Genomic DNA, 56828 nt, shown 5'->3' with positions numbered 1-56828 from the left:
CCTTTGCCATCGGGAGACAGCGCGGAGGGAAGTTCTATCGAAATTCCACATGATTCGGATGGTTTTCCAGAAATCAACAGTTGATGGTCGGCATTTGACGCCGCAAAACTGGATATCCAAGTAGAGAAAAAAATCGTTGCGATCAGTATGCTCCGGGCTCGCATTTTTATTTCCTTGAAAGATGATATATAGCGGCTCGTTCAGTTACGAGGCGACATTAAGTTCGGTCTGAAATGGCATTACTCTTCCCTCTGCCTCATCAGCGAAGGGTCGGTCGGCATATTCGGTGCATCGCCAAGAATGAAATTCACGTAATGAAAAAACTCTCTACGCTGGGGAAGTCCGGTGCTGCCCCCATTAACTGGTGTCGTGATTGCGGCGACATTTGCATCAGCTACCCCTACGTCCGCACGACGATCGATATTCATCCCGCTTCGCAGGGCCCCGGTGTTGGGTGACTGCATTACCTTACTGATCCAGAAGTACCCGGCTGAATCGGCGACAGCGGTTGCATCGGAAGAAAGCAGTTCAGGATTGGGATCGGTCGTGAAGTCGCGTCCGCGAAAGCGGCTGTACGCAGCGTAACTGCCACGTCCGGTAAGATGAATTAGCCCCCGGCCGCGAAACCTTGCCCCATCGCCCGTTTGCGTATTTCCCATCGACACCGCCTTCTGTTGAACTTCATCCGGTCGTTGCGCTATATAGTCGGGTCGATTTCGACCGTGCAGAAACCCCATCGCTTGTAGCCAATCATGTTTGTGATCGAAGTCGTCCCCAGCCTCCTGCGGAGTTAACGCTTCGTACATCGTGCGGAAATACCGGCTGTCGCCAAGCTCAACCGTTGCTCTTAGCGCTCCGGTTTCTTTGAATATTTGCGCTAGGAAATGGGCCTGTCTTTGAGGAGTCGAAAAGCCATACTTCCTCCACATGCGATTTATCGCCGTATGCATATCCGGAGGCATGAAACCGTGGTCATTGTTGCCTGAATGCCATCGGTTTTGCGCCGTCTGCCATGGAATTTCTCCGCCTGCATTGGGACTGGACCGTTTGGGCAATGTCTGTGTCAGCTCTCGAAGGCTCCGCCATCCGCACTTCTTGAACATCTGAATAAACCGCCCCGGATGAAAGTGGTAGTGAACCTTGCCCAGCGTCAGCCCCTGTGCCTGAGCGTCCTCCCAGAAGGCCAGCGCTGCGTGGTGCTGTTTGAGCTTCGTATAGGCGTCTGGACTCAGACAGCCGGTCATTAGCGCGGAAGCCGGCAGATCATTCGGATCAGTACCCTTGAGCCAGCCCCAGCGCGTATCGAAGTCGTCACGCGACCACTCTGTCGGCATCTTTACAACGCAATAACTGAGCCGTTCCCGCATCGGACCGTCAAGGCTGCGCGCGTAAGCTCGCGCAATGCGTTCGCGCTTTCTCTGCGCCTGCTGTTCGGCTGGCGTCGGCGCGGCTGCCCCGCTTGTGGCCGCTGGCGGACTCACAGCCGGCGGTGCGCCCGGGTCAAGCAGGGCAATCAGCACATCGGAATCGCACCGGCTGTTGCCGTCTGTATCGTCGTCGACAAACGTCCACCCCAGCCAGTCGGGGAAATCCGCATCGCTGTAGACTCTGACGCCGGGACCATTCAGATTCGCATACACAGCCGTGTGATCGACCGGTGAGTGAATCTGCCGGATGTGCGGCAGGCGTCCCTGATAGAGATCTGTCGCTGCCGGTGCATCTGGGCCGATCACCCGGCCAAAGCGCAGCATTTCATAGCCTGCGCTGGGGCATCCAGGATAGCGCCGGGTGGCACGCTCATACAGGCCGTAGGCATCTTCCGGCGTCGCCGAGCCAAGCACCGCGCCCCGGATGCTGCGTGTGGTCAGGGTGATCAAGCCAGTGGACTCTGTGATACTTACGATCGCCGGCTCCGTTGTCGTCGCCTGCACCGGCACCTGCCACGCGGGATGGGCTGCCGAGCCAACCGATGGATCGCTGGCATAGAGTTGCGTACCAACCGGCAACACGACGTGAATGTCGCCCCACAGACTATTGGTTCGCCCTTGTTCCGCTGCCAGCGGCCCGTGGTTACGCCCCATCAGTGCCACGACGCTGGTGGCGTCGGCGACGATCTCGAAGTGGATACGGTTCGGCTGGCCGTAGATCGCGCCAGATAAACCGATCGCGTCCTTGCGGTACACCCTGCTGCCGCGCGTCACCTGGGTCGTGTGCATGTGCTGGTAGATCGAGTAGAACTCGACGTTCACCCCTTCGCCAATCTCCGTGGCGTGCTTCAGGATCACTACACCGTTACTCGTCCAGCCCTTGTAGTACAGCAACGGATGCGCCGCGATGACCGCTGGATCGTCATGATGCTGCGGAATGTCATCACTGCCACGCGCGAACACGACCTCGCCGTCGGCAATCGCGCACACTGGCTCCGAGCTGTCCGCATTGCCCTGCGCTTCGAGATGGATGCCTCCATGCCAGCCAAATTCGCGGCTGACGGGAAACGCGCCCTTGCCACTGCGTTCGCCCAGGGTCGTGACGGGTTGCGTTGAGTCGTCCTCATGCGCGGCTGCGCTGAGGAAGGGTTGGCTGATCAGCATCAGGTTTCCTATTTTTTTGTTCGTCTGTTTTGGGAATGGGTTTAGTCCGACAACGGCACATGGCCCGGGTCGAGCAACTGGCCCGGCAGTGGAATGCCATGCATTCCGGGCACTCCCCCCGAGCCATCCTCCTGAGTTAAGGCGCCTTTGAGCTTTATCGCGATGCCCTCGATCGTGACGCCGCTACTATCAATGGTGAAGCTGCCACCGGGTGCCTTGATGACCAGTCTGTCGCTTGCCTGAAGCTCATATATCTGTGTGCGGCGCGCGATGGCCTGCCCCGCCCGAAGCTGATGACGACCCTGCACGACATGCTCCGCGTTCCCGCCGGTTTCGATCTGGTAGTCGGCCGCAATCCGGTCCCGCCGGCTGTTGCCCACGTTCTCCACACGGTCCTTGCCGATCGTGACCGTCTGGTTCCGTCCGACCGACACGGTATCGTCCAGCCCGACACGGCGCTGGCTGTCATGTGCAATATCGACCTGCTCGTCGTTGCCAACGTGGCGCGCGCGATCATGGCCCACCGTAACGGTCTGGTCGTGCTCGACCGCATGCACCTCGTCGTTTTCTACCTCGGTACGGAGGTTTTTCTCGGCATGAATCCATACTTCTTCGCGGCCCTTCTTGTCCTCGAAGCGAATCGCGTTAGCGGTGCCATAGCCGCCCTCCTTCGTAGAGCGCGATAGCGTCCCGCTCTGCGTCGCGTTATCCGGTAGCTTCCACGGCGGCATGCTCATCGCGTTGTACACGCGCCCGGTCACGATGGGCCTGTCCGGGTCACCGTTTTCGAAGTCGACAATAACTTCAGTTCCAACCCGCGGAATGTTGATGCCGCCGAAGTTACTGCCCGCCCACGGATAAGACACGCGCACCCAGCACGACGAATTCTGGTCATTCACGGGTGACCTATCCCAATGAAACTTCAGCTTCACACGTCCGTACTGGTCGGTCCAGATTTCACTTCCCGTGTACCCAGTCACGATCGCCGTCTGCGGACCCGTTGTGCGCGGTTTGCTCACAGTGCGCGGTGGCCGGAACATCGTGGTCGCCGGCTGCACTTCGAAAGTCGTATTGACCCGATACTGGCCTTCGCCGGTTACTTCGCCGATCTCCTCGGCATCTAGCCTGACGCGGATCACCAGGTACTCGCGGTTCGCCGCTTCCTGCGGATAGCTCGCCAGCGTGAATGTCGTGCCGCACACCACATCGCGCAGGTTGCCTCGGCCTACGGCGCGTTCTCCCCGAGCGCGGATTTCCTGCATGCGTACACGCGCGAACTGCTCGCCCTGCTGCGGATCGGTATAGTCGCCCGGCCATTCGTAGACTGTCAGATCGTTATGCCGCGTGCCCTGCGGCAACGCATTCTGTACCGCCAGGTTTGCGCTCGGCTTCGTGAAGTCGAAATCATCCGTCGTCCAGATTCCCGACTGGATGCTTTCGGTCGTGTCGAAGTGGCTGACATATTCGGCGTCGATCTTCCTGTCAGGCGGGAGGTACTGCAACGTGTGATACGCCTCGCTGACCACGCGCCTGTGCGCGCCGAGATTATCGACAAGCACCATCCGGTGCACGCCGTTCGAGTGCTCGAAGAACCAGTAAATTCCGTGTTCTTCCATGAGCCTCTGAATGAACGAAAAGTCCGACTCACCGTACTGCACCTGATAGACGAGCCTCGGATACGTGCCGCCCAGGCGCTTGACGTACGAGTACATGTAGTTGCCTTTGAGTACCTCGTCGATAATCTCGACCACCGAGCGGTTTTGAAAGATTCGGTAGTCCGTGCGCTGTCCGGCGAGCACGATCCACGGCTTGAGAATCAGCCGGTAGTGGTACTGCCGGTTTAGCGGCGCAACCAGACTTGCCGCCGTGACGATGCCGCTGATTTCCCGTTCACCCTTGCCGATATTCGCGGCGCCTGCGGCACCCGCGACGCCCGAATGGAAGGTGCCCATCCCGTCGAGCTGGACGGTCACGGTCAGCTCCTTGCCGACCATCGCCTTCAGGTCCAGATTGGCCGCGGCGCTGTCGGGCAGCAGCGGACTGAGCGGCGTGACCAGTCCCAATTCATATTCGTAGATCTTCGAAAGCGCTTCCTCTCCCCTGAACGAGCGTATCAGGAGGGCAGGTTCGCCGTTGTCCAGCTTCGGCAGCGCGGCGCCGCTAACGGTGAAGGTACGTGGAGTCATGAAGTTCAACATAGGCTCGATCCTCCGTGTGAACTGGATCGGTCGCCACTCATGAGACGAATCCTGTTGTGCCGGGCGCGCAACGCCCTGCGTTCTGTCATGCGTGTCTGCATCAATCGTTTTCCGTGAACGCCGTGCGCCGTATCGATCGCCCCGGCTGCCTGCCATGCCTTTTCCCTGCGGTTCTACTCATGCAACGCCCCGCGTGCCCATACGCACCGGCCAGGTCGCCACAGGGCCTCGCTGCGTCGAGCGCAGTTCGGTCTCGATGAACGAATGGGCCGATGCACCTCGCGCGAGAAACCTCTCGAGAATCAGGCCGAACAGGTAGGGGCTCACGCCATGGAAACCCGCTTCGTCGACCGTGAGCACGCACTCGGCGCCGCAACCAAACATGATTTGTCCATCGGCCGGGAGCATGCGCGTGACCGTGCGCACGCTGACATCGACCAGACTGTCGATCATCTGCCGGTAGACCTCGTCACCTGGCGCGAGGAACAGCCCTAGCAGATTGCGCAGGCCCGCGGCCGACGGGTCTTCCAGAGCGAGGTAACTAAAGTTCAACTGGCGGATCAGCCGCCAGGCGGTTTCCCGCTCCGCATACGGTGCGCGTGGCACACTAGGTGAACGAATCAGGCCCACGCACAGAACCGGGGCAGATTCTTCGAGCGTCAGATCGTCGCGCCCGTCTGGCACGATCAGGTTCGGAAGTTCACGATTGGTCAGCAACGCGCTGAGCGTGAGGTACTTCATACGCTCGCCGTAAGGTTGCCCGTCGTGATCGACCAGTGAGACCGAGGTTTGCGTGCCGATGTAGGGCGTGCGTGTGCCATAGCGGCGGCGTGACAGTTCCGGCGCAGAGCGGCGTTCGCGACGCGAGGTGAAATAGCGCCCGTGGTTGCCTTCATCGTTCGTCAGTGGCTCGTGCAGCGGCCGGAATTGGAGCGGTGCCGATGTCTCGCTGACCTGACCATGTAGGGCCTGCACGGAGAACACTTCGTAGTCGAGCGGCTGGAGTGCGTTCGGCACCAACTGGAATTCGGTGCCGGATTTCGGCAACTCGACGGGATCGGATGTGCGAGGAAAAAGGTTGATGACCGGCGTGCAGAAAAGCGCGAACTGCGAGGCATCGACCTGGTCCGCCAGCGGGTCGGTGTGTCGGTCCAGCAGCACGACGACCTCCACCTCGCGGCCACGCACCTGACGCAGGCCAGGTGCGAGACCGGTCAGCGTGAAGAAGTAAAAACGCGACGGACATACGGAAAACTCGTGCAGCAGATTGTGTCCATGAAATTTCGACCCTGCGAGCGGCAGGAGGCTCTGTCCCGGATCAAGCCCTTCATGCACCACCGCATCGCGGCTTACCGCGTGAAACGGACTGCCGGGCGTGCCGAGGTTTTCCGGCTCGCCGGTAATCGACGCGACGGCCGCAACGTGCAGCAGTTCGAACAGGCGCGACGCCAGCCGTTCTTCCCCGGCCAGGTACACGGGTAACCGGTCCAGTCCCTGCAAGTCGGCGATGCAGGCTTCGCTGGTGGTACGCAGTCTCAGACGCAGAGCGCCGCGCACGTTGGTATGTCCACGCGCATACCGGTCGGGCGCGGGAATATCAGGAGGAATGCCGGTCAGCCGCGCGCTTACGATTTCGAGCGGATACAGCGTTACCTCCTGGCTGCTACGAAACTCGCACGCCGTGGTTTCACCGTCGGGCACGCGACTGATGAAGGTGGCGCCGCGCGCAATGCGGACGCCCTCGGCGAGATCGCCTTCCGCATCGTCTGGATACAGCCGCGCCACCGCCATCGATGGCGTCGGCGCGAGGTAATTCGGATAGAGGCATTGCAGCAGGGGGCGCGTGAAGTCGGGGAACGCGGCGTTCAGTTTCATGCGCATGCGGGCGGACATGAAAGCGAATGCCTGGACGAGCCGCTCGACATACCTATCGCCGATTTCACCCGCCTGCATGCCCAGACGCCTGGCGATTTTTACATGCGCCTGCGCGAATTCGGCGGCAAGTTCGCGCAGGTACAGCAACTCCTCGTTGTAGTACGCCAGCAGATCACCCGCGCCGGTTTCCGGGCGCTGACGGTACGGTACGGATCGCCTCGCCAACTGCTCCACGTACTGTTCCGGTTCGAAGCGCATGCCGGTAATCGGCGCATCCATGGGCGCCTGTCCAAGCCAGCTGGACCAGCCGAGTTGTTCTGTTCCACCCAGCACCGCAGGCGGTGCGCCCTGTGGCTTGATGCGCAGTTCCAGTTCCCACCGGTAGCCGCGCCCGACAAATTCCCTCACGCATTCGACCAGCTTCGGCAGGTCCACGCCCTGCGCCGTGAAACGCAGATACACCTGCAAGTCGAGCGGCCCCAGGACAATGCGGAACCGGTGCTGGCGGTCCGGCACCTGCTCGCCGAGCATCGCGCCCATCGCAAGCGTCGAAGACTCCACGGGCTTGCCGAGATAACTGTGGCTGGCCGGCGCCATTTCCAGCCAGTGAAAGACGTATTCCTCGATTGCGACGGGTACGCCGAAGTACTGCTCAAGCGTCGCGCGCAGGCCGTCGGGATTACGCGCTTCGCGCACCAGATGCGCAGAGGCGGCGAGGCGGGCATGGCCAGGAAACGGCCGGCCGGCGATTTCATCGGGATCGTGGCCGGCGAGGCTCGCGACAAAAAAGGAGAATGTTTCGTCATCCTTCCGGTCGAGCCCCGCCGCCGCCTGGGCGGAGGCCCACGCCCGGTACAGCAGAGTCAGGTAGCGGTGGTGAAAGATGTCGAGGAAGTTGACGAGCGTCGCATCCCGCCGGTTCTGCTCACGCTCGCGTGCAATCTCGGTGATGTGAATCGGCAGTGGCCCGTTCGGCCCGAGCATGCCCAGACTGAGAAGCCGTATCTTCAGACGCCCGTTGACCTCACGCACGTCGGCAATCTCGCGCGGCGCGAATGCGAGGCTTGGTGCCTGGCCGAGACGGAACGGCTCCGCCTGCGGACGCCGCGCGGTGCCGACCGGGTCAATGCGGGGATCGGCGCCGATACGGCGCAGCAGGGAAATAAACCCGTAGCGCCAGGGTTCGGCCATCAGACGTTCAACGCTTTCCGGTGAAAGCGCCACGCCGGGCATGGGCAGATCGAAGCGGGCGCGCTCCATCAGGTCGCGTCCCCTGCACACCGGTGCATGATTCCGGAGGCGCGCGCACGCAGGCAGGCGGGCCTCTGATCGTGAGGAGAGAGCAGGTGTGGGTTCATGCCCTGATTATTCAGGGCGTCCGATTCCGATGTCTATGGGACGCTCTCAGACGAATACTCTTTCCATCCCGATCTGACTCATAAAAGTTGCCAGGAAACGTCCGAATGATTTCAGGATGGCGGCGCAGTTCGAGAAAGCGGCGGGGTGCTGGCGAAGTTGGCCGGCCTCTCCTATGACCTGTTCGCTGACACGCCGATATGAGCCGTCAGGCTTTCCGACCGCGCGCGTGACGGTCGGATTCCAGTTGACGGCACAGTTCTGAATGTCAATGTGAGTGCTTGACCGGCGACCCTCTGTGCGCGACCCGCGCACTCCGCAAACTTCTGCCGTTACGTCGCGGTCATTCAGGTGTTCATTGCCTGTCGCTACCAGCGAGAACGCTACCATCGCCGGCGTTCGCCTCGCTGCTATACCGTTCGGCGGCATCGGCGAGCGCGGTCGCCAGTTTCGTGAAATCCGCCTGCCGCTTCTCCCCGGTCGCAAGGTACGTTTGCGCCGTTCTCGCGAGTGCGGCCAGATAGCCGAATTGTTTCGAGTGCGTTTTGCTCAATGCGGCGGCTTCCTGTGCGATCTTTTCAACCGTGATCTGCGTACGGGCGCGGCGCGGTTTACTGGATGATGCGTGACCCGATCTGGTCATGGTGCGATTTCCGGGGTGTTCCTGAATCGCCCACGAGTCAATCCAGGGCCCAGCACACCTTCGAAACGAGCGCCGTTATGTGGTATCGCCGAGGCGAAGCCGACGGCCCCACCGGACACAGAAAAGCCCGAGGGTTTTGGTCCGACCGTTCCGGCGAGCGCGGAGCGCGAGGCGGGAAGAATGAGCGCTTTGTCACAGACTTGGAATGTGCGAGAACACAGATTCCAGATGCACCACTACCGCAACTGTGCGGGGGCCCCGCTTAAGAATTAGCGGTGTGAGCCGCTTTCTCTTGCCTACTTCTCTTTGCGGCGGCAAAGAGAAGTAGGTGCCGCCCCGCACAGGGGCAACGCTAATAGACCACGAACAAACCAAGGAAAGGCCAAAACCCCCAGGATCACAGAAAAAACCAGGCGCCACGCGCAAAAAAAACCACTACAACACAGTCCTCACATGCCAAAGCTCCGGAAACAAAACCACATCCAGCATCTTCCGAAGATAAGTAGCCCCACTAGTCCCCCCAGTCCCTTGCTTAAACCCAATAATCCGTTCAACAGTAGTCACATGCCTAAACCGCCACTGCCGAAAGGCATCTTCAAGATCAACAAGTTCCTCGGCCATCTCATACAACTCCCAATGTTGAGAAGGATTCCGATAAACCTCCAACCATGCCGCTTCAACAGAAGCATCATGCACAGTAGGCTGAGTCCAATCCCGCTCCAGCCGGGAAGCTGAAATAGCAAACCCGCGCCGAGCGAGCAACCGAACAACCTCGTCATAAAAAGAAGGCGCTTCCAACGAACTCTTAACCTCCGCCAAAACATCAGCCCGATGCGCATGCGGCTTCAGCATCTGCTCATTCTTATTCCCGAGCAAAAACTCAATCTGCCGATACTGATAAGACTGAAACCCGGAAGAACTCCCCAAATAAGGCCGCATCGCCGTGTACTCAGACGGCGTCATAGTCGCGAGAACACTCCAGGCCTGCACGAGCTGCTCCATGATCCGCGACACGCGCGCGAGCATCTTGAAGGCCGGCGGCAACTCATCCCGACGCACGGCCTGCAGCGCCGCCCGTAACTCATACAAAGCAAGCTTCATCCACAACTCGCTCGTCTGATGCTGAATGATGAACAGCATCTCATTGTGATCCGGCGATAGCGGATGCTGCGCATCCAGCACCGTCCCCAACGACAGATAATCGCCGTAGCTCATCGAGTCCGAAAAGTCGAGCTGCGCATCATGCCAGCCATCGCCTGAATCGGCGGCCGGGGAAGCCACGTTAGAAGCAACTGCCCCATGCCCGAACGGACATCCCTGCGCCGGTTTCTCTTCAGGCAGCCCCGGTGTTTGCATGTGATCGGTCATTGCGCGCTCCTCAGGTCACTGCGCCGCGTGCGGCGAATTCAGGTGCGCGCCAGGTTTCCTTCACGAGCACCTCGCGCAGCGTTTCTACCGCGTCCCACACATCGACAAAACGCGTGTACAACGGCGTAAAACCAAACCGCAGCACATGCGGCTCACGATAATCGCCAATCACCCCACGCGCGATCAGCGCCTGCATCACCTCATAACCCCGCGGATGCTCGAAGCTCGCATGCGAGCCGCGCTGCGCATGCTCACGTGGCGTGACGAGCTTCAACGGAAATTCGCTGCAACGTGCCTCGACCAGTTCGATGAACAGATCGGTCAACGCCAGCGACTTCTTGCGTACCGCCTGCATATTGGTTTGCAAAAACACATCGAGCCCGCATTCGACGAGCGACATCGACACCATCGGCTGCGTGCCGCACAAAAATCGGCCGATGCCATCATCCGGCTGATACGCCGGATCCATCTTGAACGGCGCGCGATGTCCCCACCATCCTGACAGCGGCTGCGCAAATTCATTTTGATGACGCTTGGGCACCCACACGAACGCGGGCGAACCCGGCCCGCCGTTCAGATACTTATACGTGCAGCCCACCGCATAGTCCGCGCCGACGCCGTTCAGATCGACCGGCACCGCGCCCGCCGAATGCGCCAGGTCCCACAGTGCGAGCGCGCCTTTATCGTGGATCAGCCTGGTGAGCGCGGCCATGTCATGCATGTAGCCGGTGCGGTAGTTCACGTGCGTGATCATCGCGATGGCGGTATCGTCGCCGATCGCGGCAGGCAGTTCGGAAGGATCGTCGACGAGGCGCAGTTCATAACCGCGATCGAGCTGCTCGATCAAACCTTGCGCGATGTACAGATCCGTCGGGAAATTCGAGCGCTCGGAAACGATCACGCGACGCTTGGGATCGCGCGCATTCGCTACGCGCACGGCCGCCGACAGCAGCTTGAACAGATTGATCGAAATCGTATCGGTGACGACCACTTCGTTTTCGGCCGCGCCGATCAACGGCGCAAGCTTGTTACCGAGGCGGCGCGGCAGCTCGAACCAGCCGGCGGTGTTCCAGCTACGAATCAGGCCTTCGCCCCATTCCGCGCCGATCACGGTCTGCGCGCGCTGCGCGGCGGCCGCGGGCGGCACGCCCAGCGAATTGCCGTCCAGATAGATGGTGGTCGGCGAAAGCGCGAACTGGTCGCGCAGCGTCGCCAGGGGGTCGGCGCTGTCGAGCGCCAGTGCTTCGTCACGGTGGTTCATGGTGATTCCGTCAGTCAGATCAGGGATGTTCGTTCAATGGGAGGCGGGCCGAGGCTCGGGCGCCGATTCGGGCAGCGCGCGCAGAACCGCGCGCACCGGACTCGCATCGAGCGTGGTCAGCTTGAGCGGCAGCGCAATCAATTCGTAGTCGCCGGGCGGCACGTCGTCGAGCACGATGCCTTCGAGAATTGCCATGCGATGCGCGCGGATCCGGTGGTGAGCATCCATCGTCTTCGATTCCTGCGGGTCGAGCGATGGCGTGTCGATGCCGATCAGCTTCACGCCGCGCGCCGCCAGCAGATCGATGGTGTCCGGCGCGACCGCGCAGAACGCGCTGTCCCACGCGGTAGTGGGCGCGATTCTGTAAGTGCGCAGTAAGACTCGCGACGGCAGGTCGTCGAGCGAGCCGGCCAGGTGTTGTGGCGTCACAACAGGCGATGCGCCGATGCAATGAATCACGCGGCATCGGCCGAGGTAGGCGTCGAGGGGGACTTGGCCAATTGCGGCGCCTTCGGCGTCGTAGTGCAGCGGCGCGTCGGTGTGCGCGCCGGTGTGCGGCGACAGCGTCAGCCGCGCGACGTTGACGGGCGAGCCCGCCTCCATGCGCCACACGCGCTCGATGCCCACCGGCGTGTCGCCGGGCCAGACGGGCGTGGCGGTATCGAGGGCGGGGGTGATGTCCCAAAGTGTTGGCATAGTCGCATCGGCGGTTTGTGTCTATCCGGGAATGATAGGTGGCCTGCCGCGAAATGTGATTGCGAAAAAATCTCCTTCTGCGCCGTGTCTTGGAACATAATTTGATTCAAACGGGAAAGGGAGACCGAATATGAACGCGATCTCGCTCGACGCCACCGATTGCCGTATCTTGACGGTGCTTCAGCAAGAAGGACGGATCAGCAATCTCGACCTCGCGGAGCGCATTTCGCTCTCGCCGTCAGCCTGTCTACGACGCCTGCGCCTGCTCGAAGAGCAGGGTGTCATCGAACATTACCGCGCATGTCTCAATCGCGAAGTGCTGGGTTTCGAACTGGAAGCGTTCGTGCAGGTGTCCATGCGCAACGACCAGGAGAACTGGCACGAACGCTTTGCGGAAGCGGTGCGCGACTGGCCGGAAGTGGTCGGCGCGTTCGTCGTGACCGGCGAGACCCACTATCTGCTGCGAGTCCTCGCGCACAACCTCAAACATTATTCGGACTTCGTGCTGCAGCGTCTCTACAAGGCGCCGGGTGTGATGGATATTCGTTCGAATATCGTGCTGCAGACGCTCAAGGAAGATTCAGGCGTGCCGGTTTCGCTGGTGAAGAAAACCGGCGGACATAGCGCCGCGCATAACGATCGCTGAGTGAGTGACTAGGCAACGGCGCGTCGTGGGGCGCAGCGATTTTTTTATTCTCGCGGTGAGCGCCGCGCGCCGCCTGTCATTGCCAGACCGCCCGAACCGTTCGCGCCGCCTCGCGACCCGGTTCAGCGTTCAAAGCGGGGCGAGTCCGTGAAATGAGCCGTTCTGAAACACCAGCGGGGACATCTCCGCGGCATTCTCGTGCACGCCGCAGCGCTCCACTTCGCCGACAAAAATCACGTGGTCGCCTTCTTCGTAGCGGCTGCGGTTATGGCATTCGAACCAGGCGAGCGCGCCGTCGAGCACCGGCATGCCGGTGTCGCCTTCCGCGTGCGACACGCCTTCGAAGCGATCGCCCTTCACGGTCGCGAAACGCTTGCACAGATCGAGTTGCGACGAAGCCAGCACATTGACCACGTAGTGGCTGTTGGCGCGGAACACCGGCATCGACGCCGAGCGCGTGGCCAGACTCCACAACACCAGTGGCGGATTGAGCGAAACCGAATTAAATGAGCTGGCCGTGATGCCGATCAACTGGCCGGACGCCGCTCGCGTTGTAATAACGGTGACGCCGGTGGCAAATTGGCTGAGCGCCTGTTTGAAGGCGTTCTGGTCGAAGTTGGGCGGGCTGGCGCGCTTCATCGGGCGCTGGTCCCTGGCGCAAACTGGGGGAGCGCCGGGCCGAACCCATCTCGCGTGCGGCTGGAAACAAATGATTCGAAAGTCATAGTGAAAATCGTCGATTTATCCCAATTTTAACTGCAATCGTGGGGGATCGGCCGCGACCCCCGCCGGTGAATGAAAAAGCCGCTAAGCTGGAAGGCTCGGATAGTGGCATGAGCGTTGCGTCGAACAGTGGAACGGCAGCGGCCGACTATGTGTTTCAAGGAGCAAGCAGCATGAGTCAGACAGGCGAAGTCGCCACCCTGGGTGGCGGGTGTTTCTGGTGCCTCGAAGCGGTGTACCTTGGCGTCGACGGCGTGAACGCAGTGGAGTCGGGCTACGCGGGTGGCAAGACGCAGCGTCCAACTTATGAGCAGGTGTGCGACGGCGAAACCGGCCACGCTGAAGTCGTCAAAGTCGACTTCGATCCGGCGAAGATCAGCTATCGCGAGATTCTCGATATCTTCTTTGCGATCCACGATCCGACGCAGTTGAACCGGCAGGGCAATGACGTGGGCACGCAATATCGCTCGGTGGTCTTCACGCATTCCGACGCGCAGCGGGAAACGGCGTTGCAGGCCATTCGCGAGATCGGCGAACAACGCCTTTACGACGGCCAGATCGTCACGCAAGTGCTACCGCTCGACGGTAATTATTGGCCTGCCGAAGCCTATCACCAGAACTATTTTGCGCAGCACCCGGATCAGGGGTATTGCTCGTTCGTGGTGGCGCCGAAGGTCGCGAAGTTTCGTCAGAAGTTTGCTCACCGGATCAGGGCGAGCTAACGGCATGAGCGGCTGCTTGCGCGTGACTCAGGCGTCGGAGTCGGGCGGCTGCTCGTTCTCTTCAGACGGCGATGGCTCATGGTCGTCTTGCTCATGCTCATGCTCATGCTCATGAGCGAGCCGTGCATACGCTTCGATGATCGCTCGCGCCAGCTCCACACAACTGAGCGGCGCCGAGCCTTCCGCCTTATTGTTGATCGCGATCACCACCGGCTGGCCTGCCAGCGCGTAGCGCGCGGCCAGTTCGGCGAGTGACGCGCGGGTCGCCGGATCCTCATCGACCAACTGGTTGAACGGCTCGTACTTGGCCTTCGCCTGCTCGTATTTGAAGCCGCCGTGCAGGCTCCAGCGCACGATCAGCGGCCCGGCCGGCTCACCATCCAGCAACGCGAGCGCCGCGGCCTGGCGCAGCGGGTCGGGCATGCGCGCGTGAATCCCGACGCAATATCGCACGCCCGCCGCTTTGAGCGTACGGATGAAGCGCGGCGTGAGCAGACTCCCATCACGGATTTCGATCGCGTAGCAGGCGCTGTCCGGCAGCTTCGGCAGCGCGCTCAAAAATTCGGCCAGCCGTTCGATGAACACCGCCGGCTGCGCGAGCATCTGATCCGGCAGCGGCGAAAGCTGGAACACCAGCGCGCCGGCCTTGGCGCCGAGCCCTGCGAGGCAAGGCGTGACGAAATCGTCGATCGCCATTTGCGCGTTCAGAAAGCACGGATTCATCGAGACCGGCTCGCCGCGTTCGGCGCGCACTGTGGCATCGGTGATCGTCATCGGCGCTTTGACGATGAAGCGGAAGTGCTTGGGCACTTGCTGCGCGTAACGCAAATACTCGGTGACCGTGAGCGCCTGATAAAACGACCGGTCGATGCTGACCGTCTTCAGCAGCGGATGCGCGCCGTAAGCCGTGAGACCTTCGCGCGAGAGCTTGCTGTTGCTGTATTCGTCGCCGTAGACGATGCCGTTCCAGCCCGGAAACGACCACGTCGAGGTGCCGAGATGGACTTGCGGCGGTAGTTGCGCTGCAAGCGCGAGGAGTTCGGGCGAGGGCGGGGCGGCAATGATTTCGCGAGTGCGGCGTTTTTTGGGGGCGTTCGCGTCTAACGTGGTGGTGTTGGCCTCTGGCGCGGTGATGGCGGCATCAGGCGCCGCCGCTTCGTCTTCCTGCCACAAGGAGCCGAGGCTTGCGGCCTTTGTCGCGCGCGGTTGACGCCGGCGCTCGGGCTGCGCTGCGGTGGCTGTGTCAGCGGGCGGAGTTGGCCGTTCTACCTTTTGCAGAACGTCCGCATCTGAGCCGGCCGTCCCACGCGATACCTTCACCTCGCCATCGCCCTTCGCCGCTGCCGCGTCCACCGGCATCCCGAACAGGTCGAACTGTAGGGCTTCGCCGTCGGCGCCGTTTTCGCCGTCGACCGGCTGTTCAACTTCGCTTGTGCCGCGTGGGTCCATCGGTGTTCGACCTGCTGTTCAAAGGTTTGCGCCACGTCGCCCGCTCATGCACGGCGCCGCGGCGCAACCCTATCACAGCGGTTTGTCGTACATATAGCGGCGCGACCACGGCAGGGTTTTCGCGCTGCGGCCGGCTTTGCGGCACACCACCTGGTAAATCGAGACGTCGTCGTTTTCAAACGCGTAGGCGCAACCGGCGAGGTACACGCGCCAGATGCGGAATTTTTCGTCGTCGACGAGCTTGCGGGCTTCCTCCGCATGCGCTTCGAAATTTTCCGCCCAGATGTCCAGCGTGTGCGCATAGTGACGGCGCAGGCTTTCGACGTCAACCGCTTCGAGCCCGCCGCGCTGCATCGATTCGAGCGCGAGACTGATGTGCGGCAGCTCCCCGTCCGGAAACACATAACGGTCGATGAATTCACCGCCGCCGAGCGCGGTCTCGCCACTTTCCGAATCGCTCGACGTAATGCCGTGATTCATGGCGATGCCGTCGTCCACCAGCAGGTCGTGCATTTTCTCGAAGTAGCCCGGCAGATTCTTGCGGCCCACGTGCTCGAACATGCCGACGCTCGTGATGCGATCGAATTGACCTTCGATGTCGCGGTAATCCTGCAGACGAATCTCGATCTGGCCTTCCAGGCCCGCCGCTTTCACGCGCGCCGTGGCGAGGTCGAACTGGTTCTGCGAAAGCGTCACGCCCACACACTGCGCGCCGAACTTCTGCGCCGCACGCAGAACGAGCGCGCCCCAGCCGCAGCCGATATCGAGCAGGCGCTGCCCCGGTTGCAACTGGATCTTGGTGAGGATGTGGTCGATTTTCTTGATCTGCGCGGTGGCGAGGTCTTCGTCGCCGTTCTCGAAGTACGCGCACGAGTACACCATGTTCTCGTCGAGCCACAGCTTGTAGAACTCGTTCGAGACGTCGTAGTGATACTGGATCGCCTTCTTGTCCGACGCCTTCGAATGATTGAAGTAGCGTCGCACACGCGCCAGCTTGCCCGCGCTGGTCACGGTATTGCGCGCCAGCTGGTAGCCGATATTGATGATGTCCGACAGCTTGCCTTCGATGTCGATCTTGCCCTTCACATACGCCTCGCCGAGATTGTCGAGGCTCGGTTCGAGCAGATAGGGCAGCGCCGTGGCGCTTTTGACGTGTAGCGTGACCTGAGGCGCGGCGAACTGCCCGAAGTCGTGTTGCTGGCCGTCCCACAGCACGAGGCGTGCGGGAACGTTAGCTCTCGTTTTTACCTCTTCCACCCACTGCGCCAGCTTCTTCTCCCAGAACATGTGATCTCTCCGTGTCCGTTGAATTAGAGCAAAGCCTGTGTGGATCGCAGCCCCGTGCAGCGCGACTCCCATGCCGCGAGTTGCCATCCGGCCGCCGCGCGCTGCTGCGTTGGCAACGTGGTGGCGGCGTTGTATTTCGATTCAAGGCGATAGGCGGGAGATTTGCCAGTCGCTGTGTTCGCCTGAACGCGTATAGAGCAAGCGGTCGTGAAGACGCGACGGCCGGCCCTGCCAGAATTCGATTGCTTCGGGCACCAAACGATAACCGCCCCAATGCGGTGGGCGCGGTGGTTGGTCGCCATATTGCAAACTGATTTCGCGTTCGCGTGTTTCCAGCTGCGAGCGGCTTTCAATTGGCTGACTCTGATTCGATGCCCACGCACCGATGCGTGAACCGAGCGGGCGCGACGCGAAATACGCGTCGCTTTCTTCCGCGCTGGTTTTGACGATGTGGCCTTCCACGCGCACCTGGCGTTCGAGTTCGATCCAGTAGAACAGCAGGCTGGCGTAAGGATTGGCGGCCAGTTCTCGGCCTTTACGGCTTTCGTAATTGGTGAAGAACACGAAACCCCGTTCGTCGACGCCCTTGATCAGGACGATACGCGCCGACGGCCGGCCGCGCGAGTCGACCGTGGCCAGCGTCATGGTATTCGGTTCGGGCAGTTTGGCGTCGACCGCTTGTTGAAACCACGTATCGAATTGACGAAACGGGTTACGGTCTACATCGGCAACGTCCAAAGAACCCAGCGAATAGTTTTTTCGAAGTTCGGCGAGTGAGGTCATGTTCTTATGCGAACGCTACAGTTCAATCAGTATAGCTAAGCCGCTAATTTTTTGCCCGCAACCACATCAAGGTCCCGCGCGGCGCGTGCATGCGTGCCGGCGTATGTGGCTCCCGTGCCGCGCTTTTCGCGGCGATGCACTTCGACGCCTTCAGGCAAAATACGGGGTTGCGTACGCCTTTGCGTTGCCACTTCGTGTTTTTGCCCGACCACCGAGCCCTGCCATCATGTCCAGCACCACTGCGCAAACCGATCTTACTACCAGCCTCGACGGGAAAGAAACCGCTGACCGTGAGCGGCGCTTTGGCGGCATCGCGCGTTTGTACGGCGCGCCGGCGCTCGCCGCGTTCGAAGGCGCGCACGTCGCGGTGATCGGCATTGGCGGAGTGGGGTCGTGGGTGGCGGAAGCGCTGGCGCGCAGCGCGGTCGGCACGCTGACGCTGATCGATCTCGACAACGTCGCCGAGAGCAACACTAACCGGCAGATCCACGCGCTCGACGGCAACTACGGAAAACCGAAGGTCGAGGCCATGGCCGAACGCATCGCGGCGATCAATCCGTTTTGCGACGTGCGCCTGATCGAGGACTTCGTCGAGCCGGACAACTTTGACGCGACGCTCGGTGTCGGCTTCGACTACGTGATCGATGCGATCGACAGCGTGCGTACCAAGACCGCGTTGATTGCATGGTGCGTGGAGAAGAAGCAACCGTTGATCACGGTCGGCGGCGCGGGCGGTCAGCTCGATCCGACACGCATTCGCATCGACGATCTCGCGCTGACGATACAGGATCCGTTGCTGTCGAAAGTGCGCGGACAACTGCGCAAACAGCACGGTTTCCCGCGTGGGCCGAAAGCGAAGTTCAAGGTAAGCGCGGTGTATTCCGACGAACCGTTGATCTACCCGGAAGCCGCCGTCTGCGATATCGACGAGGAGGCCGAGCACGTCACCACGTCGCCGGGCCATACGGGGCCGGTCGGTTTGAACTGCGCGGGATTCGGCTCGAGCGTGTGCGTGACGGCGAGCTTCGGATTTGCGGCCGCCGCGCATGTGCTGCGGGCGTTGGCGAAGCAGGCTACCGTTTGAGGTGATTCACGCCGCGACGAGTGTCACGGCGCATTCCGGCGCGGCTGGTGGCGCCGCGCCTGAATATCGATTGAGCCAATCAGATCAGAACAGCGAAGCGCTGAGCTTGCGCCGCCATTGCGATACCAGCTCCGGCTGATGCGCCGCCAGGTCGAACACCGACAGCATCGTCCTGCGGCCGATATCGTCGCGGAACGTACGGTCGCGTTGCACGATCGCCAGCAAATGTTCGAGCGCTTCCGCGTATTTGCGGCGCGCGATAAACGCGCTAGCCAGATCGAAACGCGCTTCGAGATCGGCCGGGTCGGCCGCGACCTTGGCTTCCAGCGCATCGGTGGGCGGCAGATCCGCGGCGGCGTCCACGGCGTCGAGACGCGTCTTGATCGCGTTGAAACGCGCGTCGATACCTTGCGTCGTTTTCGGCGACAGCAGATCGACTTCGTTGCGCGCTTCGTCGAGACGGTTGTCTTCGAGCAGCATTTCGATGCGGTCCATGCGCGCTTCGTCGAAACCCGGATCGTAGGCGAGGGCGGCCTGCAGCGCGTCGTACGCATCTTCGCGGCGGCCTTCGGCCAGCGCGGTTTGCGCTTCGAGACGCGCCGCGTCCGCGCCTTGCGGCACGAGCCGCTCGATAAACTCGCGCAACTGGCCTTCCGGCAGCACGCCGACGAACTGATCGACCGGTCGCCCGTCGGCGAAAGCCATGACGTGCGGAATGCTGCGCACCTGGAAGTGCGCGGCCAGTTCCTGGTTCTCGTCTACGTTCACCTTCACGAGCTTCCATTTGCCGGCGGCTTCGGCTTCGAGCTTTTCGAGCATCGGGCCGAGGGTCTTGCACGGGCCGCACCAGGGCGCCCAGAAATCGACCAGCACGGGGGCCAGTGTCGACGCCGTGATGACGTCCTGTTCGAAAGTGGCCAGAGTGGTGTCCATTGCGTCCTCGTCGATAAAACGGTCTGTTGACTATTTGGGGCCGAGCATCGGGGATTCAATGCTGCCCGAACCGCTTGCGCTTACTTGCGGTGCTTGCTTGCCTTGCTCACCCGCGTGGCTTTTTTGCGTGCCTCACTTGCGCTCGGGCAGAGGAATCCATTCGGTTTCGCCCGGCACCTTGCCCATTTCCTGACTGGTCCACGCCCGCTTCGCGGCTTCGATTTTCTCACGCGAACTGGCGACGAAATTCCACTCGATAAAGCGCTCGCCGTCGAGCTTTTCACCGCCGAGCAGCATGACGCGCGCGCCGTGGGTGCTCGCCAGCGTCACCGTTTCGTCGAGCGCGAGCACCGCCATCTGGCCGACTTCGAGCGACGTGCCGTCGATTTCCAGATCGCCGTCGACGAGATAGACGCCGCGTTCCTCGTGTTCCGGTTCGAGCGCGAAGGCGCCGCCCGGTGCGAATTCGCCGGCCACATACAGCGTGCCGGAAAACGTCTCGACCGGCGAGGTTGCGCCGAATGCCGTGCCGGCGATCACTCGCAGCGTGACGCCGTTGCGCTCGACCACCGGCAGCGTGTCGGCGGCGTGATGCGCGAACGACGGTTCGATCTCTTCATCGTCGAGCGGCAGCGCGACCCACGTCTGAATGCCGTGCATGGTTTGGCCGCTCGCGCGGTCCTCGTCCGGTGTGCGCTCGGAGTGGACGATGCCGCGCCCGGCCGTCATCCAGTTGACGTCGCCGGGGACGATTTTTTGCGCCGAGCCGAGGCTGTCGCGGTGCATGATCGCGCCTTCGAACAGATAGGTCACGGTGGCGAGGCCGATATGCGGATGCGGCCGCACGTCGAGGCCCACGCACGGTTCCAGGGTGGCCGGGCCCATGTGATCGAAGAAGATGAACGGGCCGATCAGGCGCGCCGCCATGGCCGGCAGCACACGCCGCACGGTCAGACTGCCGACGTCGCGCAGATGCGGCTTGAGGACTGCTTTGATCGAGGAGGACATGGGCAGGCTCGGTGGGAAGGGTGGGGGGAGTGTTTAATAGACGATTCTACTGCGGTGAGCGCAACGACGACGTCTCGGCGGCATGTCAGCGCTCCGGGAATCTGTAGCGCGGGGCGGCGCCGGGCGCCGCCGGCTCCGCTAAACTCCCAGATCGAACAATCAACTGGAGTCCGGCATGTCGCCGAGGGATTTGCTGCTTGCGATGGTCGTGGTCATCGCGTGGGGCGTCAATTTCGTCGTAATCAAGGTGGGTCTGCATGGCGTGCCGCCCATGCTGCTCGGCGCGCTGCGCTTCGCGCTCGCCGCCGTGCCGGCGGTGTTTTTCATCAAACGGCCCAACCTGCCGTGGCGCTCGCTGATTGCGTACGGCGCGACGATTTCGTTCGGCCAGTTCGCGTTCCTGTTCTCGGCCATGTACGTCGGCATGCCGGCCGGACTGGCCTCGCTGGTGTTGCAGGCGCAGGCGTTTTTCACGCTGATTTTCGCCGCGCTGTTCCTGCACGAGCGGCTCCGTTTGCCGAATGTGGTGGGTTTGCTGATCGCCGCCGGCGGTCTCGCCGTGATCGGTGTGCAAGGCGGCAGCGCCATGACGCTGGCCGGCTTTGTCCTGACCTTGTGCGCCGCGTGTTCGTGGGCGCTCGGCAACATCGTCACGAAGAAGGTCGGCCAGGTGGACCTGGTCGGACTCGTGGTGTGGGGCAGCCTCATTCCGCCGCTGCCGTTTTTCGCGCTGTCGTACGCGCTGGAGGGGCCGCAGCGGATCGTCGCGGCGCTATCCGGCATCAGCGCGACATCGATCTTCGCGATCGTGTATCTCGCGTTTATCGCCACGCTGATCGGCTATGGCTTGTGGAGCCGTCTGCTGTCACGCTATCCGGCGAGCCAGGTCGCGCCGTTTTCGCTGCTGGTGCCGATTGTCGGTCTCGCGTCGGCGTCGCTGTTTCTCGACGAGCATCTGTCCGCGGCGCAGATCGCGGGCGCTTTGCTGGTGCTGGCGGGATTGGCCGTGAACGTGTTCGGCGGCTGGGCCGTGCAGCGGTTTTCGCTCACGCGCTGAGCGGCCGGCTGGCCTGAACCAGGACGAAAAAACGGCCGCTTCGTGCGGCCGTTTTCCATCGCATCGTGCGCATTGCACACGCGAGCTTCACGTCATGCGGTTCTTCGCGAGCGGTGGATTCGCCGCAAAATAACGCTTGATGCCGGTCATGATCGCGTCGGCCATTTTCTCGCGATACGCGTCGTCATTTAGGCGGCGCTCTTCGTCCGGGTTGCTGATGAAGGCGGTTTCCACGAGGATCGATGGAATATCCGGCGCCTTCAGCACCGCGAACCCCGCCTGTTCGACCGAGCCCTTGTGCAGCTTGTTGATGCCGCCGATCTCCTTCAGCACGAAGTTGCCGTAACGCATCGAGTCGCGAATCTGCGCGGTGGTCGACATATCGAACAGCGCGCGGTTCACGGTCGCGTCGGCGGACTTGATGTTGATGCCGCCAATCTGATCCGACGAGTTCTCCTTGTTCGCCATCCAGCGCGCGGCGGCGCTCGAGGCGCCATGCTCGGACAGCGCGAACACCGACGAACCCTTCGCGTCGGGCGTGGTGAACGCATCCGCATGAATCGACACGAACAGGTCCGCGCCGACGCGCCGCGCCTTCTGCACGCGCACGTTCAGCGGCACGAAGAAGTCGGCGTCGCGTGTCATCATGGCGCGCATGTTCGGTTGCGCGTCGATCTTCGCGCGCAGCTTCTTCGCGATGTCGAGCGCGACGTGCTTCTCATACGTGCCCGAGCCACCGATCGCACCTGGGTCTTCGCCGCCGTGGCCCGGATCGATCGCGACGGTCAACAGACGCACCGTGTTGCTCTTGCCGGACTTGGGATTGGTGAAGGCGTAGGTATCGTCGCTGCCGGCGTCGTCCGCGCCCAGCGTGCTGGCGCTGTTGCCTTTGTTGCGAGCGATGGCCGTGGGCGGCGCCGCCGGCGCAGCAGGCGTGGCCGGCTTGCCGAGCATCGGCGGCACAGGTGTCGGGGCGACACGCACCGGCGGACGCGGCACGCCCGGAGCGGAACCGCTACCGCTGCCGCCGTTTTGCGCGTAGCGCTCGAAGAAGGCCTCACTGTTGTCGGCGGTGGGCGGGGTGGTGCCCGGACCGCTCAGCGTGGCGGGCGGCGGCGCGCCGTTCTCTTCGTTGAAGGTCTGCTGCTTGCGTTCCGTCTGCGCGAGCAGATCCATCAACGGATCGGGCGCGACCGCCGGATACAGGTCGAACACCAGCCGGTACTTGTACGCGCCGACCGGCGGCAGCGTGAACACCTGCGGCTTCACCGAGCCCTTCAGATCGAACACCATGCGCACCACGTGCGGCTGATATTGCCCGACTCGCACCGACGAGATCTGCGGATCGTTCGGCGTGATCTTCGAGACGAGGTCTTTCAACGACTGATCCAGATCGAGGCCGCTCAGGTCGACCACCAGCCGGTCCGGTCCTTGCAGCAACTGCTGGGCGTTCTGCAGCGGCTGATCGGATTCGATCGTCACGCGCGTGTAGTCGCGCGCCGGCCAGACCCGCACGCCGAGCACCGAACTCGCCCACGCAAGACGCGGCGCGACGAGGCCGAGCATGAGCGTGGACGCGCCCGCGCGGAGAATCTGCCGGCGCCGCCAGTTATGCGTTGCGGTAGCCGCCGATTCGATCGAGCGGAACGGTTTGATCAACATCTTTCGAGACATGCCTTTCCTGATTCGCTGTATGCCCGTGCGACGAGCACACGGCCGTCGCTTTCGTTCTCGTTCTCATTGTCGAGGTCGAGCGAGAAGACAAGATCCGGCACGCCAAGAAGGCGCCCCGCACGCTGCGGCCATTCGACGAGGCAGATCGCGCCGCTGTCGAAGTACTCGCGAAAGCCCGCGTCGGCCCATTCGGCCGGATCGGTGAATCTATACAGATCGAAGTGATAGAGCGTGAGTTCCCCAGCGGGCCGCTCTAGCACGTAGGGTTCGACGAGTGTGTAAGTGGGACTGCGCACGCGGCCGCTGTGGCCGAGGCCGCGCAAGGTTGCGCGCACGAGGGTGGTTTTGCCGGCGCCGAGGTCGCCGACGAGTTGGACTTGCAGTCCGTAGAACGCCTTGTCGCCGTCCGCGCCCGGCGTGCGTTGCGCGGCTTCGCGCACGCTTTCGATCGCCTGCGCGAAGCGCTCGCCGAAGGCCATGGTGGCGGCTTCGTCCGCGAGCGCAAAGGTGCGTTCGAGCAGGGCGCTGGCGGGCGGTTGGATCGCGAGATCGGGATTGGCAGGCATTCTCGTAAAATGGCGTGATGAACCGAAGTCCGGAGTCCCCTGTTTCCCGCACGCCTGCGTCTGACGACGATGCGCGTGCCGAGCGTTGTTTCGATGAAGCGGCGCTGAAGGCGCTCGCGCTGAACATCAAAACGTGGGGCCGTGAACTGGGTTTCGGAGCGGTCGGCATTAGCGATACCGATCTCTCCGCTGCCGAAGCGCCGCTTGCAGCCTGGCTGGAAGCGGGTTGCCACGGCGAGATGGATTATATGGCGAAACACGGCATGAAACGCGCGCGGCCGGCCGAGCTTGTGGCCGGCACGCGACGTGTGATTACGGCACGCATCGCTTATTTGCCCGCGCAGACATTGAGCGGAAAGGCGCACGAAAGCGCTTTGCGGGACGGCACGCTCACGCGGGACTGGCGCGCAGCCGAGCATGCGCGGCTCGCGGACCCGTCGGCGGCGGTCGTATCCATCTATGCGCGCGGCCGCGATTATCACAAGGTGATGCGTAACCGTTTGCAACATCTGGCCGAGAAAATCGAAGCCGAGATCGGCGCATTCGGCTACCGCGTATTTACCGATTCGGCGCCGGTGCTCGAAGTAGAACTGGCGCAGAAAGCCGGCATCGGCTGGCGCGGCAAGCATACGCTGCTGCTGCAACGTGACGCGGGTTCGCTGTTTTTCCTCGGCGAGATTTATGTCGATGTGCCGTTGCCGACCGATGCCGAGACTGTGCCTGAACTCGCACCCGAAACCCCGGGCTCGCATTGCGGAAGCTGCACGCGCTGTATCGGCGCGTGTCCGACCGGGGCGATCGTCGCGCCTTACAAGGTCGATGCGCGCCTGTGCATCTCCTATCTCACGATCGAACTGAAGGGCAGTATTCCCCTGGAATTGCGGCCGCTGATCGGCAATCGTGTGTATGGCTGCGACGATTGCCAGCTCGTGTGTCCATGGAACAAATTTGCGCAGGCCGCGCCGGTCGCGGACTTCGACGTGCGGCATGGGCTCGATCGCGCGTCGCTGGTCGAATTGTTCGCGTGGAGCGCGGACGAGTTCGATACGCGCATGCAGGGCAGCGCGATTCGCCGCATCGGTTACGAGAGCTGGTTGCGCAATCTCGCCGTGGGCATGGGTAACGCGCTGCGTGCGCCGTCGGACAGTTTGAGCGGGCCGGCGCGCGAGGCGATCGTGCAGGCGCTGAGAATGCGTGTGGATGACGCTTCCGCCGTCGTGCGCGAGCATGTGGAATGGGCTTTGGAAGCGGCGTAAAGTAGCGGCAAACGGGCGGTGCTTCGTGTGCTTAGCGTGCCTGCACCCCATGCCGGTACGCTATCTTGCAACCCCGGACGCCCGCGCTATCGAGGAGCAGGCAATCATGTTCAACGCAGTGATCGACGCGCCGTTCGGCAAGATCGGCATTCGCCTCGAAGGCGAGGCCGTGCGCGAGATCGTCTATCTGCCGGATTCGATGCAAAATGTCGCGCCCGACACGCCTTTGGCCAAGCAGGCGGCCGAGCAGATCGAGCGATATTTCGAGCGCGCGTCGGCGAAGTTCGAGTTGCCGCTGGCCTCGGTCGGCACTGTGTTTCAGAAGCGCGTGTGGCAGGCCATCAGCGACATTCCGCCGGGCGTCGTGCTGACTTACGGTCAACTGGCGCGGCAACTCGGCAGCGCGCCGCGCGCGGTCGGCCAGGCGTGTGGCGCCAATTACTTTCCGATCGTGATTCCGTGTCATCGGGTGGTGAGTTCGAGCGGCATCGGCGGTTTCGCGAATCACGCCGAAGAGGGTTTCTTCCGCAACATCAAGCGCTGGCTGCTGGCGCATGAAGGCATTCCCTACGCATGAGCGATACGTTGATCGACGACGCCGTCACCGCGTCACCTCTGTTCGTCGCCAGCTCGGCGTCGATCGATGCATTCTGCGACGCGCTGTGGCTCGAACACGGACTGTCGCGCAACACGCTCGATGCGTACCGCCGCGATCTGCGGCTCTTTTGCGAATGGCTGGCGCAGAGCCGCAACACGTCGCTCGATACCGCGAGCGAAGCCGATCTGAACGCGTATAGCGCGGCGCGGCAGAAAGACAAATCGACTTCGGCGAACCGGCGCCTGTCGGTGTTTCGCCGCTACTACGGTTGGGCTGTTCGCGAGCATCGCACGAAGGTCGATCCGACGGTGCGCATCCGCTCGGCGAAACAGCCGCCGCGTTTTCCGTCGACGCTCAGCGAGGCGCAAGTCGAAGCACTGCTCGGTGCGCCCGACATCGATACGTCGTTGGGCCTGCGCGATCGCACGATGCTGGAGTTGATGTACGCGAGCGGCTTGCGCGTGACCGAACTCGTCACGTTGAAGACGGTGGAAGTGGGCCTGAACGAAGGCGTGGTGCGCGTCATGGGCAAGGGCTCGAAGGAGCGCCTGATTCCATTCGGCGAAGAAGCGCATAGCTGGATCGAACGCTATCTGCGTGAGGCGCGGCCCGCGTTGCTTGGCGCGCGCGCGACCGACGCGCTATTCGTGACGAGCCGCGCCGAAGGCATGACGCGCCAGCAGTTCTGGAACATCATCAAGCGTCACGCGAGCGCAGCCGGTGTGCATGCACCGCTCTCGCCGCATACCTTGCGGCATGCGTTCGCCACGCATCTGCTCAATCACGGCGCCGACTTGCGTGTCGTGCAACTGCTGCTCGGCCACACGGATATTTCGACCACGCAGATCTACACGCATGTCGCGCGCGAGCGGTTGAAGTCGCTGCACGCGCAGCATCATCCGCGAGGCTGATACGCGTTCGCGGCGCGCTTGCGCTTCGTTCAGAGAAACTCGCGCAGCCGATGTTTGAGAATCTTGCCCGTCGATGCCGCCGGCAACGCGGCGAGCACTTTGACTTCGGCCGGCCGCTTATACGGCGCGAGACGCTCGCCGCACCAATCGATCAGTTCGGCGGGCGTCACCGCTGCGCCCGCAAGCAACTCGACGAACGCGACCACTTCCTCGTTACCTTCCACCGCGCGTCCGATCACAGCCGACTGCACGACTTGCGGATGCGCGTTCAGCACGTGTTCGACTTCGGCCGGATACACGTTGAAGCCCGACCGTATGATCAGCTCCTTGCTGCGCCCGACGATATGCAAGGCGCCGTCCGCGTCCTGCCGCGCGAGGTCGCCGGTTTTGAGCCAGCCGTTTTCGGTGACGACCGCGGCTGTCTGCTCCGGGCTGCGGTAGTAGCCGAGCATGACGTTGGGGCCGCGCACCCATAGTTCGCCGATCTCGCCCTTCGCTGCGTCGATGCCGTCGAGTCCGACGAAGCGCACCTCGACGCCCGGAATGACCTCGCCCACGGAACAATCGCTGCGCGGCGCGTCGAGCATGGTGTGTGACACGGTCGGGCTGCTCTCGGTCATGCCGTAACCGTTATGCAGCGGCAGACCGTAGACGCTTTCCACCTGCGCTTTCAAGGCGGCGTCGAGCGGCGAGCCGCCCGAATAGGCGAAGCGCAATTGCGGTGCGGACCACGAGTGGCCGTGTGTCTGCAGGTGTTCGAGCAGTTTGGCGTGCATGGCCGGCACGCCTTGGAAAATCGACACGCGTTCCTCGGCGAGGGCGCGGCGGACGGCTTCTGGCGCGAAGCGCGGCACGAGCCGCAAGGTCGCGCCCGCGTGCAGGCTGCCCAGACAGACGGACGCGAAACCATACACGTGCGAGATAGGCAGCACGGCATAGACGACATCGTCGGGGCCAACTTTGCGCAGGCGGCTCGAAATCGCTGCGATAAACAGCAGATTGCGATGCGACAGCATCACGCCCTTCGGCGCGCCGGTGGTGCCCGTGGTGTAGATCAACGCGGCGCATTGGCGCTCGCTTGCGGCTTCGACTGGTTCGGCGATCGCCGCGCTATCCACCGTGTATGACCACGCGCCGATGTCCGGCGCGACAGTGGGTGTTTGGATGGCTTGATGGCGCTCGGCGTGCAGCTTGGCGTCCGCCGAGCTTTCCGTGGCGTAGGCGACGACGCGCGGCTGCGCGTGCGCACGGATCGAGTCGAGTTCGGCGGCGGACAGGCGCGCGTTCGATACCAGCGCCCATGCGTCGAGCCGGGCAGTCGCGAACAGCAGGACGATCTGCACGATGCTGTTCTCCGCGACGATCATCACGCGATCGCCGCCGCGCACGCCCGCTTCGCGCAGCAGCGCGGTGACGGCGTCGACGGCCTGCAGCAGTTGCGCGCTGGTGAGGCGGCGTGCATCCTCTATCAAGGCGACGTGCTGCGGATCGCGCGCGGCGGCGAGCGCCGGAATCTCGGCGATGCGTGCGGGCAGGGCTGCCAGCAGCGCGGGAATGTCGATGGTGGAACGGGTGGGTGAATCGAAGCTCAACACTGTCTCCTAAAGACGATTCGGTGGTCGACGTACAGTGCGTCAAAAGATTCTCGAACGATCGTGCCACAGCCGCTAGGCCCGCACAATTAGCCGTTCGGCAAATAGCCGTTGAGCAAAGTCGCCATTACAATGCGCCGATGAGCAAATCCAGACACGTCTCCGAAACGCCGGCCACGCAGTTTCTGCGCCGCCATGGCGTCGCTTTCGGCGAACATCCTTATGATTACGTTGAGCACGGCGGCACCGGCGAATCGGCGCGCCAGCTCGGTGTGGACGAGCATCACGTCGTGAAGACGCTGGTGATGGAAGACGAGCACGCCAAGCCGCTGATCGTGCTGATGCACGGCGACCGCACCGTCAGTACCAAGAACCTCGCGCGGCAGATCGGCGCGAAGCGCGTCGAGCCGTGCAAGCCCGAGGTGGCGAACCGGCATTCCGGCTACCTGATCGGCGGCACCTCGCCCTTCGGCACGAAGAAGCAGATGCCGGTGTACGTCGAGTCGAGCATTCTCGACATGGACAAAATCTGGTTGAACGGCGGTCGGCGCGGTTTTCTGATCAGCATCGAGCCGAAGGTGCTGACGGAGTTGCTGGCGGCGAAGGCGGTGCAGTGCGCGAGCGTCGATTGACGTTTGCCTGAATGTTTCGCGCGCGCGGGTTCGGTAGAATGTGCGCCGCCTTGTTCCAAGTTGCGCGCCCTGTTGCGGTTGGGGTGTCGAGTTTCAGACCGCCGATCCTTATAAGAGTCCCAGATGCAAAACCTGATCGTTGCTGTCGTTGCCTACCTGATCGGTTCGGTGTCGTTTGCCGTGATCGTGAGCGCCGCGATGGGCCTCGACGACCCGCGCTCGTATGGTTCGGGCAACCCGGGCGCCACCAACGTGCTGCGCAGCGGCAGCAAGAAGGCCGCGATTCTCACGCTGATCGGCGACGCATTCAAGGGCTGGCTGCCGGTGTGGTTCGTGGTGCACTACGGCGCGCGTTACGGGCTCGACGAGACCTCGGTGGCGATTGCGTCAGTGGCCGTGTTTCTTGGTCACCTGTATCCGGTTTTCTTCCGCTTCAAGGGCGGAAAGGGCGTGGCGACCGCGGCCGGCGTGCTGCTCGCGATCAATCCGATTCTCGGCGTCGCGACTTTGCTGACGTGGCTGATCGTGGCGTTCTTCACGCGCTATTCGTCGCTGGCGGCGTTGGCCGCGGCGGTGTTCGCGCCGATCTTCGACGGTTTTCTGTTCGGACCGCATGTGATCGCGCTGGCGATCGTCGTGATGAGTTCGCTGCTGGTGTGGCGGCATCGCGGCAATATCGCCAAGCTGATGCGCGGGCAGGAGAGCCGGATCGGAGACAAGAAGAAGGCGGATGCGGCGGCGAAGCCGGCGGGGGGGAGCGACGTTTGAAGTGCGCTGCTTTCGCGCTCGTGCTTTTAAAGCCTTAGGGCTTTAGTGCTTAGGGCTTTAGTGCTTTGCGCACCATCTGCACGGCTCCGCGCGAATGCCGCGTGGAGCACGGCGGCGCAGGCTAGAGACAGGCGCATGCTTGCGCGCCGGCAGTTTTGTGCCTGGTACGCCGTGCCCAATACGGGCCACCCAGCGCTCAACGCCTGGTGCTGAGCGCCCAGCGCATCTGTCATACGCGGTGCCGTGCGCGCGTTCGGCGCCCGCACGCGCGCCGGCAGATCAATCGCGAAAGTTGTTGAAGTCGAGCGGCGTATCGGTCACGTCCTTGCGCAGCATGGCGATCACGCTTTGCAGGTCGTCGCGCTTGCCGCCGGTAATGCGCACCGCGTCGCCCTGAATGCTCGCCTGGACCTTGATTTTGCTGTCCTTCACGAGGCGCACGATTTTCTTCGATAAATCGCCCGACACGCCTTTCTTGATCTTGATGACCTGCTTGACCTTGTCGCCGCCGATCTTCTCGATCTTGCCATGGTCGAGGAAGCGCACGTCCACGTTGCGCTTGGCCATTTTCGACAACAGCACGTCTTTGACCTGACCGAGTTTGAAATCGTCGTCCGCGTAGGCCGTGATTTCGTTTTCCTTGTGTTCGACGCGCGCGTCCGACCCTTTGAAGTCGAAGCGCGTGGAAATTTCCTTGTTGGACTGCTCGATCGCGTTCTTGACTTCGATCATGTTCGCTTCGCAGACGACGTCAAACGATGGCATTTTTTTCTCCCAATAGTGCTGCGGTGCATGACGCAACCGGACGGCTGCTCACGGGGCACTCGCTATAATCACGGACCGGACGTCATTTTACCGACGCCACTCCCTTTTGCCCAAGGCCGCCGCGCATTGTCGCGCGGCCGGGGCCCGAAGCCGGTTTCATCGGCTGCTTGATTCGTCGTTTCACTGTTCCGATTCCGATGTCGCAAACCCACTCCGCCGCGTTCATGGCCGGCTATCCGCTGAAGGCGCACAACACCTTCGGCTTCGATGTGCGCGCGCAGTTTGCTTGCCGCATCGAGCGTGAAGAGCAACTGATGGCCGCGATGCGCGATCCGCGCGCAGCCGGCCTGCCGCGTCTCGTGCTGGGCGGCGGCAGCAATGTCGTGCTGACCGGCGATTTTGGCGGCCTGGTGCTGCTGATCGCGCTGCGAGGCCGCCGCGTCGTGCGCGAGGACGATGACGCATGGTACGTCGAAGCGGCTGGCGGCGAGCCGTGGCATGAGTTCGTCGGCTGGACTTTGGCGCAAGGTTTGCCGGGTCTCGAGAACCTCGCGTTGATTCCGGGGACCGTGGGCGCGGCGCCGATTCAGAATATCGGCGCGTACGGGTTGGAGATGGTCGAGCGCTTCGCGTCGCTGCGCGCGGTGGAACTGGCTACCGGCGACGTCATCGAAATGGATGCGCAGGCGTGCCGCTTCGGCTATCGCGACAGTTTTTTCAAACGGGAAGGGCGGGACCGTTTCGTGATCACGTCGGTGACATTCCGTTTGCCGAAGGTCTGGCAGCCGCGTGCCGGCTACGCCGATCTCGCCCGCGAATTGGCTGCGAGCGGCCAGGCGGATACGCCGCCGAGCGCGCAGGCGATCTTCGATGCGGTGGTGGCGGTGCGGCGCGCCAAGCTGCCCGATCCGCTGGAGCTCGGCAACGCCGGTAGCTTCTTCAAAAATCCGGTGATCGAGGCGGCGCCGTTCGAGGCGCTGAAGGCCAGGGAGCCGGACGTCGTGTCGTACCTTCAGCCGGATGGACGGGTGAAACTCGCCGCCGGCTGGCTGATCGATCGATGCGGCTGGAAAGGCCGTGCGATGGGCGCGGCGGCCGTGCATGAGCGGCAGGCGCTGGTACTGGTGAATCGCGGCGGCGCGAGCGGGGCGGAGGTGCTGGCGCTTGCAAAAGCGATTCAGCGCGATGTGTTGGAGCGATTTGGGGTGGAGTTGGAGGCGGAGCCGGTTTGTTTGTGACGATTCGTTGATGAATATAAAAAAGGCGCCGGGAATTTTCTTCCGGCGCCTTTTTTTGCGTCTACGTTTTGGCTTCGGCCGCGCCTCGCGGCGCTTGACTTCGTTACCGCGAAGTTATCCTGCGCCGAAACGCCGGCTGTCAGTCACGCTGACGGCGCGCATTCTCCGCAATCCGCATGCGCAGCGCGTTCAGCTTGATGAAGCCGCCGGCGTCGGCCTGGTTGTAAGCGCCGCCGTCGTCGTCGAACGTGGCAATGGTCTTGTCGAACAGCGTTTCCTTCGAATCGCGCGCGACCACCGAGACGCTGCCCTTATACAGCTTAACGCGCACCCAGCCGTTGACCTTCTCTTGCGTATGGTCGATCAACACCTGGATCGCGCGGCGCTCCGGGCTCCACCAGTAGCCGTTATAAATCAGCGACGCGTAGCGCGCCATCAGATCGTCTTTCAGGTGAGCCACTTCACGGTCGAGCGTGATCGACTCGATGCCGCGGTGCGCCTTCAGCATGATCGTGCCGCCCGGCGTTTCATAGCAGCCACGCGACTTCATGCCGACGTAACGGTTTTCCACCAGATCCAGACGGCCAATGCCGTGCTTGCCGCCCAGACGGTTCAGCTCGGTCAGCATTTCCGCAGCCGACAGACGCTTGCCGTTGATCGCGACCGGATCGCCGTGCTCGTATTCGATGTCGAGATATTCAGCCTGGTCGGGCGCCTGTTCCGGCGACACGGTCCAACGCCACATATCGGCTTCGGCTTCCGCTTTCGGGTCTTCCAGGTGACGGCCTTCGAACGAGATGTGCAGCAGGTTCGCGTCCATCGAATACGGGGCGCCGCCTTGCTTGTGCTTCATTTCGATCGGAATGCCGGCCTTTTCCGCGTACGCGAGCAGCTTTTCGCGCGACAGCAGATCCCATTCACGCCACGGTGCGATCACCTTGATGCCCGGTTCCAGCGCGTAGTAACCGAGTTCGAAGCGAACCTGGTCGTTGCCCTTGCCGGTTGCGCCGTGCGACACCGCTTGCGCGCCGGTGGCGCGGGCGATTTCGATCTGGCGCTTGGCGATCAGCGGACGCGCGATCGACGTGCCCAGCAGATATTCGCCTTCATAGATCGTGTTGGCGCGGAACATCGGGAACACGTAGTCGCGCACGAATTCTTCGCGCAGGTCTTCGATAAAGATGTTGTCCTGCTTGATGCCGAGTTGCAGGGCTTTCTTGCGCGCCGGTTCCAGCTCTTCGCCCTGGCCGATGTCGGCCGTGAACGTGACGACTTCGGCGTCGTAATTGTCCTGCAACCACTTCAGGATGACGGAGGTGTCGAGGCCGCCCGAATAGGCGAGCACGACTTTCTTGATATCGCTCATGGTGAACTCGTAGCTGGAGAAAGCGGGAAAACAAGGCGCGCCGGCGGTTCCGGAGCGCGGAAAACCACTATTTTGACACTAAACCGCAGGCCGCCCGCGTTTTTGGGGCGGTGCGGTGTCGAAGCCGGGTCCGTTTATGGCCGTGGACGCCGGCTCGATGCATGGCGCTAAACGTGGATGCCTTGCCTCGTATTCAAGGCCCCGTCGCGCTTCACGCAGATGCCGCTCAACGCCGACCGAGCGGCTCGCTCAGTGATTCAGCTTGCCGAGCAGCAGGTATTCCATCAAGGCCTTTTGCACATGCAGACGATTTTCCGCCTCGTCCCACACGACGCTTTGCGGGCCGTCGATCACTTCCGCGCTGACTTCCTCGCCGCGGTGGGCGGGCAGGCAGTGCATGAAGAGCGCGTCGGCATTGGCGCGCGCCATCATGTCGGCGTCGACGCACCAGTCGGCAAAGGCTTTCTTGCGCGCTTCGTTTTCCGCCTCGAAGCCCATGCTGGTCCAGACGTCCGTGGTTACGAGGTCGGCACCGGTGCAGGCCTCGTTCGGATCGTCGAATTCTTCGTAGAACGGGGCGCTTTCGGCAGCGACCATGGCGCGGTCCAGCTTGTAGCCCGGCGGCGTGGACAGGCGCAATTTGAAGCCGAGAATCTGTGCGGCTTCGATCCACGTGTACAGCATGTTGTTGGCGTCGCCCACCCACGCGACCGTCTTGCCGCGAATCGGACCGCGATGCTCGAAGTACGTGAAGATGTCCGCCAGCACCTGGCACGGGTGATATTCGTTGGTGAGCCCGTTGATCACCGGCACGCGCGAATTCTCGGAAAAGCGCTGGAGAATGTCCTGGCCGAACGTGCGGATCATGATGATGTCGACCATGCGCGAGATCACTTGCGCGGCGTCTTCGATCGGTTCGCCACGGCCGAGCTGCGTGTCACGTGTGCTCATGAAAACGGCGTGGCCGCCCAACTGGAAGATGCCGGCTTCGAACGACAGGCGCGTGCGCGTCGAATTTTTTTCGAAGATCATCGCCAGCGTGCGATCGTGCAGCGGATGGTAAGTCTCGTAGTTCTTGAATTTGCGTTTCAGAATGCGCGCGCGTTCCAGCACGTACTCGTAGTCTTCCAGCGAGAAATCCTTGAACTGCAGGTAGTGGCGAATTTTCTTGGCGGTCATGAAACAAATACGGCGGTCTCACCCGGCAGGATTGCCGGACGGCGCCGCCGTCGTTTGTGGTAACTCAATGCAGCATAAAGGATTTCGCCCGATTTGACGAGTCGGCCAAAAGGCTGGGCAAGCTGTCTGAAAGCCTTGTGAAACCGTTAGACATGTCTTGTGTGCGCTGCGGAAAAGGGTCCTCTGCGTTATAATCCGCGGGTTATCCCAAAGCCCAGCAGGCCGGTATTTCGCTTGGCCGACCTCGGCTCGCGCGGTTCGGAATGACCTGCTCGCGGTGCGCCGTTACGATGAGCACCAAGGCGGCTTAGCCGGCTCTTCGCGATTTCTGGCGGCGTAGTACGCCATCGCGGCATGGTCAGCGAGTTCCAGGCAGGTCTCAGGCGGGTTTCAGCAATCAGCTGGCAATTCAGCGCCGTTCCGCCGTCCGTTTTGCCGTCATCCCGCTGGGCAGTTACACAGGTATTCCTACATGGCCGAAGCAGCTCCAACCGAATATTTCATTCAGGGCATCACGTCGAAGGGAAAAAAGTTTCGGCCGAGCGACTGGTCGGAGCGTCTCGCAGGCGTCATGGCCTGCTTCGGCCCCGGCGCAAGGAAAGGGCCGAACGCTTATATGCAGTACTCGCGGTACGTGCGGCCGACCATGATCGGCGACCTCAAGTGCGTGATTCTCGATTCGCGTTTGCGCGACATCGAACCCATGGCTTTCGACTTCGTCCTCAACTTCGCTAAAGACAACGACCTCGTCGTGACCGAGGCGTGCGAGTTGCAACTCGAGCACGCCACGCCGCAAGAGAAACGGCACGTGATCTAGCGTGAGCCTGCCGGCTCGGCAACAACAAAAGCAAAAGCAAAAACCCGCCGGTAGCGGGTTTTTTTACGCTCAGTCCGTCAGTCACGAGCGCGACGGCCTACGCGATGCAGTGCGAATCTGTCGGTCCGAAGCAAAAAAAGCCCGCCGAAGCGGGCCTTTCTGCGCAGCGGAAACAGGAGGTAGCCCACCGAAGCGGGCTGACCGGGATTACTGTGCTGCGGACGCTTGCAGACCCTTGATGGCTGCAGCGAGGCGGCTCTTATGGCGAGCTGCCTTGTTCTTGTGAACGATGTTCTTGTCGGCGATGATGTCGATGGTCTTCGACGATGCCTGGAAGATTTCAGCGGCCTTGGCCTTGTCGCCGGCGTCGATCGCCTTGCGGACAGCCTTGATAGCCGTGCGGAACTTCGAGCGCAGTGCCGAGTTATGCGAGTTTGCCTTGGCGGCCTGGCGGGCGCGCTTGCGTGCTTGTGCGGAGTTAGCCATGACGGTTCCTTATCCTGTTCCTGTTTCCAGTACCTGACCTTCAAGTGGTGAGGCGCTGCTTTTAGATCGAACTCTTGGAAGCGATTGCCCAAGAGCGCAAAAGTGTCGAAAAAAATCGATCGGACTACGCGAACGCAAGCCTGTGTTTTCGGGCTAATCAAGGGTTGTTGGCAGATGGCGCGCGGTTAGCTGTGGCTAGCGTACGACCGATCTGAACCCCGTCCGAAAAGTTGAGCGAGCTTCGAAACCGGCGATTATAGCAACAAAATCAGGCACGTGGCAACGGGAAAGCGTCACGAAGCTCTGCCGCCTTATTGCGCAAAGTCCGGCGCCCGCTCGGCAGCCATATGGAGCAAGTGTGCCGCAGTCCGCGCGGACAGTGGAGGCGGGGCGTGTCCGAGGGCCCAGAACGGCGCGGCCGCGCTCAAAAAGACGCCTCGATTCGCTTTTCCGATCGAACGTCTGCGCGGCAAATCGGTCCGAATCGCGTTCCGGCTCGTCGTCCGCACTCGCGGCACCCGTATAATAAGCGCCCCATGAATCTATTCCGAGCCCTGCTGACGGTCAGCGGCTTCACGCTGCTGTCTCGCGTGACCGGACTGGCCCGCGAAACGCTGATCGCACGCGCGTTCGGTGCCAGTCAATACACTGACGCGTTCTACGTCGCCTTCCGCATTCCGAACCTGCTGCGCCGTATCTCCGCCGAAGGCGCGTTCTCGCAGGCCTTCGTGCCGATCCTCGCCGAGTTCAAGAACCAGCAAGGTCACGACGCCACCAAAGCACTGGTGGACGCCACCTCGACGGTGCTCGCCTGGGCGCTCGCGGTCCTGTCGCTGATCGGCGTCGTCGGCGCGTCGGGCGTGGTGTTCATCGTCGCCTCGGGCCTCGCGCACGAGGGTCAGGCGTACGCCCTCGCGGTCACCATGACGCGCATCATGTTCCCGTACATCATTTTCATTTCGCTGACGTCGCTGGCGTCGGGCGTGCTGAATACGTACAAGAACTTTTCGCTGCCCGCGTTCGCGCCGGTTTTGCTGAACGTCGCGTTCATCGTCGCCGCCGTGTTCGTCGCGCCGCGTCTGCAAACGCCGGTCTATGCGCTCGCGTGGGCGGTGATCGCCGGCGGCGTGTTGCAATTCCTCGTGCAGCTGCCGGGTCTGAAGAAGATCGACATGATTCCGCGCATCGGACTGAATCCGCTGAAGGCGCTCGCGCATCGCGGCGTCAAGCGCGTGCTGTCGAAGATGGTGCCCGCGATGTTCGCCGTCTCGGTCGCGCAGATCAGCCTGATCATCAACACGAATATCGCCTCGCGCATCGGGCCGGGCGCCGTGTCGTGGATCAACTACGCCGACCGGCTGATGGAGTTTCCGACCGCTCTCCTGGGCGTCGCGCTCGGCACGATCCTGCTGCCGAGCCTGTCAAAAGCGCACGTCGACGCCGACCCGCACGAGTATTCGTCGCTGCTCGACTGGGGCTTGCGCGTCACCTTCCTGCTGGCCGCGCCGAGCGCCGTCGCGCTGTTTTTCTTCGCGCAGCCGCTGACCGCCACGCTGTTTCACTACGGCAAGTTCGACGGCAATTCGGTGGTGATGGTCGCCCGCGCGTTGTCGGCGTATGGCGTCGGCCTGATCGGTCTGATTCTCATCAAGATCCTCGCGCCGGGTTTCTACGCGAAACAGGACATCAAAACGCCGGTGAAGATCGGCGTCGGCGTGCTGATTCTCACGCAGTTGAGCAACTATCTGTTCGTGCCGATTTTCGCGCATGCGGGGCTGACGCTGAGCGTCGGGCTCGGCGCTTGCGGTAATGCGTTGCTGCTGTTTCTCGGGCTGCGCAAGCGCGGCATCTATACGCCGTCGAGCGGCTGGCTCAAATTTTTCGTGCAGTTGTTCGGCGCCTGTCTGGTGCTGGCCGGCACGATGCATTGGCTGGCCATCAGCTTCGACTGGATCGGCATGCACAGCCGCCCGGTCGACCGCATGGTGCTGCTCGCAGCGTGCCTCGTGCTGTTCGCCGCGCTATATTTCGGTATGCTTTGGCTGATGGGCTTCAAGTACGCGTATTTCAAAAGGCGAGTGAAGTGATCACGATGACGCGAGTTCTCGACTATTTCAGCACGCTCGTCGCCGAAGACGACAGTCTTCCGCTGACCGAGGCGGCGCTCTCGCTCGCGCAGGACGCCTATCCCGATCTCGATCTGCAAGGTACGCTCGCCGAGATCGACGAGCTCGTGGTGCGCTTGCAGCGGCGCATGCCGGACGACGCAAACATCAAGCAGAAAGTCGGCATTCTGAACCGGTTCTTCTTTCGCGAACTGGGTTTCGCCAGCAATCTGAACGACTATTACGACCCCGACAACAGCCATCTGAACGCGGTGCTCAAACGTCGCCGCGGTATTCCGATTTCGCTGGCGGTGCTGTATCTGGAAATGGCGGAACAGATCGGCGTGCCGGTGCGCGGCGTGTCGTTTCCCGGCCACTTCCTGTTGCGCGTAACCACGCCCGATGGCGACGTGATGCTCGATCCGACCAGCGGCCACTCGCTGTCCGAGTCGGAAATGGTGGAAATGCTGGAGCCGTATGTGGCCTCGGCGGGCGAGTCGGTGAGCAGGGCGCTGCGCATGCTGCTCCAACCGGCCACGCGTCGCGAGATCATTGCGCGTATGCTGCGCAATTTGAAGTCCACGTATTTTCAGACGGAACGCTGGCAGCGTCTGCTGGCGGTGCAGCAGCGTCTCGTGATCCTGCTGCCGGAAAGTATCGAGGAAGTGCGTGATCGCGGCTTCGCTTATGCGCGGCTCGATTATCTGCGCCCCGCGGTCGAAGACCTTGAGCGCTACCTCGGCGACCGGCCGGATGCGGAGGACGCAACCATGGTGGAATCGCAATTGCACGAACTGCGTCAGCGTGCTCAGCAGGACGACCGCGAGTAAAAGCGCGCCTGGGCAACGGGCATTACCACCACCGCTCAAAACAAAACGCCTGCACAGGATCATTCATGTGCAGGCGTTTTTCTTTAGCGCGGTTTGCTTTGTGAAGCCGCGCACTGCATGCCAGCTTACTTCGGCTGCATCCGGATCGCGCCGTCCAGTCGAATCACTTCGCCGTTGAGCATCGGATTGTCGAAGATCTGCTTGGCCAGCATCGCGTACTCGGCCGGCTTGCCGAGGCGCGGCGGGAACGGCACCATCGCGCCGAGCGCGTCCTGCACTTCCTGCGGCATGCCGAGCAGCATGGGCGTTTCGAAAATGCCCGGTGCGATCGTCATCACGCGGATCGCGTTGCGCGACAGGTCGCGTGCGATAGGCAGCGTCATGCCGGCCACACCGGCCTTGGATGCCGCATAAGCCGCCTGGCCGATCTGGCCGTCAAACGCGGCCACCGACGCCGTGTTGATGATCACGCCGCGCTCGCCATTCGCGTTCGGCTCGTTCTTCGACATGGCCGCGGCGGCGAGCCGGACCATATTGAAGGTGCCGATCAGATTGATCGAGATGGTGCGCGCGAACGCGTCGAGCGGATGGGGACCGTCCTTGCCGACTGTTTTGACGGCCGGCGCGACGCCCGCGCAATTGACGAGGCCGCGCAGCGTGCCGAGCCTGGTGGCGGCTTCGACGGCCTGGGTGGCGTCGTCTTCGCGGCTCACGTCGCATTTGACGAACACACCGCCGAGTTCCTTGGCGAGCGCCTCGCCCGCATCCACATTCAGGTCGGCGAGCACCACCTTGCCGCCGTTTTCGACGAACAGGCGCGCCGTGGCTGCGCCCAGTCCCGATGCACCGCCGGTGATCAGGAAAACGTTGTCGCGAATCTCCATGTCTTCTCCTTTGCTACGGTTCAATAATGTCGAGATCGAATATCTTTTCGATAAACGATTGTAACGGCTATGCTGCAATGCGGAAAGCGAAGCGGGCAGGCGGCTGATTCAAGTGCCGTCGACGGCACGCGGGCGCAGCGAAACGCTACGGATGGCTAATTAATATCAGGCATGGGCGCGGAGAAATCGTTCGCTGCATTCGAACCCTTCGGTGCATAAAAAAACCCGCCGGCAAGGGCGGGTCTTTCCTGAAGCGAACACAAACGGAGCCGAGCTTACTTCAACGCCTCGAACGCGCGGTCACGAATTTCGTCGACGCTGCCGAGGCCGGAAATGCGCCGATACTGCGGCGCGGCCAACGGAGTCGACGAATCGCCGTTCTTCGCCCAGTTGTTGTAGTACTCGATCAGCGGCTTGGTTTGCGCCTCGTACACTTCCAGACGCTTCTTGACGGTTTCTTCCTTGTCGTCGTCGCGCTGGATCAGCGGTTCGCCGGTCACGTCGTCCACGCCTTCCACCTTCGGCGGATTGAACTTGACGTGATACGTACGGCCGGACGCCGCGTGCGAGCGGCGGCCGCTCATGCGCACGATGATCTCGTCGAACGGCACGTCGATCTCCAGCACGTAGTCGATCGGAACGCCGGCCTGCTTCATGGCTTCAGCTTGCGGAATGGTGCGCGGAAAACCGTCGAACAGATAGCCGTTCGCACAGTCCGGCTGCTGCAGACGCTCTTTCACCAGATTGATGATCAGTTCGTCTGTGACCAGTTCGCCGGCATCCATGAAGCGCTTCGCTTCGAGGCCGAGTGGCGTGCCGGCCTTGACGGCCGCGCGCAGCATGTCGCCGGTGGAAATCTGCGGAATGCCGAATTTTTCCTTGATGAAGTTTGCCTGAGTGCCCTTACCCGCGCCGGGTGCACCCAAAAGGATCAAACGCATGTGATATCTCCAGATCTATGTGAATTCTTGGGTGGCGCTGCGGACATCCCACGAAAAGTCGAGGGACCCGCATCGGCTGCCGTTTGGTCTCGCGCTGCACGTCGACGACGGCGCTGCAAGACGGTAACGGCGCGACCGGGCAAACCCTGACTCTCGCGTGTAGCGGGAGGCGCGCACAACCGTCTGATTATGCCATGGGTTTTTACGCTCAAGACCCGAATAAGGCCTGCACGCGCGCGAGATCGGCGGGCGTGTCGACACCGGGCAGCGGCACGTCGTGCGTGACGAGCACCGCGATCCGCTCGCCATGCCACATCGCGCGCAGTTGTTCGAGCGCTTCGACCTGTTCGATCGGCGAAATCGCGAGGCTGGGATACGTGCGCAGGAATTGCGCGCGATAGGCGTACAGCCCGATATGCCGATGAACCACCGCGGGCGCGGGCGGCGCGGGCATCGACGCGACATTCGGCCAGTGCGGCGGGTAGGCGTCGCGTGCCCAGGGAATCGGCGCGCGTGAGAAATACAGCGCGACGCCGCGCGCGTCGAGCACGACCTTGACTACGTTCGGATTGAAAATTTCCGCGGGGTCGGTGATCGGGTGCGCGGCGGTGGCGATCGCGCAGTCGTGGTTCGCTGCAAGGTGCGACGCAACGCCGCACACGAGCGCCGGATCGATCAGCGGTTCGTCGCCCTGCACGTTGACCACGATCGTGTCGTCGCTCCAGCCGAATTGCGCCGCGACTTCCGCGAGACGGTCCGTGCCGGACGGATGGTCCGCGCGCGTCAATACCGCTTCGAAGCCGTGCTGGCGGGCGGCGTCGAGCACCGCTTGCGCGTCCGAGGCGATCAGCACCTGCTGCGCGCCCGATTCGCGCGCGCGTTCGGCGACCCGCACCACCATCGGCTTGCCGCCGATGTCAGCGAGCGGCTTGTTGGGCAAACGCGTCGAGGCAAGTCGAGCCGGCACGACGGCGATGAACGGGGGAGTGGCGGTGTTGGCGTGGGTCATCAGCGAGGCAAGCGCAAAGACGGGCGGCGATGAAGCCGGAAGAAAGCGACCGCGCATGCGGCGCGGCTGTGGACAGGCAAAACGATGAAAGCAGATCGCGGCACGGGGCACGCCTTAAACACTGCCGCCGCGTGCGAGGGCGGCGAGGCTCAGGCCACGGAGCCCGGATTCAGATCCACTGGTGTGCCCTCCACCGTCTGCCGCGCTTCGTCGACCAGCATGACGGGAATGCCGTCGCGAATCGGATAGGCCAGCTTGTCCGCGTTGCAGATCAGCTCCTGCGCGGCGCGATCGTAGCTGAGCGGGCCCTTGCAGATCGGGCAAACGAGAATTTCAAGCAGGCGAGCGTCCACGAACTTTCTCCACAACTAGTGCAATGAGGCGATGATCGAGCGCGGCTTCGACCGGGACAACCCAGATGCGCGCGTCGTGCCAGGACCCTAATTTTACCGCATCCTTTTCCGTTATCAGGATGGCGTCGGCGTCCGCGTCGGTAAAAGGATTGCGCTCGAACGCGTAATGATCCGGCAAGGCGCGCGTGGCGGGCGTGAGGCCGGCGGCGCGCAACGTCGCGAAAAAACGCTCCGGCGCGCCGATGCCGGCCGCGGCCAGCACGCGATCGCCGCTGAATTGCGCGAGCGGACGGCGCAACGCGGGATTGTCCAGATGCCATGCGTCGGCGGGCGCGAGTTGCAGCGCAAAGGTATTCGGCCACGCCGGCAGCGTGCGCGCGTACGGATCGTTGATGAGCGTGGCGTCGCGGCGTCGCGACAGCGGCTCGCGCAGCGGTCCGGCCGGCAGCAGAAAACCGTTGCCGCCGAGCCGGTGATCGAACACGACCAGTTCGGCGTCGCGTTCGAGCCGGTAGTGCTGCAAGCCGTCGTCGCTCACGATCACGTCGACTTCGCGGTGCGCGGCGCACAGCGCCTGCGCAGCCGCCACGCGATCCGGACAGACCCACACCGGTGCGCCGGTGCGGCGCGCAATCAGAAGCGGTTCGTCGCCGCCGACGCTTGCCGCCGAGGTCGGCGTGACCCGCGTCGGCGATTTCACGCGCGCGCCGTAGCCGCGCGACACCACGCCGGGTTTGAAGCCCGCGGCGCGTAACGCCTCGACCAGCGCGATCACGGTCGGCGTCTTGCCGGTGCCGCCGACAGTCACATTACCGACCACCACCACGGGCACCCCGATGCGCACCGATTTCAACCAGCCGAACGAAAAGGCGGCGCGGCGCGCGGCGGCAATCGCGCCGAACACGCAGGCGAGCGGCGACAGCGCCCAGGCAAGTGGCCCGCGCTGCTGCCATTCGCGCGCAAGGCGTGCCTCGAGACGGTCGCTGACGCCGCTCATGGGCACGTCGCGCAAACAACCGGCGCGCCGCTTAGGCAAAGGCAGCCGGACGGCGGCGTGAAGGAGCTAGGCGCAATACGCGGGGCAAGCATCAACGCGGTTCTCCGGACTATGAAAGTGAGGTGAAAAATGAATCTGCTTGGCATGGCGGGCCGACTTGCGCAGTGTGCCGCAATGCTGGACGCCCCGGCGCGTTCGGCATGCCGTCGAGCCCGCCACTCTAGCGCGCCGGCGTCCCGCCCGGCAAGTCGCGCGCCGTGCGCCGCGCGACGAAGTAGCGCTTCCAGCGCGGCTCGCAGCCTGTGGATAACTTTGTGGAGAACCTGCCGTCCCACGGGCGCAAAGGGCCGTTCCATGCGCCCGGTATCGGCAGTCATTCTCTTTAATGAGATGTAAACACCATATAAATCAACGACATGCCTACAATTCATGCGGCCGGGCGGGCGATCTGGCGGGATCTGTCTAGCCGGTCCCGCCATGTGGACACTTTTAACAATTCGAGCGCCGCGCTGGACGCGGATGGCCGGTCGGTCTATCGTCTGTCCGGCCAGCCACACTTATTCCTCGCATGAATCCCGAAAGCCCTTTTTCCTCGTCGGCGACGCCCGGCGGCGAAGTCGTCGTTCCCGTTTCTGCACTCAATCGCGCGATCGGCACGATGCTGGAACGTTCGTTTCCTCTCGTCTGGGTTGCCGGCGAAGTGTCGAACTTCACGCGCGCCGCGAGCGGCCATTGGTATTTCTCGATCAAGGACGCGCAGGCGCAGATGCGCTGCGTGATGTTTCGAGGGCGGGCGCAATACGCCGAATTCACGCCGCGTGAGGGCGACCGCATCGAAGTGCGCGCGCTGGTGACGATGTACGAGCCGCGCGGCGAACTGCAGTTGAACGTGGAAGCGGTGCGGCGCACCGGCCAGGGGCGTCTCTACGAAGCGTTCCTCCGGCTGAAAGCGCAGCTCGAAGCCGAAGGTCTCTTTGCCGCTGAACGCAAACGCGCGTTGCCGTCGCATCCGCGTTCGATTGGGATCGTCACGTCGTTGCAGGCCGCGGCGTTGCGCGACGTCCTGACCACGCTGTCGCGGCGCGCGCCGCACATCCCGGTGATTGTCTATCCGGCGCCGGTGCAGGGCGTCGGCGTGAGTAGCAAGCTGGCGGCAATGGTCGACGCCGCCAACGCACGGCGCGAGGTCGACGTGCTGATCGTGTGCCGCGGCGGCGGCTCGATCGAAGACCTGTGGGCGTTCAACGAGGAAGTGCTGGCGCGCGCGATCGCGGAAAGCGCGATTCCCGTGGTGAGCGGCGTGGGCCACGAAACCGATTTCACCATCGCCGACTTCGCCGCGGACGTGCGCGCACCGACGCCGACCGGCGCCGCCGAACTCGTCAGTCCGCAGCGCGTGCTGCTCTTGCGCGAACTCGACCATCGTCACGCGACGCTCGCGCGCGGTTTCGGCCGCATGATGGAGCGGCGCGCCCAGCAACTCGACTGGCTCGCGCGCCGGCTGGTGTCGCCCGCCGAGCGGCTCGCGCGGCAACGCACGCATTTGCAGCAATTGAGCGTGCGGCTCGCGTCGGCGGGCGCGCGTCCGGTGCGTGACGCACGAGCGCGGTTTTCGCTGCTGCAGATGCGCTGGCAGCGCTGGCGTCCCGATCTCGCCGGCCATCAGGCAAAACTCGGCAATCTTTCGCAACGTCTGGACGCGGCTTTGTTACGCCAGCATGAGCGTCAGACCGCGCGCATCGACACGCTCGCCGCGCGTCTCGAAGTGCTGAGTCCGCAGCGTACGCTTGAGCGTGGATACGCTGCCGTGCTCGATGCGCAGAGCGGGCGAGCGTTACGCGCGCCGTCGTCGCTGAAGCCGGGGCGGCGTCTCACGGTGCATCTCGCCGAAGGCGCCGCGGACATCGCGCTGGCCGATGTGCAACCACGCCTGACCGACGGTTTCTGACACTTCGCCGACAGCATCCGCAGCCGTACTTTTGACCGTCGCGAGCGTCGGGCACACGGTGCGCGCCAGCACTAATTGCGCTGTGAATGCGGCATGTTCGCCGATGCCGGGCATAAAGTCCGTTGGTTTGCGGGGTTATTCCAACTCGCCTACAATCGAGTGCTCAAAAGCGTTATCCGCAGACTCCCCCACAACAGATACAGACAGAAGGAAAGATCATGGAACATACGCTCCCGCCGCTGCCGTTCGCGAAAAACGCACTCGTTCCGCACATGTCGGAAGAGACGCTCGAATATCACTACGGCAAGCATCACCAGACCTATGTCACCAACCTGAACAATCTGATCAAGGGCACGGAGTTCGAGAACCTGTCGCTTGAAGAAATCGTCAAGAAGGCATCGGGCGGCGTGTTCAACAACGCAGCTCAAGTGTGGAATCACACGTTCTTCTGGAACAGCCTGTCGCCGCAAGGTGGCGGTGCGCCGACCGGCGCGCTCGCTGACGCGATCAACGCCAAGTGGGGTTCGTTCGACAAGTTCAAGGAAGAGTTCGCCAAGACCGCAGTCGGCACGTTCGGCTCGGGCTGGGCATGGCTCGTGAAGAAGGCCGACGGCTCGCTCGACCTGGTTTCGACCAGCAACGCCGCAACGCCACTGACCACTGACGCCAAGGCACTGCTGACGATCGACGTGTGGGAACACGCCTACTACATCGACTATCGCAATGCGCGTCCGAAGTTCGTCGAAGCGTATTGGAACATCGTCAACTGGGCATTCGCGTCGAAGAACTTCGCGTGAATTTGCCGGTGAGTTTGAAGGCAGCGCTGCTGGCGGGATGATCCGGTCACGGCGTCGAGCGTCAGGCTCCCTGGAAGTTGCTGGAAGAAAGCCCTCGCATGCGAGGGCTTTCTTTTTTCTGGCTTGGCTCGCTGGCGCGCACAGGTGCGTCGAAGCGTCCTGTCTCGGCCTGCGCGAGAGATGCATAGGATTGCTTTTCACACGACACGCCGCCTGAATCTTGTCACAGTTCGTAACGGCTCCGGAGCTTCCAATTGGCATTCAGCCTGCCGATGCCGCGTCCGGATGGCGGCGGAAAAAATCCGGTAACTATCTCGTAAACAAAGCACGCGTAAATTGGCCTAACGTATGGTTTCCCTATGAAGAAACGTGCGCCACCATGATCTCAAGTCCTAAATCGATACGCGTCGCACTGCCTGTGGCAGCGGTCGCGCTGGCGCTCCTCGGCGGTTGCGCGGTGGCGCCGCCGAGTGGTCCTTCCATCGTCGCGCTGCCGCGCAGTGGCGAGCGGCTCAATCAGTTCCAGCAGGACGACTACACCTGTCGCGATTACGCGTATCGCTCGACCAACGCGACCGGCGCGTCACAGTCCGCGACCACGAACAGCGTCAATAGCGCGGCTATTGGCACGCTCGGCGGTGCCGCTGTCGGCGCGCTCATCGGCGCGGCGGCGGGCAATGCCGGCGCGGGTGCGGCGATTGGCGCGGGCAGCGGCTTGCTGGTCGGCGGCGCTGCCGGCGCGAACGGCGCCCAGTATGCCGGCGGTAGCCTTCAGGCGCAGTACGACGCGGCATACGCGCAGTGCATGACGTCCAAGGGCAATACGATTTCGCAACCGCAAGTGCCGGTCTACGTGCCGCAGCCTGTGTACGCGCCGCAACCGGTATATGTTGCGCCGCCGCCGCGTTACTACGGGCCGCCGCCGGTAATGTATTCCCCCTATCCGTACTACTGATCGAATTCCGCCGGGCACACTCATCCGCTGAATCGCGTCGCCGTTATCTATTGCCTCGGATGGCGGAGAGAGGCGACACGATGGCGATAAACGCCTTTGCAAACGGCGTACGGTTAATCAGCCGTAAGCGCGATGAATGTTTTCAGCGAGCGGGAGCCGCGCGTGGCGGACTCTTCTCTTGCGGCTCGCGACTGAGTCACGGCGCGCACCCGTCGTTGTGCGCAGCCGACCGTCGCGCCATTCAGGAGACGAGGCGATCATGCGAATCTCGCAAGCTGGCGTTGAGACCTCCGGGCTGGGCGCGTGGACCCGTCGGGGCACGATAGTGGCGCTGATCGCCGTCGCCTCCTGTTTCGCGTCGTGTGGCGGCGGTGGTTCTGGCGGCACGTCCGGGGTGGGCTCCGGGTCGGCGAGCGGAAGCGGAAGCGGCACATCGGGCGGCTCGGATTCAGGTTCGGGTAGCACAGGGAGCAGCGGTACAGGTTCGGGCACCGGCTCGACCAACGGCACCGGCACTGGAACAAACGGCACCGGCAGCACGCCGTCAGCGGTGACGGCCTACGCCACCGACGTCCTCATGCATCACGACGATATCGGCCGCACTGGTCAGATGCTCGCCGAGACCACGCTCACACCGGCGAACGTCAATTCGGCGAGCTTCGGCAAAGTCGCGTTTCTTGCCGCGGACGGCAAGGTCGACGGGCAGCCGCTCTTCGTCACCAGTCTGTCGATCGGCGGCACGGCGCACGACGTGGTGTACGTGGTCACCGAACACGATAGCGTCTACGCGTACGACGCCACCTCTTTCGCGCAACTGTGGAAGGTCTCGTTGATCGGCAGCGGCGAAACGCCCAGCGACGACCACGGATGTCCGGACATCACCCCCGAGATCGGCATTACGTCGACGCCGGTCATCGACCGCAGTCGCGGCACGAATGGCGTGCTGTATGCCGTGGCCATGACGAAGGACAGCGGCGGCGGCTACCATCACAGGCTGCACGCGCTCGATCTGGCCACCGGCGCCGAAGTGCTCGGCGGCCCGACGGAAATCGCGGCGACTTATCCGGGCAACGGCGCGGGCAGCGTGAACGGCGTGATTACCTTCAACCCGTCGCTGCATACGGAGCGCGCGGCACTCACGCTGGTCGGCGGCAACATCTACATGGGGTGGACCGCGCACTGCATGGGGGGGGCGTACACCGGCTGGATGATGGCGTATAGCGCCGGCACGCTGAAACAGACCAGCGTGCTCAACATCACGCCGAACGGCAGTCAGGGTTCGATCTGGATGGCCGGTTCGGGCATGGCGTCGGACGGCACGTCGCTCTATGTCGTAGACGGCAACGGCACGTTCGGCACCACGCTGAACGCGGCGGGTTTTCCGGTCGACGGCGACTTCGGCGACTCGATGATGAAGCTCTCGTTGGGCAATCTGCAGGTCACCGACTATTTCGCGATGTCAGATGTCGTCACGCAAGCGGCCACCGACAACGATTTCGGCTCGGGTGGCGCGATGGTCCTGCCGGATCAGACCACGGCAAGTGGCGTCGTCAAGCATCTGGCGGTGGCGGCCGGCAAGGACAACCACATCTACGTCGTCGATCGCGATTCAATGGGCAAATTCAACCCGACCTCGAACAATATCTGGCAGGAGTTGATCGGTACGCTGGCCGGTGGCATCTGGGGATCGCCCGCTTACTACAATGGCGTGGTCTATTACGGCGGCCTGAACGACAACCTGAAAGCATTGCCGGTCTCGGGGGCGTTTCTCGCGACGACGGCTGCATCGAGGAGCCCGACCACGTTCCCGTATCCGGGGGCGACGCCAGCCGTATCGGCGAACGGCGCGAGCAATGGGATAGTCTGGGCGGCGGAAAACGGCACGACCGGCGCTTTGCATGCCTATAACGCGGGCAATCTCGCTGTCGAGTTGTACAACAGCAACCAGGCCGGCACGCGTGATCAATGGGGCGCGGGCAACAAATTCATCACGCCGATGATCGCTCGCGGCAAGGTATATGTCGGCGCGACTAACGGCGTGGCAGTGTTCGGGTTGTTGTGAGCGGAAAGGAGCGAGGACTTGCTGTCTGCCGCTGAGCCTGGGTAGCGGCACCCGCCTCGGCGCCGCTACATGTCACGCCGAATGAGTCATCCTCACTCCGCGTCGCTCGTCGCCGCCGTCTTACGCGGACGACGACTGCGCGCCGCCGTTTTGCGCGCGGCCTTTTTTGCCGGCGCGGGCGCTTCTTCCGCTGTGGCTGTGGCAGTCGCTGCCGGCGCTTCAGCAGGCGCGGCGATTTCCGGAATGTCGTCGATGCTTCGCGGCGCGGTCTTCTTCGCTTTCTTCGCAGCGGTCTTGCGTGGCGCGCGTTCATTGCGACGCTTGGGCTGCTTGGCGCTTGTATCCCGCTCGTCCGCCGGGCTCGCGGCGCCGTCCGGTTCTTCGGCCGTCACGGTTTCCCGCGCCGCCCATGGCGCTTCCGGCTCTGCCCAAGGCGTTTCCGGCGGCTCAAAAATGAACTCGGCATTTTCCGGCGTTTGCGCGAGCACATCGTCTGGTCGAGGCCGACTGCTGCCGCCGTGTTCGACGGCCGCGCGCTCGTCTTGAACAGCCTCCTGTTGGCCGCGTCCTGCTTTGCGATTACCTCGCCCGCGACGGCGCGATTCGTGTTTGCCGCCGGACTCGGCGATCACCGTTTCGGCGACCTGCGCCTCATACAACTGTTCGGCCGACTCCACGATTTCAGCAGTTTCGCCCGTGTTGTCGCCGGCCACATTCGCAGCCGTGCTCCGATACACATAGGCACCCGACTTCTCGTCACGGCCGAACTCGAGCAGCCCGCGCGCATGCGCTTCTTCAAGCAGATTGCCGAAAGCGCGAAAGCCGTAGTACGTCTCGTTGAAATCCGGCTTGCGGCGCTTGATCGCGTTCTTCAGCACCGACGCCCAGATCTTGCCGCTGTCGCCGCGTTCGGAGGCGAGTGCGTCGAACGTTTGCACCGCGATCTCGACCGCCTTGGTGCGGCGTTTTTCGAGGTCTTCCTTGTTGCGGGTCTTCTCCTCGTCGGGCGCGCGTTTGGCCGTCGGCTGGGCGGACTGTTGCGGGCGCGACGACTCGCGCTTGGCGACCGTCCGCTGACTCTCGCGCACCAGGTCGTCGTAGAAGAAGAACTCGTCGCAGTTCGCGATCAGCAGATCGGAGGTGGATTGCTGCACGCCGACGCCGATCACCTGCTTCGCGTTTTCACGCAGCTTCGACACCAGCGGCGAAAAATCCGAGTCGCCGCTGATGATCACGAACGTATTGACGTGCGATTTCGTGTAGCAGAGGTCGAGCGCGTCGACCACGAGCCGGATGTCGGCGGAATTCTTACCCGATTGGCGCACGTGGGGAATCTCGATCAATTCGAAATTGGCCTCGTGCATCGCACCTTTGAAACTCTTGTAGCGATCCCAGTCGCAATACGCTTTCTTCACGACAATGCTGCCCTTGAGCAGCAGACGTTCGAGCACCAGCTTGATATCGAACTTGTCGTACTTCGCGTCGCGCACGCCGAGCGCGACGTTTTCGAAGTCGCAGAATAGCGCCATGCTGACGGTTTCGTTGGATGACGCCATGGTTTTCTCCCTTGAAGCGATTGTCGAATTCGACGAATCGCGACCATGATAGCGATTCCAGCGGAGGTGATCAGCTTTTGTGTTGCGGGCGCACCGACGCGCACGGCACCAACTCGCGACGACGCGCGCTTCTTGTGACGTTCTCCAAGGTTTTTGCACGCCAGTCGACGTTGTGTCTGAATAGTTTCAGGATCGCGGCCCTACGGCGTTGGTTAGCAGTGAATTCACCACGCAGGCCACCGCGCTACCTATCCCCGTGATACGACGCGACATTCAGCGCAGCGCGTGTTTCCAGCACCTCGTCGACGAGACCGTACGTCTTTGCGGACTGTGCTGACATGAAGTTGTCGCGGTCGGTGTCGCGGGCGATTTCCTCGATGCTGCGCCCGGTGCGCTCCGCCATCATGGCATTCAGCCGCTCGCGCAAATAGAGCACTTCCTTCGCCTGAATTTCGACGTCCGCCGCCGTGCCCTGGCTGCCGCCTGACGGCTGATGAATCATGATGCGCGCGTTGGGCAGCGCATACCGCTTGCCGCGTTGGCCGGCGGTCAGCAGAAAGGTGCCCATGCTAGCGGCGAAGCCGGTACACAAGGTCGATACCTCCGGTTTGATGAACTGCATGGTGTCGTAGATCGCGAGGCCGTCGTACACAGAACCGCCCGGCGAATTGATGTAAAAAGAAATATCCTTGTCAGGGTTCTCGGACTCCAGAAACAGCAGCTGCGCGACAATCAGACTGGCCGATTGCTCGTTCACGGGCCCGACCAGAAACACGATGCGCTCGCGCAGCAAACGCGAATAGATGTCGTAGGCGCGCTCGCCGCGGCCGGACTGCTCGATCACCGTGGGCACGAGGCCGAGGCCGGTAATGGTTGGGTAGCTGGAATGCATATTGATCTCGTGTATGCGGCGTAGGTGACCGCGGGGTGTGGGGAGCGCATGGCTTCATGGCACGAAGCCTCCAGGCTGTGCCTCCGCCGATCCGGAACCTGCGCATTCATTGCGCGGGTTGTTCTCCCTATGACGACGCGACGCAGCGCGACGTGACAGAAATATTTTTTCGCGAGGCTGTCACATCGTTGGATGCCCAGACGTCAAGACAAAATGAGGCAGGATGTCGGCGCGCGCCCGGTTCACTTCGCAGGCAGGGCGCCGCGCGCTTTTCACCACGCACGATCTGGAGGTCTGCATATGACGGAACAAGGAATCGACAAGGCATCCAGTTTCGAGGCCGCGCGCGCTCGCCTGCTTGCGCTGGCGTACCGCATGCTCGGCAGCCGCGCCGAAGCGGAAGACGTGGTGCAAGATGTGGCGTTGAAATGGCACCTCGCGGACACGCAGGAGGTGCAGGTACCCGCCGCCTGGCTCACCACGATCACCACGCGTGTGGCGATCGACAGGCTGCGGCGTGTGCAGCGCGAACGCGCGTCGCAAGCCGACGGCTGGTTGCCGGAGTTGTGGCTCGACGAGGTGGCGCCATCGGCGGAAGAACTGGCCTTGCGCGCGGCTGAGATGTCCTATGGCGTGATGTTGCTGCTCGAGCGCCTGAAACCCGACGAACGGGCCGCGTTCGTGCTGCACGAAGCCTTTGATTGTGACTACGCGGAAATCGCCGCGATACTCGAACGAACGCCGGCGACGTGCCGCCAGATCGTCCATCGGGCCAAGGCGCGCGTGCAGCGCGCGGGCGCGCCGATCGAGCCACCGGATCCCGCAGCCCATGCACGGATCGTGGAGCGCTTGCGCACGGCGCTGGAGGCACAGGATCGACTCGGTCTATTGCAGCTCTTCAGTGACGCGCCTCAAGTGGTCAGCGACGCGCCGGTGTGCGCAGCGCTGAGCACGTGCGAACCGGCGGCGGCAGGGTGGATGGACACGGTAACGTCGCTGGTCGAGCACGCGAGCAACGCGGAGACAGTGTCGGTGGCGGGCACACTGTGTATCGCCTTGCTCTTCGAGGGCGACGTCGTCGGGGTGCTCGACGTGTCCGCGAACAGCCTGGGGGATGGCTCAACGAAGATCGTCTCCATGCGCGTGGTGACGAGCGCGGCGCGTCTGCAGGCCACCAACAGCATGCTGGGCCGCGCGGCGGTCAGGCAACTGCTTGCGCGGATCCAGCAGCGCGCTATGAGCTCAGTTGCGGTGGGCCGCGACTTCCCAGTTGATGTCCACGCATAGCACCTGTGTGCCCGTCGGTGTGTGCGCGGCGATCGAGGCGGTCACGCACAGATGCGCTTCGTTAATGGACAGATAAGGCGGCGTGAGATGCACCTGGCCGGGCGTACGCATCGCCTGGATAAAGTATGGCCGGCGTTCCCAACTGGCGCCTTCCGAATGCAGCAGCGGGCGGAAACGCTTGGCGCGTTGCGAGGCGCGCCCCGGCGGGAGCACGTTGTCGCCGATCTGCCGGCCCGACCCGTCCAGCACGAAGCAACGTGCCGTCTCGCCGAGCATTAGAAGCGGCGCGGTGGCTTGTGCTACCGACTCGCCGGCCACCAGTTGCGCGGCCGCGGTTTCGAGCGCCGTGACATACGGTGCGAGCCGCGCCGATTGTGCGTGTTCACGCGCGGTGACCCGCGCGCGCAGCGCCGCGGAAAGCGAGTCCATCAAGCCGGCCGCCGCTTGCGGCTTCACCGGTTCGACACTCGGGCCCGCGAAGAACGCGCCTTGCACGAAGTCCACGTTGCATTCCAGGGCGATCAGCGCATCGCGTTCGGTGCTCAGGCCGCCCATCAGCACCAGTTGGCCGGATTCGTGCAGCAGCGAGACGAGGCCCGGCAGCACGCGTTCAATGTGCGAATGTTCGCTGGCTTGCGCGAGAATGCAGCGGTCGAGCGTAACGATATCCGGCCGCAGATTCCACACGCGGTCAATGTTCGAATGTTTCGCGCCGAAGCCGTCGAGCGCGATCAGGAAGCCGGATTTACGCAGCGCATCGACGATCTCGGCGAAGCGCGTCGTTTCACCGCCTGCCTGTTCGGACACTTCAAGCACTACGCGCTGCGGCGGCAGGCCGAGCGCCTTGAGGCCCGCGAGCAGCGCGTCGCCATAACTGGTGTCCATCAGCGCTGCAGGGTGCAGGCTCAGGAAGAGCCATTCGTCGTGACTGTCGAACGCGTTGAAGTTGCCCAGGTGCAGCGATTCGGCGAGCCGCCCGAGTTCGAGCAGATCGCCGCGTCGCGCGGCTTGCGTGAAAACCTCGTGGGACGGCACTTGCAGCGCATGTTCGTCGTGGGCGCGTAGCGACGCGTGATAGCCGATCGCGCGCCGGTGCGACACGGAGAAAACTGGCTGGAACACGCTGAACACGGTGTAACCGCCGTACAGAACGGTGCGCCGGGAGCCTTCGTCGCCGGCCATTGGGCGGGGAGGCTGGAAGCCGGGAGGATCGAGGTCGATCATGCTCATCATGTCAGTCGTGTGGAGTTGGCTGCGCGCCTGCATGCTAGGCACTGGTTCGCACGCGCAAAATGTGAGTTTACAGGATAGAAGAGCAAGAACTATGCGCGTGCGGAAACACAGCACGCATGCCGGATTGTCCCCCACAGGTAAGACGATTGTGCGCCAGCACGGGTGCGGCGACGGTGATTCGCACTTTGCTGGTGCGGCCCGCGCCCCGTTGCGGGTCGGCGGCGGGCTTGCGGCCGGGGTGGCCGCGCATCAGGTTCGTTCGGACGGGTCGGTCTTTTTCGCGGGCGTGCGGATGTCCGGCGACAGTTGCGCGAAGATCCACGACGAGCCTGCCGTGATGATTCCGACACACAGGAACGTCGCGTGAAACGCGGGCAGCGAGTTGGCGGCCGTCACGCGCGGCAGCAGACCGGTGAAGGTGGCGAGCAGGGCGCCGGCCACGGTCACGCCGAGACTCATCGACAGCATCTGGACCAGCGAAAACAGGCTGTTGCCGCTGCTCGCGCCACCGGTGCCCAGGTCCTTGAGCGTCAGCGTGTTCATCGCGGTGAACTGGATCGAGTTGACGGCGCCGAAGAACGCCAGCTGCACGAGGCGCAGCCACAGCGGCTGGTTCGCGGTGGTGAGCGCGAAGCTCGCCATGGTCAGGCCGACCAGCACCGTGTTGACGATCAGTACGCGTCGATAGCTGTGCTTGATGATCAGGCTCGTCACGAGGCGTTTGGACGCCATGCCCGCCGCTGCTACCGGCAGCATCAGCATGCCGGCTTCGAAGGCGCTATAGCCGAGACTCACCTGCAATAGCAGAGGAATCAGATAGGGCATCGCGCCGCTGCCGATCCGCGCGAACAGATTGCCGAGCAGGCCGACGCTGAAGGTATGGATCTTGAAGAGGTCGAGCGAGAAAATCGGCGAGGGCTCGCGCACGGCATGCAAGCCGTAGGCGACGAAGCAGGCGAGGCTCAGGATCAGCAGCACCAGCACCGTGGCGTGCTGAATGCCGAACTCGGTACGGCCGTCGAGCGCGAACGAGATTGCCACCATGCCGACGACCAGCAGCAGATAGCCTTTCATGTCGAACTTGCCGACGTGTTCGTTGCGGCTATCCGGCATGAAGATGAACGTGGCAATGCAACCGACGATCCCGACCGGCACGTTGATCAGAAAGATCCAGTGCCATGAGGCGATCTTCACGAGCCAGCCGCCGAGTGTGGGGCCGATCAGCGGCCCGATGAGACCCGGAATCGCCACGAACGAGAGCGCCGGCAAATAGCGTTCGGCTGGAAAGGTGCGCAGCACGGCGAGCCGTCCCACCGGCAGCAGCATGGCACCGCCTACGCCCTGCATGATCCGGAAGGCCACCAGTTGATTCAGCGTGCGCGCGTTCGCGCACAGCAACGAGGCGATCGCGAACACGAGGATCGCGCTGAAGAAGACGCGGCGCGTGCCGAGCTTGTCGGCGAGCCAGCCGGACACCGGGATCATGACGGCCATCGTCAGCGAATAGGCGATCACCACTGATTGCATGCGCAACGGCAACTCGCCGAGGCTCGTCGCCATCGCGGGAAGCGCGGTGTTGACGATGGTCGAGTCGAGGGTCTGCATGAAGAAGCCGGTGGCGACGACCCACAGCATCACGGTGAGCGAGCGGGGCGAAGGTGTACTGGACGTACTGGAGGCGGCGGCGGGCGGAGTCGGCGTGAACATGGAGGGCGGCTGGGCGCGCAGGGACGGGCTGTGGGACTCGCTATTCTAGGGAAAAGCGCGGGCCGACGCTCGTTCAGCGCTCAGTCCGACGCCGGCAACGCCGCCGCCGCACGGAAGAATGCCTGCGCACGTGGATCGTTACCGAATGCGATGTGAATCCTGGTCCACGGACTCATTTCCATATTCGGCCGGAAGTGATTGCCCGGCACGACGGTCACCCCCAGCGGCACGCCGCATTCCACCAGCCGTTCCGCATTGCCGACATGCGGCACGCGAGCCCACACGAATTTCCCGCCCGCGGGCTTGTCGAAAATTTCCCAGCCCGCGTCTTCGAGCGTCTGAATGGTCGAGCCGAGCGCGTCGCGCATACGCCGGCGCAGGCGCTCCAGATACTTGCGATACGCGCCGCGCTCCAGCATCGCCACGGCGACCGCTTCGGCAAAACGCGAGCCGCCGATGCTCGTCAGCATCTTGATGTCGACCAGATCCTTGATGATCGCGTGGCTCGCGACCACACAGCCAATCCGCAGCGACGACGACAGCGTCTTCGACAGTCCGCCCACGTAGATCACGTGTTCGAGCTGGTCGAGCGTGGCGAGACGATCGGTGAGGTCGGTCTGAAAATCGGCGTAGATGTCGTCTTCGATGATCGAGAAGCCGTGCTCGCGCGCCAGCTGCAGCAGCCGGAAGGCCACCGGCGGCGCCACGTTGGTGCCCGTCGGATTGTGGAACACGGTGTTGACGAACAGCAGCTTGGGCCGATGCGACTTCAACTGCTCCTGCATCACGTCCAGATCCGGACCATTGCGTGTGCGCGGAATGCCGACCAGTTTCACGCCATGCAGCTTCAGCAGACCGTGCAGGTTGTAGTAACCGGGGTCTTCGACAAAGATCGTGTCGCCTGCCTTCAGCATGTAGCGCATCAGCAGATCGAGCGCCTGGCTTGCGCCGTTGGTGATGAGAATCTGCGACGTGTCCGCCTGAATCCCCAACTGGCCGATGCGGCTTTGCAGATGCTCGCGCAACGTCAGGTTGCCGAGCGGGGTGGCGTAATCGACCATGCTCGCGAGATCGGTCCGCGAGACGTGGCGGATTGCCTGCGCGATGCTGTCCGCGTCGCGCCACGCTTCAGGGACAAAGCCGCTGCCGAGCTTGAGCGTTTCGCCCGGATGGTTGAACTGCTGCAAAAGATGGTCCGACTCGTCCTCGGCGCGGCGGGGATCCGAGGAGCCCTGACACTGAGTGCTCGCCGGCTGGCGATCGGCGACATAGAAACCGGAGCCATGGCGCGAGTCGACGTAGCCGAGCGACACCAGCCGGTCATAAGCCTCGATCACCGGAAAGCGGCTCACGCCGTAGTCGGCGGAAAACTGGCGAATCGACGGCAGCTTCGAGCCAGGGTGGGCGATGCGCGAGCGGATCCACGCCGTGACGCCGGTGACGATCTGTTCGGTCAGCGGTACGCCATTGTCCCGATCGAGTTGGATTTCAAGCTTCATGAGGATCTTCCTTCGCCGAACCGCCGACTGATGCGGCTGAACTCTGCGCCACCAAACCGGCTGCGCGCGCCAACTGTCCGGTTTTTCAACTGAACAGTTCCGATAGAAGTGTTCGGAACTGTGCATGGGTATCCGATCATCGCACGTCAATAATCGGTACAAGAGAAAAGTTCTTTGAAGGAGAGAGCGATGCGTGAAGTCCGGATTTTCGAATTGGAACATGACGAGCCCGCGACGGCCTGGCG

Annotated in this window: 50 protein-coding genes and 2 pseudogenes (2 of these 52 cut by a window edge); 20 read left to right on the top strand and 32 right to left on the bottom strand. The window is 62.8% G+C overall.

The features are described 5' to 3' along the window. From B0G80_RS45260 to tssG, 5 genes and pseudogenes are all read right to left on the bottom strand, one after another. Positions 1-164: the start of a hypothetical protein gene (locus B0G80_RS45260; RefSeq protein ID WP_147308641.1), read on the bottom strand. It extends 514 nt beyond the left edge of the window; the window shows 164 of its 678 coding nt (coding positions 1-164); the start codon lies at positions 162-164; its stop codon lies off the left edge, out of view. Positions 165-239: 75 nt separating this feature from the next. Next, positions 240-2591 carry a peptidoglycan DD-metalloendopeptidase family protein gene (locus B0G80_RS12450; RefSeq protein ID WP_116118193.1) on the bottom strand — a complete coding sequence of 784 codons (2352 nt, stop codon included), beginning with the start codon at positions 2589-2591 and terminating at the stop codon, positions 240-242. Positions 2592-2632: 41 nt separating this feature from the next. Further along, complete coding sequence (locus tag B0G80_RS12445) at positions 2633-4789, bottom strand: type VI secretion system Vgr family protein (protein WP_116118192.1); 2157 nt, start codon at positions 4787-4789, stop codon at positions 2633-2635. Between the two features lie 177 nt (positions 4790-4966). Then, complete coding sequence (gene tssF, locus B0G80_RS12440) at positions 4967-6835, bottom strand: type VI secretion system baseplate subunit TssF (protein WP_258878961.1); 1869 nt, start codon at positions 6833-6835, stop codon at positions 4967-4969. Positions 6836-6880: 45 nt separating this feature from the next. Continuing rightward, positions 6881-7924, bottom strand: a pseudogene (tssG, locus tag B0G80_RS45830) (type VI secretion system baseplate subunit TssG); the annotation flags it as partial. A gap of 264 nt (positions 7925-8188) precedes the next feature. Here tssG and B0G80_RS47805 point away from each other — a divergent pair. After that, positions 8189-8285: pseudogene (locus tag B0G80_RS47805) on the top strand (peptide transporter); the annotation flags it as partial. Between the two features lie 90 nt (positions 8286-8375). Here B0G80_RS47805 and B0G80_RS12430 read toward each other — a convergent pair. The 4 genes from B0G80_RS12430 to kynB form a co-directional block, all read right to left on the bottom strand. Next, positions 8376-8663 carry a hypothetical protein gene (locus B0G80_RS12430; protein WP_116118191.1) on the bottom strand — a complete coding sequence of 96 codons (288 nt, stop codon included), beginning with the start codon at positions 8661-8663 and terminating at the stop codon, positions 8376-8378. A gap of 435 nt (positions 8664-9098) precedes the next feature. After that, positions 9099-10031 (bottom strand): tryptophan 2,3-dioxygenase, encoded by a 933-nt coding sequence (kynA, locus tag B0G80_RS12425; protein ID WP_116118190.1) that lies wholly within the window; start codon positions 10029-10031, stop codon positions 9099-9101. A gap of 10 nt (positions 10032-10041) precedes the next feature. Beyond that, a complete protein-coding gene (kynU, locus tag B0G80_RS12420; protein ID WP_116118189.1) occupies positions 10042-11292 on the bottom strand; it encodes a kynureninase in 1251 nt (416 codons plus the stop codon). Positions 11293-11325: 33 nt separating this feature from the next. Then, positions 11326-11988: an arylformamidase gene (gene kynB, locus B0G80_RS12415; RefSeq protein ID WP_116118188.1), complete on the bottom strand. Its 663-nt coding sequence runs from the start codon at positions 11986-11988 to the stop codon at positions 11326-11328. Positions 11989-12118: 130 nt separating this feature from the next. Here kynB and B0G80_RS12410 point away from each other — a divergent pair, with 130 nt between their 5' ends. Continuing rightward, positions 12119-12634, top strand: coding sequence for an Lrp/AsnC family transcriptional regulator (locus tag B0G80_RS12410; RefSeq protein ID WP_012434188.1), 516 nt, complete (start codon positions 12119-12121; stop codon positions 12632-12634). Positions 12635-12763: 129 nt separating this feature from the next. Here the strand turns inward: B0G80_RS12410 and B0G80_RS12405 are convergent, their stop codons facing one another. Next, the gene (locus B0G80_RS12405; protein ID WP_116118187.1) at positions 12764-13273 is read right to left on the bottom strand and encodes a flavin reductase family protein; all 510 of its coding nucleotides are present in this window, start codon (positions 13271-13273) and stop codon (positions 12764-12766) included. 257 nt (positions 13274-13530) lie between these two features. Between B0G80_RS12405 and msrA the strand changes: the two genes are divergently transcribed. Continuing rightward, positions 13531-14079, top strand: a complete 549-nt coding sequence (msrA, locus tag B0G80_RS12400) for a peptide-methionine (S)-S-oxide reductase MsrA (RefSeq protein WP_116118186.1) — start codon at positions 13531-13533, stop codon at positions 14077-14079. A gap of 27 nt (positions 14080-14106) precedes the next feature. Here msrA and B0G80_RS12395 read toward each other — a convergent pair whose 3' ends face one another. From B0G80_RS12395 to pdxH, 3 genes are all read right to left on the bottom strand, one after another. Further along, positions 14107-15528, bottom strand: a complete 1422-nt coding sequence (locus B0G80_RS12395) for a DUF72 domain-containing protein (RefSeq protein ID WP_116118185.1) — start codon at positions 15526-15528, stop codon at positions 14107-14109. 72 nt (positions 15529-15600) lie between these two features. Next, positions 15601-16815 carry a cyclopropane-fatty-acyl-phospholipid synthase family protein gene (locus B0G80_RS12390; protein ID WP_116118184.1) on the bottom strand — a complete coding sequence of 405 codons (1215 nt, stop codon included), beginning with the start codon at positions 16813-16815 and terminating at the stop codon, positions 15601-15603. 141 nt (positions 16816-16956) lie between these two features. Next, complete coding sequence (gene pdxH / locus B0G80_RS12385; protein ID WP_106286312.1) at positions 16957-17598, bottom strand: pyridoxamine 5'-phosphate oxidase; 642 nt, start codon at positions 17596-17598, stop codon at positions 16957-16959. Between the two features lie 226 nt (positions 17599-17824). Between pdxH and tcdA the strand changes: the two genes are divergently transcribed. Beyond that, on the top strand, positions 17825-18682 hold the full coding sequence (tcdA, locus tag B0G80_RS12380; protein ID WP_116118183.1) for a tRNA cyclic N6-threonylcarbamoyladenosine(37) synthase TcdA: 858 nt from the start codon (positions 17825-17827) through the stop codon (positions 18680-18682). Between the two features lie 84 nt (positions 18683-18766). Here the strand turns inward: tcdA and trxA are convergent, their stop codons facing one another. After that, a complete protein-coding gene (gene trxA / locus B0G80_RS12375) occupies positions 18767-19615 on the bottom strand; it encodes a thioredoxin (RefSeq protein WP_116118182.1) in 849 nt (282 codons plus the stop codon). Positions 19616-19747: 132 nt separating this feature from the next. Continuing rightward, the gene (locus B0G80_RS12370; protein ID WP_116118181.1) at positions 19748-20623 is read right to left on the bottom strand and encodes a pirin family protein; all 876 of its coding nucleotides are present in this window, start codon (positions 20621-20623) and stop codon (positions 19748-19750) included. A gap of 175 nt (positions 20624-20798) precedes the next feature. Between B0G80_RS12370 and B0G80_RS12365 the strand changes: the two genes are divergently transcribed. Next, entirely contained in the window at positions 20799-21680 is an 882-nt protein-coding gene (locus B0G80_RS12365) for an EamA family transporter (RefSeq protein ID WP_116118180.1), read from the top strand. An 87-nt stretch (positions 21681-21767) separates the two neighbouring features. Here B0G80_RS12365 and B0G80_RS12360 read toward each other — a convergent pair whose 3' ends face one another. Continuing rightward, positions 21768-23354, bottom strand: a complete 1587-nt coding sequence (locus B0G80_RS12360; protein WP_116118179.1) for an N-acetylmuramoyl-L-alanine amidase — start codon at positions 23352-23354, stop codon at positions 21768-21770. After that, positions 23336-23920 carry a tRNA (adenosine(37)-N6)-threonylcarbamoyltransferase complex ATPase subunit type 1 TsaE gene (gene tsaE / locus B0G80_RS12355; RefSeq protein ID WP_116118178.1) on the bottom strand — a complete coding sequence of 195 codons (585 nt, stop codon included), beginning with the start codon at positions 23918-23920 and terminating at the stop codon, positions 23336-23338. The genes B0G80_RS12360 and tsaE overlap by 19 nt, the downstream gene beginning before the upstream one ends. 17 nt (positions 23921-23937) lie before the next feature. On the opposite strand from tsaE, the gene queG reads away from it, so the two are divergent. The 3 genes from queG (at position 23938) to xerD (ending at position 26685) form a co-directional block, all read left to right on the top strand. After that, complete coding sequence (queG, locus tag B0G80_RS12350) at positions 23938-25176, top strand: tRNA epoxyqueuosine(34) reductase QueG (RefSeq protein WP_116118177.1); 1239 nt, start codon at positions 23938-23940, stop codon at positions 25174-25176. A 106-nt stretch (positions 25177-25282) separates the two neighbouring features. Beyond that, complete coding sequence (locus B0G80_RS12345) at positions 25283-25753, top strand: methylated-DNA--[protein]-cysteine S-methyltransferase (protein ID WP_116118176.1); 471 nt, start codon at positions 25283-25285, stop codon at positions 25751-25753. Further along, positions 25750-26685 carry a site-specific tyrosine recombinase XerD gene (gene xerD, locus B0G80_RS12340; protein ID WP_116118175.1) on the top strand — a complete coding sequence of 312 codons (936 nt, stop codon included), beginning with the start codon at positions 25750-25752 and terminating at the stop codon, positions 26683-26685. Before B0G80_RS12345 ends, xerD begins: the two co-directional genes overlap by 4 nt. A 29-nt stretch (positions 26686-26714) precedes the next feature. On the opposite strand, the gene B0G80_RS12335 is transcribed toward xerD, so the two are convergent. Continuing rightward, entirely contained in the window at positions 26715-28277 is a 1563-nt protein-coding gene (locus B0G80_RS12335; RefSeq protein ID WP_116118174.1) for a class I adenylate-forming enzyme family protein, read from the bottom strand. Positions 28278-28417: 140 nt separating this feature from the next. Between B0G80_RS12335 and ybaK the strand changes: the two genes are divergently transcribed. Together ybaK and plsY are read left to right on the top strand one after the other, a co-directional pair. Beyond that, positions 28418-28909 carry a Cys-tRNA(Pro) deacylase gene (gene ybaK, locus B0G80_RS12330; RefSeq protein WP_116118173.1) on the top strand — a complete coding sequence of 164 codons (492 nt, stop codon included), beginning with the start codon at positions 28418-28420 and terminating at the stop codon, positions 28907-28909. Between the two features lie 123 nt (positions 28910-29032). Next, the gene (gene plsY, locus B0G80_RS12325; RefSeq protein WP_106314214.1) at positions 29033-29677 is read left to right on the top strand and encodes a glycerol-3-phosphate 1-O-acyltransferase PlsY; all 645 of its coding nucleotides are present in this window, start codon (positions 29033-29035) and stop codon (positions 29675-29677) included. 279 nt (positions 29678-29956) lie between these two features. Here the strand turns inward: plsY and B0G80_RS12320 are convergent, their stop codons facing one another. Further along, positions 29957-30442, bottom strand: coding sequence for a YajQ family cyclic di-GMP-binding protein (locus tag B0G80_RS12320; protein WP_012434170.1), 486 nt, complete (start codon positions 30440-30442; stop codon positions 29957-29959). A 197-nt stretch (positions 30443-30639) separates the two neighbouring features. Between B0G80_RS12320 and murB the strand changes: the two genes are divergently transcribed. Next, positions 30640-31680: a UDP-N-acetylmuramate dehydrogenase gene (gene murB, locus B0G80_RS12315; protein ID WP_116118172.1), complete on the top strand. Its 1041-nt coding sequence runs from the start codon at positions 30640-30642 to the stop codon at positions 31678-31680. Between the two features lie 139 nt (positions 31681-31819). Here the strand turns inward: murB and B0G80_RS12310 are convergent, their stop codons facing one another. Then, positions 31820-33046 carry an argininosuccinate synthase gene (locus B0G80_RS12310; RefSeq protein WP_106286297.1) on the bottom strand — a complete coding sequence of 409 codons (1227 nt, stop codon included), beginning with the start codon at positions 33044-33046 and terminating at the stop codon, positions 31820-31822. Positions 33047-33295: 249 nt separating this feature from the next. Next, entirely contained in the window at positions 33296-34225 is a 930-nt protein-coding gene (argF, locus tag B0G80_RS12305) for an ornithine carbamoyltransferase (RefSeq protein ID WP_106286296.1), read from the bottom strand. A gap of 472 nt (positions 34226-34697) precedes the next feature. On the opposite strand from argF, the gene B0G80_RS12300 reads away from it, so the two are divergent. Beyond that, positions 34698-35042 carry a DUF3579 domain-containing protein gene (locus B0G80_RS12300; protein ID WP_106286295.1) on the top strand — a complete coding sequence of 115 codons (345 nt, stop codon included), beginning with the start codon at positions 34698-34700 and terminating at the stop codon, positions 35040-35042. A 207-nt stretch (positions 35043-35249) separates the two neighbouring features. Here B0G80_RS12300 and rpsT read toward each other — a convergent pair whose 3' ends face one another. Then, positions 35250-35528 (bottom strand): 30S ribosomal protein S20, encoded by a 279-nt coding sequence (gene rpsT / locus B0G80_RS12295; RefSeq protein WP_012434165.1) that lies wholly within the window; start codon positions 35526-35528, stop codon positions 35250-35252. 536 nt (positions 35529-36064) lie between these two features. Here rpsT and murJ point away from each other — a divergent pair. Beyond that, positions 36065-37615 (top strand): murein biosynthesis integral membrane protein MurJ, encoded by a 1551-nt coding sequence (murJ, locus tag B0G80_RS12290; RefSeq protein WP_116118171.1) that lies wholly within the window; start codon positions 36065-36067, stop codon positions 37613-37615. A 5-nt stretch (positions 37616-37620) separates the two neighbouring features. Continuing rightward, positions 37621-38463: a SirB1 family protein gene (locus B0G80_RS12285; protein WP_116119635.1), complete on the top strand. Its 843-nt coding sequence runs from the start codon at positions 37621-37623 to the stop codon at positions 38461-38463. Between the two features lie 125 nt (positions 38464-38588). Here B0G80_RS12285 and B0G80_RS12280 read toward each other — a convergent pair whose 3' ends face one another. From B0G80_RS12280 to lpxK, 5 genes are all read right to left on the bottom strand, one after another. Beyond that, positions 38589-39347, bottom strand: a complete 759-nt coding sequence (locus tag B0G80_RS12280) for a 3-hydroxyacyl-CoA dehydrogenase (protein WP_116118170.1) — start codon at positions 39345-39347, stop codon at positions 38589-38591. Between the two features lie 275 nt (positions 39348-39622). Continuing rightward, complete coding sequence (gene adk, locus B0G80_RS12275; protein ID WP_116118169.1) at positions 39623-40288, bottom strand: adenylate kinase; 666 nt, start codon at positions 40286-40288, stop codon at positions 39623-39625. A gap of 208 nt (positions 40289-40496) precedes the next feature. Further along, positions 40497-41297, bottom strand: coding sequence for a 3-deoxy-manno-octulosonate cytidylyltransferase (kdsB, locus tag B0G80_RS12270; RefSeq protein WP_116119634.1), 801 nt, complete (start codon positions 41295-41297; stop codon positions 40497-40499). 149 nt (positions 41298-41446) lie between these two features. Beyond that, positions 41447-41650, bottom strand: a complete 204-nt coding sequence (locus B0G80_RS12265) for a Trm112 family protein (protein WP_007180583.1) — start codon at positions 41648-41650, stop codon at positions 41447-41449. Continuing rightward, positions 41631-42647 carry a tetraacyldisaccharide 4'-kinase gene (gene lpxK, locus B0G80_RS12260; protein WP_116118168.1) on the bottom strand — a complete coding sequence of 339 codons (1017 nt, stop codon included), beginning with the start codon at positions 42645-42647 and terminating at the stop codon, positions 41631-41633. The genes B0G80_RS12265 and lpxK overlap by 20 nt, the downstream gene beginning before the upstream one ends. A gap of 568 nt (positions 42648-43215) precedes the next feature. Here lpxK and xseA point away from each other — a divergent pair. The 4 genes from xseA to B0G80_RS12240 all read left to right on the top strand — a co-directional run bounded on the left by xseA (position 43216) and on the right by B0G80_RS12240 (position 48409). After that, a complete protein-coding gene (gene xseA, locus B0G80_RS12255; RefSeq protein ID WP_116118167.1) occupies positions 43216-44595 on the top strand; it encodes an exodeoxyribonuclease VII large subunit in 1380 nt (459 codons plus the stop codon). A 218-nt stretch (positions 44596-44813) separates the two neighbouring features. Further along, the gene (gene sodB, locus B0G80_RS12250) at positions 44814-45392 is read left to right on the top strand and encodes a superoxide dismutase [Fe] (protein ID WP_106283446.1); all 579 of its coding nucleotides are present in this window, start codon (positions 44814-44816) and stop codon (positions 45390-45392) included. 379 nt (positions 45393-45771) lie between these two features. Further along, complete coding sequence (locus tag B0G80_RS12245; RefSeq protein WP_116118166.1) at positions 45772-46347, top strand: YMGG-like glycine zipper-containing protein; 576 nt, start codon at positions 45772-45774, stop codon at positions 46345-46347. 259 nt (positions 46348-46606) lie between these two features. Then, positions 46607-48409, top strand: a complete 1803-nt coding sequence (locus B0G80_RS12240) for a pyrrolo-quinoline quinone (protein ID WP_116118165.1) — start codon at positions 46607-46609, stop codon at positions 48407-48409. 92 nt (positions 48410-48501) lie between these two features. Here B0G80_RS12240 and B0G80_RS12235 read toward each other — a convergent pair whose 3' ends face one another. Beyond that, complete coding sequence (locus tag B0G80_RS12235; protein WP_116118164.1) at positions 48502-49965, bottom strand: NYN domain-containing protein; 1464 nt, start codon at positions 49963-49965, stop codon at positions 48502-48504. Positions 49966-50209: 244 nt separating this feature from the next. Next, entirely contained in the window at positions 50210-50857 is a 648-nt protein-coding gene (gene clpP, locus B0G80_RS12230; RefSeq protein ID WP_116118163.1) for an ATP-dependent Clp endopeptidase proteolytic subunit ClpP, read from the bottom strand. A gap of 300 nt (positions 50858-51157) precedes the next feature. On the opposite strand from clpP, the gene B0G80_RS12225 reads away from it, so the two are divergent. Next, positions 51158-52144, top strand: coding sequence for a sigma-70 family RNA polymerase sigma factor (locus tag B0G80_RS12225; protein ID WP_116118162.1), 987 nt, complete (start codon positions 51158-51160; stop codon positions 52142-52144). On the opposite strand, the gene B0G80_RS12220 is transcribed toward B0G80_RS12225, so the two are convergent. From B0G80_RS12220 to B0G80_RS12210, 3 genes are all read right to left on the bottom strand, one after another. Continuing rightward, a complete protein-coding gene (locus B0G80_RS12220; RefSeq protein WP_116119633.1) occupies positions 52100-53374 on the bottom strand; it encodes an EAL domain-containing protein in 1275 nt (424 codons plus the stop codon). The two genes, B0G80_RS12225 and B0G80_RS12220, sit on opposite strands and share 45 nt — an antisense overlap. 252 nt (positions 53375-53626) lie before the next feature. Continuing rightward, positions 53627-55084 (bottom strand): multidrug transporter subunit MdtD, encoded by a 1458-nt coding sequence (mdtD, locus tag B0G80_RS12215; RefSeq protein WP_106283440.1) that lies wholly within the window; start codon positions 55082-55084, stop codon positions 53627-53629. A gap of 80 nt (positions 55085-55164) precedes the next feature. Then, a complete protein-coding gene (locus B0G80_RS12210) occupies positions 55165-56583 on the bottom strand; it encodes a PLP-dependent aminotransferase family protein (protein WP_116118161.1) in 1419 nt (472 codons plus the stop codon). Between the two features lie 189 nt (positions 56584-56772). Here B0G80_RS12210 and B0G80_RS12205 point away from each other — a divergent pair, with 189 nt between their 5' ends. After that, on the top strand, positions 56773-56828 hold the 5' portion of the coding sequence (locus B0G80_RS12205; protein ID WP_116118160.1) for a DUF2917 domain-containing protein. 250 nt of this gene lie beyond the right edge of the window; only the first 56 of its 306 coding nucleotides appear in the window; it begins with the start codon at positions 56773-56775; its stop codon lies beyond the right edge, outside the window.

This window comes from Paraburkholderia sp. BL6669N2, from assembly GCF_003387275.1.
GTDB lineage: Bacteria > Pseudomonadota > Gammaproteobacteria > Burkholderiales > Burkholderiaceae > Paraburkholderia.
This window is presented reverse-complemented; position numbering and strand designations above follow the sequence as displayed.

Coding starts and splice junctions, on each gene's coding strand:
- B0G80_RS12430 (WP_116118191.1), bottom strand. CDS start 8,663: ATGACCAGATCGGGTCACGCATCATCCAGTAAACCGCGCCGCGCCCGT.
- sodB (WP_106283446.1), top strand. CDS start 44,814: ATGGAACATACGCTCCCGCCGCTGCCGTTCGCGAAAAACGCACTCGTT.
- tsaE (WP_116118178.1), bottom strand. CDS start 23,920: ATGCCTGCCAATCCCGATCTCGCGATCCAACCGCCCGCCAGCGCCCTG.
- lpxK (WP_116118168.1), bottom strand. CDS start 42,647: ATGAGCGGCGTCAGCGACCGTCTCGAGGCACGCCTTGCGCGCGAATGG.
- B0G80_RS12390 (WP_116118184.1), bottom strand. CDS start 16,815: ATGTTCTGGGAGAAGAAGCTGGCGCAGTGGGTGGAAGAGGTAAAAACG.
- B0G80_RS12280 (WP_116118170.1), bottom strand. CDS start 39,347: ATGGAGATTCGCGACAACGTTTTCCTGATCACCGGCGGTGCATCGGGA.
- B0G80_RS12445 (WP_116118192.1), bottom strand. CDS start 4,789: ATGTTGAACTTCATGACTCCACGTACCTTCACCGTTAGCGGCGCCGCG.
- kynA (WP_116118190.1), bottom strand. CDS start 10,031: ATGACCGATCACATGCAAACACCGGGGCTGCCTGAAGAGAAACCGGCG.
- B0G80_RS12235 (WP_116118164.1), bottom strand. CDS start 49,965: ATGGCGTCATCCAACGAAACCGTCAGCATGGCGCTATTCTGCGACTTC.
- pdxH (WP_106286312.1), bottom strand. CDS start 17,598: ATGACCTCACTCGCCGAACTTCGAAAAAACTATTCGCTGGGTTCTTTG.
- B0G80_RS12285 (WP_116119635.1), top strand. CDS start 37,621: ATGACGCGAGTTCTCGACTATTTCAGCACGCTCGTCGCCGAAGACGAC.
- B0G80_RS12300 (WP_106286295.1), top strand. CDS start 34,698: ATGGCCGAAGCAGCTCCAACCGAATATTTCATTCAGGGCATCACGTCG.
- B0G80_RS12320 (WP_012434170.1), bottom strand. CDS start 30,442: ATGCCATCGTTTGACGTCGTCTGCGAAGCGAACATGATCGAAGTCAAG.
- kdsB (WP_116119634.1), bottom strand. CDS start 41,297: ATGACCCACGCCAACACCGCCACTCCCCCGTTCATCGCCGTCGTGCCG.
- B0G80_RS12365 (WP_116118180.1), top strand. CDS start 20,799: ATGTCGCCGAGGGATTTGCTGCTTGCGATGGTCGTGGTCATCGCGTGG.
- kynB (WP_116118188.1), bottom strand. CDS start 11,988: ATGCCAACACTTTGGGACATCACCCCCGCCCTCGATACCGCCACGCCC.
- B0G80_RS12405 (WP_116118187.1), bottom strand. CDS start 13,273: ATGAAGCGCGCCAGCCCGCCCAACTTCGACCAGAACGCCTTCAAACAG.
- adk (WP_116118169.1), bottom strand. CDS start 40,288: ATGCGTTTGATCCTTTTGGGTGCACCCGGCGCGGGTAAGGGCACTCAG.
- B0G80_RS12310 (WP_106286297.1), bottom strand. CDS start 33,046: ATGAGCGATATCAAGAAAGTCGTGCTCGCCTATTCGGGCGGCCTCGAC.
- B0G80_RS12240 (WP_116118165.1), top strand. CDS start 46,607: ATGCGAATCTCGCAAGCTGGCGTTGAGACCTCCGGGCTGGGCGCGTGG.
- B0G80_RS12245 (WP_116118166.1), top strand. CDS start 45,772: ATGATCTCAAGTCCTAAATCGATACGCGTCGCACTGCCTGTGGCAGCG.
- B0G80_RS12370 (WP_116118181.1), bottom strand. CDS start 20,623: ATGTCCTCCTCGATCAAAGCAGTCCTCAAGCCGCATCTGCGCGACGTC.
- B0G80_RS12210 (WP_116118161.1), bottom strand. CDS start 56,583: ATGAAGCTTGAAATCCAACTCGATCGGGACAATGGCGTACCGCTGACC.
- B0G80_RS12410 (WP_012434188.1), top strand. CDS start 12,119: ATGAACGCGATCTCGCTCGACGCCACCGATTGCCGTATCTTGACGGTG.
- murJ (WP_116118171.1), top strand. CDS start 36,065: ATGAATCTATTCCGAGCCCTGCTGACGGTCAGCGGCTTCACGCTGCTG.
- plsY (WP_106314214.1), top strand. CDS start 29,033: ATGCAAAACCTGATCGTTGCTGTCGTTGCCTACCTGATCGGTTCGGTG.
- ybaK (WP_116118173.1), top strand. CDS start 28,418: ATGAGCAAATCCAGACACGTCTCCGAAACGCCGGCCACGCAGTTTCTG.
- B0G80_RS12360 (WP_116118179.1), bottom strand. CDS start 23,354: ATGTCTCGAAAGATGTTGATCAAACCGTTCCGCTCGATCGAATCGGCG.
- xseA (WP_116118167.1), top strand. CDS start 43,216: ATGAATCCCGAAAGCCCTTTTTCCTCGTCGGCGACGCCCGGCGGCGAA.
- msrA (WP_116118186.1), top strand. CDS start 13,531: ATGAGTCAGACAGGCGAAGTCGCCACCCTGGGTGGCGGGTGTTTCTGG.
- B0G80_RS12395 (WP_116118185.1), bottom strand. CDS start 15,528: ATGGACCCACGCGGCACAAGCGAAGTTGAACAGCCGGTCGACGGCGAA.
- B0G80_RS12220 (WP_116119633.1), bottom strand. CDS start 53,374: ATGAGCATGATCGACCTCGATCCTCCCGGCTTCCAGCCTCCCCGCCCA.
- murB (WP_116118172.1), top strand. CDS start 30,640: ATGTCGCAAACCCACTCCGCCGCGTTCATGGCCGGCTATCCGCTGAAG.
- clpP (WP_116118163.1), bottom strand. CDS start 50,857: ATGCATTCCAGCTACCCAACCATTACCGGCCTCGGCCTCGTGCCCACG.
- mdtD (WP_106283440.1), bottom strand. CDS start 55,084: ATGTTCACGCCGACTCCGCCCGCCGCCGCCTCCAGTACGTCCAGTACA.
- queG (WP_116118177.1), top strand. CDS start 23,938: ATGAACCGAAGTCCGGAGTCCCCTGTTTCCCGCACGCCTGCGTCTGAC.
- rpsT (WP_012434165.1), bottom strand. CDS start 35,528: ATGGCTAACTCCGCACAAGCACGCAAGCGCGCCCGCCAGGCCGCCAAG.
- trxA (WP_116118182.1), bottom strand. CDS start 19,615: ATGGACACCACTCTGGCCACTTTCGAACAGGACGTCATCACGGCGTCG.
- xerD (WP_116118175.1), top strand. CDS start 25,750: ATGAGCGATACGTTGATCGACGACGCCGTCACCGCGTCACCTCTGTTC.
- B0G80_RS12450 (WP_116118193.1), bottom strand. CDS start 2,591: ATGCTGATCAGCCAACCCTTCCTCAGCGCAGCCGCGCATGAGGACGAC.
- kynU (WP_116118189.1), bottom strand. CDS start 11,292: ATGAACCACCGTGACGAAGCACTGGCGCTCGACAGCGCCGACCCCCTG.
- B0G80_RS12225 (WP_116118162.1), top strand. CDS start 51,158: ATGACGGAACAAGGAATCGACAAGGCATCCAGTTTCGAGGCCGCGCGC.
- tcdA (WP_116118183.1), top strand. CDS start 17,825: ATGTCCAGCACCACTGCGCAAACCGATCTTACTACCAGCCTCGACGGG.
- argF (WP_106286296.1), bottom strand. CDS start 34,225: ATGACCGCCAAGAAAATTCGCCACTACCTGCAGTTCAAGGATTTCTCG.
- B0G80_RS12345 (WP_116118176.1), top strand. CDS start 25,283: ATGTTCAACGCAGTGATCGACGCGCCGTTCGGCAAGATCGGCATTCGC.